We start from the raw sequence: 56717 nt of genomic DNA on the forward strand, positions 1-56717 counted from the left end.
AACGTCGCGTCACGCTCGATGCGGCGTGCGCTGCGCACGCTTATTCCTGCCTTCGCGGCCGCGAGTTCCTGCGGATGGTGTTTGCGCTTGTTCATGTAGAGGCGAACCTGTTGGTCGGTGATGCGGGTTCCAGACATGTGCTGACCGCTTCTTCTTTAAGAATCGATCAGCCATCCTATTGCCCCGCCGACGCGGCGCCGCCGGTGGTTCGTCGTCTCCGGCGGCTACGCCGCCTCCGACTCCTGACCACCGGCCAAAACAAACGTCAACGACCGGCCAACATAATTGTCGCCCCCCATTTGGCTTCTAAAGGTGGCCAAGTTGCTTTCCACTCTCCCGGATAGCTTTAAGGGCGAGACCGGTTCGGAAGTGGTGCGTTGCCAGATTGAGGCGGCGGCAGCATCTCTCATGACTTCGGGTCCGGCTTGAGCGTAGGGAATAGGCGAAGCGAAAACCCGCGTTCGGCACGTCGTGCCGGCGCGGTTTCTTTGCTTCTGGCAACCACACGTCGACGCATTTTGATATATGATATGTATATCATATATGGAGTTCGAAATGAGCCGGATTCTGATTGACTTGACCGAGGCACAAGTGGAAGAGTTGGCGGCGCTCGTGCAGAGCGAGCATCGCTCGCGCGCGGCGATCATTCGCGAGGCGATCGAGTCCTATATTGCACAGCGCAAGCGCGTGGCGGCCGGTGAGGACGTCTTTGGTGCCTGGAAGGGCAGGCAGATCGACGGTGTCGACTATCAGCGGGAGTTGCGTTCGGAATGGTAAGAGCGCTCTTCGATACCAACATCCTGATCGACTACCTCAGCGGCATACTCCAGGCGAAAAAGGAACTGGCGCACTACGAATACCGCGCCATCAGCACGATCACGTGGATGGAAGTGATGGTCGGCGCACAGCCGGACGATGAGGCAGCGATTCGCGGCTGGCTGGCATCGTTCGACGTGCTTGAACTCGACAGCCAAATTGCGGACCGCGCCGTCGCAATCCGCAGGACGAAGAAATTGCGTCTGCCCGATGCAATCGTCAGGGCGACGGCGCAGGTTCACTCGCTGCTGCTGGTGTCGCGCAACACGAAGGACTTCTCCGCCGATGAGCCGGGCATCCGCGTGCCATACAAGGTGTAGGCTCGCGGGTTCCCCAGGCCAGGCGAACCCGCGCAACGCAAGCCGAGCTGTCCGAGCGCCTAGTGACGCGCTCAATGCTTCAGACACGTATCCGCATTCTTCCAGGTGCAAACATCAAGGCCCGTGTGAACGATAGGCTTCACCGTCTTTCCTTCGGCGAGGTCGCGCATCACCATTGCCGCCTGATAGCCCATTTCCTCAGGCCGCTGCCCGACCAGCGCATTGACCTTGTGGTCCTTGAGGGCCTGCAGTTCTGGCCCGAGCGTATCGGCTGAAACGATCACGAACTGGCCGCTGTTGATCTTGTCCATGATCGGCGCCACGACCTGCGAATACGCCTCGGGGGCGAAGAGCGGCCAGCCACCCTCGAACACGAACGCCTGAAGCGTGCTGGCATTCGCGGTGAGCGTATCCTGCATCATCTGGTTGGCTTTCGCGGCGTCGTCGTTCACGTAGAGCGGGCAGGCGCTGATCTCATGCCAGTTGTTTTCGCCCGCCAGTTTCTTGATGCCTTTCTTGCCCGAGAGCACGTCGCGCGTGCCCTGGGCGCGCTGGTTGATGTTCTCGGCCGCGGGGTTGCCCATCACGAGGCAGATGTTGCCGCCCTTGGGCATCAGCGTCTTGAGCTGCTCGCCGAGCTTCACGCCCAGTTCGTAGTTATCGGTGCCCACATATGCCTTGCGCAACGACTGGTCTTTCGGCAGCAGATCGGCGTCCGCAGTGATGATCGGGATCTTCGCGTTGCGGCGGCGGATCACTTCGGCAATGGCCGGCGCGTTCGACGGCGAAATCGCAATCGCCGCGACGCCCTTGGTCAGCAAGTCGTCGACGATCTGCACTTCGGCGCTTTCGTCCGCCGCTGTCGCGGGGCCCGTGTAGTAGCAGTTATAGCCCTGTTTGCTGAGCTCCTTGTTGGCCCGGTCGCAGCCCTGGTGCATGAGGTCGAAGTACGGATTGTCGAGGCCCTTCACGACCAGCGCTAGGGTCTTGTCGGCTGCGTAGGCGGAAGAGGCCAGCATCGCGAGCCCTCCGATCGCAGCGAGATACTTCCACGCTTTCTTCATGGTTTCCTCCTGTTCGGCGCCGGTTGTACGGCGCGCGTGTCTCGTACAGTTTTCGTCATCGGAAGGAAAGCCCGCGCCCGTGCCTTGGGCTTTCTGCGGAACCTCGCGCAACTAGTCGCGCTTGTTGTGATGGCGTCCGGCGGTTCCGCTTGCAGTCCGGGCGCGCCTCCCTGAAATCCGTTCACTCGCCTTGCCGCTCGCCGCCGAGCCGGTTGAACAGCACGGCGATGATGATGAAGCCACCCACGACCGTACCCTGCCAGAACGAGTCGACGCCGAGCAGGATCAGGCTGTTGCGGATCACTTCGATGAGCGCGGCGCCGACGATCGTGCCGAACGCGCTGCCCACGCCGCCCGCGAGATTGGTGCCGCCGATCACCGTGGCGGCGATCACGCGTAGTTCGTCGCCGGTGCCGAGGCCTGTGGTCACCGCGCCGAGCCAGCCCACTTCGAGAATGGCCGCGACGCCTGCCATCAGACCGCCAAGCACATAGACCGAACAGATCACGCGCCGTACCGGCACGCCCGTGAGATTGGCCGCATGACGGTTGCCGCCGACCGCGAAGACGTAGCGGCCCCAGCGCGTGAAGGCGAAGGCGAACCAGAACAGCACGCCGAGGACGATCAGAAACCACACGGGATTGGCCACGCCGAGCGTTTTGCCGCCGCCGAGCAGGAGGAGCTTGTGCCCGTCGGGTCCGAATTCGAAGATGGTCCGGCTACCCGAGATCACGAGCGCGAGGCTGCGGCCCACGCTCAGCATGCCGAGCGTCACGACGAACGGCTGCATGTTGAGATACGCGATGAGCAGGCCGTTCACGAGGCCGACTACCCCCGCGGTCAGCAGGCCAAGGCCAATGCCGGCCCAGATCGGGTAGCCGGCGTTCATCGTGACGGAAAGCACGATGCCGCTCAGGCCAATCGTCGAGCCGACCGAAATGTCGATTCCGCCTGTGATGATGATGGCCATCATCCCCAGCGCGACGATGGCGACGAAGGCGAAGTTGCGCGTGACGTTGAAGAGGTTCTGCTGCGTGGCGAACGTCGACGTGACGAACGAGAGCAGGAGGCAGGCTGCGAGCGTCGCAAGCACCACCCAGAACACCTGGCTCGCGAGCAGTCCGCTCCAGCGGGTGTGGGTCTTCGCGGATTGGGGATCGTCAAGCACTGTCGGCATCGGATTTGGCCTTTGCGGCGCATCGTTCAATTTCAGGTCTCCTGTCGGCCGCACTTAGCGCTTCAGCGCTTAGTGCGGCCCCATGCAAAGCGGTCGGCGCGCACTTAGCGCTTCAGCGCTTAGTGCGGCCCCATGCAAAGCGGCTGGCGCGCACTTGGCGCTACAGCGCTTAGTGCGGCCCCATGCAAAGCGGTCGACCGCACCAGGCGCTCGAGCGCCGGGCGCGGCCCCATGCAACGCCTTCGCGCGGGCCGCTTTACGCGGCGGCGATGGCTCCGGTGATCAGGCCGGTGACCTCCTCCGGCGAAGAGGCTTCGGTCTGCTTGTCCGCAACCTTGCGCCCGCGCCGCATGACGACCACGCGGTGGGCGACTTCGAAAACGTCGGGCATGCGGTGACTGATGAGAATGACGGCAATGCCATGCTCGGACAGGCGTTTGATGAGGTCGAGCACCTGCGTCACCTGACGCACGCTGATCGCGGCGGTCGGTTCGTCCATGAGCACGAGCCGCGCTTCGGACAGTCGCGTGCGCGCAATCGCAATGGCCTGGCGCTGGCCGCCCGACATCTGCCGGACGAGATCGCGCGGGCGCGTTTCGGATTTCAGTTCCTTGAACAGCTCGGCGGCGCGCCGGTACATGGCCGCGTGATCGAGCACGCGAAAGGGCCATATGCCGATGCGCGGCTCGCGCCCGAGAAAGACGTTGGCCGCGGCCGTGAGGTTGTCGCAGAGCGCGAGGTCCTGATACACGACCTCGATGCCTTTGGCGCGGGCGTCAACGGGTCTGCTGAAATGAACGGGCTTGCCGTCGATGAGGACTTCGCCGTGGGAGGGCGGGAAGTTGCCGGCGATGACCTTCACCAGCGTCGATTTTCCGGCCCCGTTGTCGCCCATGAGTCCGACCACCTGGCCGGGTTCCAGGCTCAACGTCACGTCGGTCAGCGCTTGAATGGCGCCGAAGTGCCTGGAAACGCCTCTGAGCTCAAGAAGACTCATGGACTGTCGCGCTCGCGCTTGTGAAGCCGCCCGTTGCCGTGTCCAGGGTGGCCAGGAGACATGCTAACTAGCATGTTTTTTAGAGCACGATGGGGCTTTTAGCAAGACTATTTCATCAGGCGGTCCTGCGACGCCGCGAGCAGGCCGCTGATGAGATAAAATTGCGTTTTCGCCGAAAACCCCCGCCAGACGGACCTGGCGCGCGCTTGTCTCAGGCTTCCAGCGGCATCGCGCTCGTCCCCTTGAGTTCATCAAGGCAGACGATCGACTGCACGCTGTTCACGCCGGGCGCGCGCATCAGCGTATCGAGCAGGAACTCGGAAAGCGCCTTGAGATCGCGCGCCACCACCTTCAGAACGTAGTCGATATCGCCAGTCACGGAGTAGCACTCCTGCACCTGCGGCAACGTCGCGACGAGTTCCTTGAACTTGACGAGCTCGCGCATGTGCCCGCGCTCCATCGTTACCTGAATGAAGGCGACCACGCCGAAGCCGAGCGCCTGCGCGTCGAGGCGTGTCTCGTAGCGTCGGATCACGCCGAGTTCCTCGAGCCGCCGGTGACGCCTGAGTGTCTGCGCGGGCGATAGCTTGATCGCGGCCGCGAGTTCGAGGTTCGAAGCGCGGCCGTGTTCCTGCAGTGCGGCGAGAAGCCGCATGTCGATTGTGTCGAGCGCGAGATTTTGCATTTATCTTGCGTGAGATGGGTTTGAGGCGATAGGGAATTGTATCAATCAGGGTTTGCCTGCGTACGAGATGAAATCATATTTTTCCGCGCCAACTATACACTGGGCGCACCCGATCGGGCTTGCGGCCAATGCCGCCAAGCCTGGCAGCGCACCAATGCAGAACGTTGTGTGTGCAATTTTATTTCGTGGAGCGGAGCCGGCGTCCTACCCGGATGCTTTGGCCCCGCGCAGATAAGTCGGAGACAGGAAGAGACATGGTTTCAAACGACACGCGTGAAAATCGCGGCCAGCTAAAACGCGGCCTCAAGAATCGCCACATCCAGCTCATTGCGCTGGGCGGGGCGATCGGCACGGGCCTGTTCCTCGGCATTGCGCAGACGATTCAGACGGCCGGCCCCTCGGTGCTGCTCGGCTACGGCGTCGCCGGCATCATTGCGTTCTTCATCATGCGGCAACTGGGCGAGATGGTCGTGGACGAGCCCGTCGCAGGTTCGTTCAGCTATTTCGCCGACAAGTATTTCGGTCCGTTCGCGGGCTTTCTCTCCGGCTGGAACTACTGGGTGCTCTACGTGCTCGTGAGCATGGCCGAGCTTTCGGCGGTCGGCATCTACATGCATTACTGGTGGCCGACGCTGCCCACGTGGGTCTCGGCGCTGGTGTTCTTCGTCGTGATCAACGGCATCAACCTCACGAGCGTGAAGTCGTACGGCGAACTCGAGTTCTGGTTCGCCATCATCAAGGTGCTCGCGATCGTCGGCATGATCGCCTTCGGCGGCTGGCTGCTGTTCTCGGGTTCGGCGGGTCCTGAGGCGAGCGTGTCGAACCTCTGGCGCAACGGCGGTTTCTTCCCGCACGGCGTCTCGGGTCTCGTCATGGCCATGGCGGTCGTGATGTTCTCGTTCGGCGGGCTGGAGCTGGTCGGCATCACCGCGGCAGAGGCCGACGATCCCTCGCATAGCATTCCGCGCGCGACGAATCAGGTGATCTACCGCATCCTGATTTTCTACATCGGCGCGCTCGGCGTGCTGCTCTCGCTCTACCCGTGGCAGAAGGTCGTGGCCGGCGGCAGCCCCTTCGTGCTGATCTTCCACGCGATGAACAGCGACCTCGTGGCCAACGTGCTCAACCTCGTCGTGCTGACGGCGGCGCTCTCGGTCTACAACAGCGGCGTGTACTGCAACAGCCGCATGCTCTACGGCCTCGCGCAGCAGGGCAATGCGCCGAAGGCGCTGCTCAAGGTGAGCCGGCGCGGCATTCCGCTGGCGGCGCTCGGTGTGTCGGCGTTCGTCACGGCTGCGTGCGTGATCATCAACTACTTCATGCCGGGCAAAGCGTTCGAACTGCTGATGGGGCTCGTCGTGTCGGCGCTCATCATCAACTGGGCGATGATCAGCCTGATTCACCTGAAGTTCCGCCGCGAGAAGGCGCGCGTCGGCCAGACGACCACGTTCCGCAGCCTCGGCTATCCGCTGACGAATTACGTGTGTCTCGCGTTCCTCGGCGGCATTCTCGTTGTAATGTATCTGATTCCGGATCTGCGGATTTCCGTGTACCTGATTCCGGTCTGGCTGGGCGTGCTTGGGCTCGCCTACCGCCTGTGGTGCCGCAAGTCGGCGCCGGCGCTGCAACGCGGCGTGCCGGCACCGTAAGCGCTGATATTCGTCCCGAATTTCGTCCAGAGAGTTAAACAGCATGTTCGAACACATCGATGCCTACCCCGGCGACCCGATCCTCTCGCTCAACGAGAACTTCCAGAAGGACCCGCGTCAGAACAAGGTCAATCTGAGCATTGGCATCTACTTCGACGACGAAGGCCGTCTGCCCGTCATGAAGGCCGTTCACACGGCCGAAGCGGCGATTCTCGAAGAGCCGGGTCCGAAGCCGTATCTGCCGATGGCCGGTTTCGCGCAGTATCGCGACGCCGTGCAGGCATTGGTGTTCGGCGCTGACTGCCCGTCGCGCGCGGCCGGCCGCATCGCGACCGTGCAGACGCTGGGCGGCTCGGGCGCGCTCAAGGTCGGCGCCGATTTCATCAAGCGCTACTTCGCGACCAGCCAGGTGTGGGTGAGCGACCCGACGTGGGAGAACCATCGTTTCATCTTCGAGCGCGCGGGCTTCACGGTGAACACGTACCCGTACTACGACGAGGTGACGGGCGGCCTGAAGTTCGAGGCGATGCTCTCGTCCATCGACGCGTTGCCGGCGAAGAGTGTCGTGCTGCTGCACGCGTGCTGCCATAACCCGACGGGCGTCGATCTCGATCGCGCGCAGTGGGAGCAGCTGATCGACGTGCTGCAAAAGCGCGACCTGCTGCCGTTCGTCGATATGGCGTATCAGGGCTTCGGCGCAGGCCTCGAGGACGACGCGTTCGCGGTGCGTGAGCTTGCGCGCCGTGGTGTGCCGGCGCTCGTGGCGAATTCGTTCTCGAAGAACTTCTCGCTCTACGGCGAGCGTTGCGGCGGCCTGCACGTGATTTGCGAAGACGCGGCCGCCGCCGACCGCGTGCTCGGCCAACTCACGGGCTCGGTGCGCGCGAACTACAGCAATCCGCCGACTCACGGCGCGAAGATCGTCACGCGCGTGCTGGGTACGCCGGAACTGAAGGCATCGTGGGAGCAGGAGCTGGCGGCGATGTGCGAGCGCATTGCGCGCATGCGCGTGGCGATTCACGACGGCCTGCGCTCGCATGCCAGCGAAGCGGCGCTCGCGCGCTACGTGAAGCAGCGCGGCATGTTCACGTACACGGGCTTGAACGAAAAGCAGGTCGAGCGCCTGAAAGAGGAATTCGGCGTGTACATCCTGCGCTCGGGCCGTATGTGCGTGGCAGGCCTGAACGAGAAGAACGTGAGCGTGGTGGTCGACGCGGTCGGCAAGGTGATGAAGGACTAAGGGAAGGGCGGGGCCAAGTGCCCCGATATCTTTCTAGCGCCGCTGGTGTGCCGGTACGAGCCGGACACGCCAGCGGCGTTTTCGCATCCAGCCCTCAGAACCGCGTGCCGGTGCCGGCTGCCATCAGACGATTCCAGGTTTCGTCGTCCACGTCGATCTATCCCGCATCAAACCGTCGGTCTGTCAAGCTGTCGGGAGTAGATGGCACACATGCCGGCCGCGCACGGTCTTCCAGGTCTTACCCTGATAGAATGCGTGAGCCGCAACGTAGTGGATTGCTGATGAAATTGCTTGATGCCCTCGTCGAACAACGGATTGCCGCCGCGGCCGCGCGCGGTGAACTCGACGACCTGCCCGGCGCCGGTGCGCCGCAGACGCTCGACGACGACCTGCTCGTGCCCGAAGAAGTGCGCATAGCCCACCGCATCCTGAAGAATGCGGGGTTCGTGCCGCCCGCAGTCGAACAGCTGCGAGCCTTGCGCGACCTCGAGGACGACCTCGCCAATGTGGGCGACAAGGCCGCGCAATGCCGTCTGCGCGCGCGCATGCTGGCGCTCGACATGGCGCTCGAATCCTTGCGCGGCGGACCGATGGTCGTGCCGCACGAATATCGCCGCCGCATTGCGGAGCGTTTGTCCGAACGTGCAGCCGGCGAGCCGGGGCTCTCGGCGGAGGCCGCGTGACGGGCTCTCCCGTCCAGCCACACGCCCCTGACGGCGAACGCGAAGCGGAGCACCCGGCTGCCACTTCGCCCGCCGGATCGGTTCCTGCCGATCCGCTCGTGACGGTTCCCGCAGCCACGGCTCAGGCCGGCGTCCAACCCGCTCCCGTTTCCGAGCGCGATCAGCATTTCATGCGCCTCGCTCAGGCCGCCGCCGAAGAGGCGCGTGCCGCCGGAGAAGTCCCCGTGGGCGCGGTGCTCGTGCGCGGCGACGAAGTGATCGCCTCGGGCTTCAATCATCCGATCGGTGCGCACGATCCCTCCGCGCATGCCGAAATGGCGGCCTTGCGCGCGGGCGCACACGCGCTGGGTAACTACCGCTTGCCCGGCTGCGAACTCTATGTGACCCTTGAACCGTGCCTGATGTGTGCCGGCGCGATCATGCATGCACGCATCGCGCGTGTGGTGTTCGGCGCGCATGACCCGAAAACCGGCGCCTGTGGCAGCGTGGTCAATGCCTTCGCCAACGAGCAGCTCAATCATCACACGAGCGTGTCCGGTGGCGTGCTGGCGGACGAGTGCGGCGAGGCGCTGCGCGCGTTCTTCGCCGACCGGCGCCGGGCGAGCCGGGAAGCGCGCCGGGCGGCACGGGAACAGGCTGAGCAAGCGCAGGGAGGGGCCGGCGTAGCCGGTCCGGACGAACCCGCGGGTTGAATCTCACGGTTGAATCGAATTCGACATGACCATTCATCGCACCATCGAACTGATCGCACCGTCCGGTTATCCGCATGACCAGGAAGCGGTACACCGCGCGCTTGCGCGGTTGCGGGCGCAAGGCCATCACGTCGACGGCGTGCAGGCGACCGAGCGGCGTTATCAGCGTTTTGCGGGCACAGACGGCCAGCGCGCGGCCGAACTGAATCGCCTCGCCGACCCGTCGCGCAACTTGCCGGACATCGTCCTCGCCGTGCGAGGCGGGTACGGCGCGGTGCGCATCCTGCACGGTCTCGATTACGACGGACTGCAGCGGCGCTTGATGGACCAGCCCATTGCGTTCGTGGGCCATAGCGATTTCACCGCCATCCAGCTCGCGCTGCTCGCGCGCGCCGGGCTCACGACGTTCGGCGGTCCGATGCTGTGCAGCGATTTCGGTGCCGAAAGTCTCAGCAGCTTCACGATGCATCACTTCTGGGACGCGCTCTCGAAGCCGACCTACACGCTCAAGGTGAATGCGCCACAGGCCCAGTCGACGAATGTTTCGGGCACGCTCTGGGGCGGCAATCTGGCCGTGCTGACTTCGTTGATCGGGACGCCTTATCTGCCACCGGTCGAGGGCGGCATCCTGTTCGTCGAAGACGTGAACGAGCAGCCGTTTCGCATCGAGCGCATGATTTACCAGCTGCATCTGACCGGCATTCTTGCTCGCCAGCAAGCTCTGGTGCTGGGCGACTTCACCGGCCACAAGCAGTTCGATTACGACAACGGCTACGATCTGCGCGAAATGGTGGAGCAGGTGCGATCCGTGGTCGGCATTCCGGTGGTGACGGGCCTGCCGTTCGGCCATATTCCGGATATGGTCACGCTGCCGATGGGCGCGCCGGCGCAGCTGACCACCACCGCACATGGGTTCGAACTGACCGTGAGCGGCTATCCGCATCTGAGTTGATTTTGCACTGACACAGAAGCGCTTTCGGGCGCTTTTTTCGGAGAGATTTACGCAACTAACAGCCTGTTCCGCGTGTCGCCAGACAATGTTCGCGCCAACGCTTCCTTGCTAAATTGTTGACAAAAATATCGGCCAAATTGGGGCGGCGAATCACCATGCAGGTGCTGAATTCCCCGAAATAAAGCGCCTTTCACTGATAAGAGGCATGTGGCAGCCGGTGCGCACGTGGGGATCTTCCCCAGGTTCGCCCACAAAATTGTTGACAATATTTATGTCCAACCTAGGATACCCAACATAGAGACCCGAGCCATGCGAAAGACCGATATCGACGCCGAAGCAACCGGGATGAAGCCCGAGGCAATCGCCGCGCGAATCCGCGCCGCGATTCTCGAGCACCGGCTGCCGCCCGGCGCGAAGTTGACTGAAGCGCAGTTGTGCGAAGTATTCGGCGTGAAGCGCGGCCCGATCCGCCAGGCGCTCGCGCTGCTCGCGAAGGACCATCTCGTGGATCTGGAGCCCAATCGTGGCGCGTTCGTCGCAAGCCCATCGCTCCAGGAAGTGCACGAGGTGTTTGAGATGCGGCGGATCATCGAGTTGGCGGTGGTGGGGCGCATCTGTAGTGCGCAGCACGGCAACCGCCGGCTGAAGACCATCGGCGAGACGATCAGGCGCGAGCGCAAGGCCTTCGAGGGGCGCGACTTCCCGACGTGGATCCGGCTTTCGGGCGAGTTTCACACGTCGCTCGCCACGCTCACCGGCAATACGGTGCTGTGCGATTGTCTGGGCGGGCTCGTGGCGCGCTCGACGCTGATTTCGGCGCTCTACGAATCGCCGGGACGCAGTCCGTGTTCGTTCGACGATCACGAGGCGATTCTCGCAGCGCTCGAAGCCGGCGACGAGAAAGAGGCCGTCGAACTCATGGTGCGCCATCTGCAGGGTGTCGAGTTGCGAATGCTCGATCGGCCGGCGGGCGCTTCGGTCGACTTGCAGGAAGTGTTCAGCGCGCGCGAGGCGACTTCGCTTGCTCGCTGATGCGCTGCCGAGGCGGCATGGAAACGGATTGCAGTAAAGGATTGCAGTAAAGCGCGGCGGACCACCCGAACGGTGGCCGCCGCGGCTGAAAAGGATGGAGTGGGGCGCATGCAATGCATGCGCACGGCTGAAACAGGCACAGCGTTACAGGGCGCCCGCAAGCGGCGACCGGCGCAGTGCCCGAGAAGGCCAGACCATTCGGGGATATCGCGGCGGCCGCGTCTAGCGGCGGTACGCACGCGTTTCGAGGCGTTCAGGCGTCTTTTTTCCGTCGGCATATCCATCCAAGGAGCGGATCATGGCTCAGTTCAGCGCGTCACCTGGCAGTCCGGCAGTGCCCAACTTCGAATCTGGCGAAAGCAGCGAGTCCGCAGATAATCTGCGCTTGCCGGCCGGCTACAGCGAGCGGCTCTACAACCACGACCTTGCACCGCTCAAGGAGCAGACCTGGGGCGCGTACAACATCTTCGCGTTCTGGATGTCCGACGTGCATAGCGTCGGCGGCTATGTGTTCGCGGGGAGCCTCTTCGCGCTCGGCCTCACGAGCTGGCAAGTGCTCGTCGCGCTGATCGTCGGCATCTCCATCGTCAATGTGCTCTGCAACCTGATCGCGCGGCCGAGCCAGCGTCACGGCGTGCCGTATCCGGTGGCGTGTCGCGGCACCTTCGGCGTGCTCGGCGCCAACGTTCCCGCCGTGATTCGCGGCCTCATCGCCGTGGCTTGGTACGGCATCCAGACCTATCTCGCTTCGAGCGCGCTCGTGATCGTCGTGCTCAAGTTCGTCCCGCAACTCATGCCTTATGCCGACGTGCACAAGCACGGCATGCTCGGGCTTTCCGCGGTCGGCTGGGCCGGCTTCATGACGCTCTGGGTGCTGCAGGCGCTCGTGTTCTGGAACGGCATGGAGACCATCAAGAAGTTCATCGACTTCGCGGGACCGGCGGTTTATGTCGTGATGTTCGCGCTCGCGGGCTACATGGTGTATCGCGCGGGCTGGCACAACATCGGCCTGAATCTCGGTGGCGTGAAGTATCACGGTACCGAAGTGATTCCCGTGATGATTACGGCGATCTCGCTCGTGGTGTCGTATTTCTCGGGGCCGATGCTCAATTTCGGCGACTTCTCGCGCTACGGCAAGTCGCTCAAGAGCGTTCACAAGGGCAACTTCTGGGGGCTGCCGGTCAACTTCCTCGCGTTCTCTCTCGTCACGGTCATCACGACATCGGCAACGCTGCCTGTATTCGGAGAACTGATTACCGATCCCGTCGAAACGGTTGGCCGCATCGATCATCCGACCGCAGTGATTCTCGGCGCGCTCACGTTCACGATTGCGACCATCGGCATCAACATCGTCGCGAACTTCGTTTCGCCCGCGTTCGATTTTTCCAACGTCGCACCGCGGCTCATCAGCTGGCGTGCGGGTGGCATGCTCGCCGCCGTGGCCTCGATCTTCATCACGCCGTGGAATCTCTTCAATAACCCGGCCGTCATTCACTACACGCTCGATGTGCTTGGCGCCTTCATTGGTCCTTTATACGGTGTCCTGATCGTCGACTTCTATCTCGTGAAGCGTGGACGTCTTGCCGTGGACGATCTCTATTCAGTGTCGCCGAAGGGGGCGTACTGGTATCGCAACGGCGTGAACTGGCGTGCGGTGTCGGCGCTGTTGCCCGCAGCGGTGATTGCGATTCTCTGCGTGATGGTGCCTTCGCTCGGCGGCGCGGCGAACTTCTCGTGGTTCATTGGCGCCGCGCTCAGTGCGTTGTTCTATCGCGCACTCACGATGGGCGAACGCGCTCGCGCAAACGCATGAGCTTCACGCAAAACCAGGCATCGACGAAGGAATCGAAATGCGCATCAAACTGATCAATCCGAATACCACGCAGCGTATGACCGCGGCGATGGAGCAGTGCGCGCGCGCCGTGATCGCACCGGGCACGGAGGTGGTGGCGGCGAGCCCGACGATGGGGCCGCCGTCGATCGAAGGCTATTACGACGAGGCGCTCGCTACGCCTGGCCTGCTTGCCGAAGTGGAGGCCGGCGAGCGCGAAGGCTTCGACGGCTACGTGATCGCATGCTTTGGAGACCCGGGCCTTTACGCGGCGCGTGAATTGGCGCGCGGGCCCGTCGTGGGCATCGCGGAAGCCGCGATGCATGCGGCGAGCGTGCTCGCGCCGGGCTTCTCGGTCGTGACGACGCTCTCGCGCACTCGCGCCATGGCCTGGCACCTTGCCGAACGCTACGGCATGACGCGTTTTTGCCGCAACGTGCGCGCGATCGACGTGGCCGTGCTCGAGCTCGATGAGCCGGGATCGGCCGCGCGCCGCGCGATCGTCGACGAGTGCCGCCGTGCGCTCGAAGACGATGGCGCGGACGCAATCGTGCTCGGCTGCGCGGGCATGACGAGCTTGTGCGCGCAGGTGGAGGATGCGCTCGGCGTGCCTGTGGTCGACGGCGTGACGGCCGCCGTGAAATGGGTCGAGGCGCTCGTTGCGCTGCGCCTCACGACCGCCAAGCGCGGCGACTTCGCGCGGCCGCTCGCCAAGCGTTATGACGGCGAATTCGCGCGTTTCAGCCCGACCAATCCCGCCCCGGTCACGGAAACGCCTCCGCCCGTGCGGCCGCTGCGCTACGGGTAAACGCGCAACGCGTGCATAGTGAGCCGGCCGCCCGGATGACGCCATATCGGGCGGCCACATACACCTCGCTTGACCCGTACTATCTGAGCGTGCGTATGGGCGCGTACGGGTGATTTCGCTACACTGGTTTGGTCCTGTAAGCAGGTTGCGCGGACCGTCCGTCAGGCCCTGCAAGGCAGCGCCGGCGGCCGCTTCACGGCGCCTCGCCGTTGCGCGGATATTTCGTTTGATCCTCTCTATTCGATTGATTCGACCAGCATGCCACTCGATCCCCAATATCCCCGCGATCTGATCGGTTATGGCCGGTATCCGGTGCAGGCCAACTGGCCTGGTCAGGCGCGCGTCGCGGTGCAGTTCGTGCTCAACTACGAAGAGGGCGGTGAAAACTGCGTTCTGCACGGCGACCCCGGCTCCGAGCAGTTCCTCTCCGAAATCGTGGGCGCCGCGGCGTATCCCGCGCGCCATATGAGCATGGAGTCGATCTACGAATATGGCTCGCGCGCGGGCGTATGGCGCATCCTGCGCGAATTCGAAAAGCGCGGCCTGCCGCTCACCGTGTTCGGTGTGGGCATGGCGATCGAGCGTCATCCCGAAGTCGCGCGTGCGTTCGTTGAGTTGGGCCACGAGATCGCGTGCCATGGGTATCGCTGGATTCACTACCAGGACGTCTCGCCCGCCAAGGAAGCCGAGCATATGAAGCTCGGCATGGAAGCAATCGAGCGCGTGACGGGCGTGCGTCCGCTCGGCTGGTATACGGGACGCGACAGCCCGAACACGCATCGCCTCGTGGCCGAGTATGGCGGCTTCCTCTACGACTCCGATTACTACGGCGACGACCTGCCGTTCTGGATGGACGTGGAAGTCACGGGCGGCACGTCGGTGCCGCAACTGATCGTGCCTTACACGCTCGACACGAACGACATGCGGTTCGCATCGCCCCAGGGCTTCAACACGGCGGACCACTTTTTCACTTATTTGCGCGACGCGTTCGACGTGCTCTACGCAGAGGGCGACGAAGCGCCGAAGATGCTCTCGATCGGCATGCACTGCCGGCTGCTCGGGCGCCCCGGGCGTTTTCGCGCGCTGCAGCGCTTTCTCGACCACATCGAAAAACACGAGCGCGTGTGGGTCACGCGCCGCGTGGATATCGCGCGCCACTGGCGCGAGCATCATCCCTATCAACCGCAGCAGAACGACCACCGCGGGGCCGCCGCATGAAGGCAATGCACTACACCCTCGAACAGCTGAATCACGCCTCGGTCGACGCCTTCGTGGCGGCGCTTTCGGGCATCTTCGAGCACTCGCCCTGGGTCGCCGCCGCGGCCGCGCAGCAACGCCCGTTTGCGAGCATCGACGCGCTGCATCGCACCATGTCGCAGGCGGTGGAAACCTCGGGCGAGGCGCAGCAGCTTGCGCTCATCAACGCCCACCCGGAGCTTGCAGGGAAGGCCGCCGTGCGCGGCGAGCTGACCGCCGAATCCACGCGCGAGCAAAGCGGCGCGGGTCTGAACCAGTGCACGCAGGAAGAGTTCGACAAGCTGCTCGCCCTCAATGGCGCTTATCGCGAGAAGTTCGGATTCCCATTCATTCTCGCGGTGCGCGGCTATGACCGCCACGCCATCATCGCGAACTTCGAGGCGCGCGTGAACAACAGCCGCGCCGATGAAATGCGCGCGAGCCTCGACCAGATTTACCGCATTGCGCGCTTCAGGTTGGACGAACTGATCGACGCGTAACGTGGCGATGCGCCCCCCGGATTTTCGCGGAAGGGGCGCAGCGCCGTTTTGATCTACAGAAAAGACACGAAGGAAGACAACGATGGCACTCCCGACTCTCGACCCCAACGCCCCCGATTTCACGCGCCGCTTCGTGAATCTCGCGGACCCGCGCCTGGGCGCGCAGGCGCTCGAGGCGAGCGACGACTTCTTCGCGCCGAAGGATCGCATGCTCAATCCGGAGCCGGCCGTCTTTATTCCGGGCAAGTACGACGAACACGGCAAGTGGATGGACGGCTGGGAAACGCGCCGCAAGCGCACGACCGGCTATGACTGGTGCATCGTGAAGCTCGCGCGTCCTGGCGTCATCAAGGGCCTCGATATCGACACGAGCCACTTCACGGGCAACTACCCGCCGGCGGCATCGGTGGAGGGCGCATATGTCGCCGATGGCGCACCCACTGCCACGACGCAATGGACGGAAATCGTTCCCTCGACCTCGTTGAACGGCAATAGCCACCATTACGTGGAAGTATCGAGCGACAAGCCGTACACGCACCTGCGCGTGAATATCTATCCCGATGGCGGCATCGCGCGTCTGCGCGTGTACGGCCAGCCGCAGGTGGACTGGGCGGGAGCGAGCCGTACCGAACTGTTCGACCTGGCCGCGATGGAAAACGGTGCGTACCTCGTTAGCGCGAACAACCAGCACTTCGGCATGGCTTCCACGCTGCTCATGCCGGGCCGCGGGGTGAACATGGGCGACGGCTGGGAAACGCGCCGCCGCCGCGAACCTGGCAACGACTGGGCGATCATCGCGCTCGCGCAGCCGGGCATCATCAAGAAGATCGAAGTCGATACGGCGCACTTCAAGGGCAACTACCCCGATCGCTGCTCGTTCCAGGCCGCGCGCGTGGTGGGCGGCACGGACAGTTCGCTCGTGACTCAGGCGATGTTCTGGCCGGTGCTGCTCGGCGAGCAGAAGCTGCAGATGGACAAGCAGCACTACTACGAAAGCGAGCTCGCGGCGCTTGGCCCGGTTACGCACGTGCGCTTCAACATCATCCCGGACGGCGGCGTTTCGCGCGTACGCCTCTGGGGCACGCTCGCCTGATACGCTGACGAGGCCATCATGAGTGAAACAAGAACGACGCTGACTATCGAGCCGCTGACGCCCGAGGCGTTCGCGCCCTTCGGCGATGTGATCGAGCTCGCGGGTGCAAAGCAGATTCCGATCAATCTGGGCACGACTATCCGCTTTCACGATCTCGCGAAAGTGGATGTGACCGACGAGGGCGGCCGCACGCTCGTGAATCTCTTTCGCGGTCAGCCGCGCGAGTTGCCGTTCGAAGTGAAGATGCTCGAACGGCATCCGCTGGGCAGCCAGGCATTCGTGCCGCTCAACGACAAGCCGTATCTCGTGGTGGTCGCGCCGGCCGGCGATCTGGACGTCGCGAAGATTCGCGCGTTCGTTTCGCGTGGCTGGCAGGGAGTGAATTATGCGAAGGGCGTTTGGCATCATCCGCTGATCGCGTTGGGCGACGTGAGCGATTTCATCGTCGTCGATCGCGGTGGAGATGGGCTCAATCTCAACGAGCAGGATCTGCCGGAGTCGTTTTGGTTGACGGAAGAAGCGATGAAGGCAGCGATGCGCTGATTCGCGCATTTACGCAGCAGTACGTATCAACAGGAAAAAGCCACGTCTGAGACGTGGCTTTTTTGCGTTTGGCGTGTGGAGCAGGGTGGTGGGTCCTGGTCTTGCCACCACGCTGCTCAGGGCGCCGTAAAGCGTGATGGCAAGTCATGGATACCTTCGTGCGGTACCTCCACGTTCTTATCGGGCCATGCGGCGATCATCGCGTCATACCCGCTCCGTGCGTTCAATGGGCGCCTTGCTGCGTGATGCCACCTGCGGTTGCCATCGCGAGTTGCCAAGCAGCGTTCGCGCTCGCGAGGCGGGAAAGTCTTCACGCGACGGCTGTGGGCGCGGCACGCAATTGCGCTTTCGTCGCTCTTTGCACGCTGGGTTCCGTGCATTCGTCGAAGCCCGCTGCCGCTTCGCCATACCCCGCGCATCGCCGCCCAACGCGCAAGCCCCTCGGCACAGACCGTCCCAAAAGAAAAAGGACCCGAAGCGCATCGCACTTCGGGTCCTTCCGGTCACATCTCACGTAGCGCGATGCAAACCACTCGCACTGCCAACTACATCATTGCTTCGCACCGCCCTGGAACCAGGCGGCGATCTTCTGCCGTTCGTCGTCGGTCATGTGCGTGACGTTGCCAAGTGGCATCGCCTTGAGCGTCACAGCCTGCTGATAGAGCCGCTGCGCATTCTGCGAAATTTCGTCGGGCGTATCGAGCATCACGCCGGCCGGCGCCGCACCCATCAGCGTCGGGTGCGCCGAGTGACAGGCCGCACAACGCTGTTGCAGGATCGGCTGGATGTCGGAAATCTTCAGCGACGGTGCGTTCGCGGCTTCTGCCTGCGGCACGACCGGGCGCGGCAGCGTCCACACCAGCGCGACGAACATCAGGGCCACGCCACCGATCGGCAGATACCAGAGCTGTTGGCCACGGTGACGCATCACGAAGAACTGGCGAATCAGCGCGCCGGCCAGCATGATCACCACGAGCACGGCCCAGTTATAGGCGTGCGCGTAGGTCATGGCGTAGTGGTTCGACAGCATCGCGAACACCACCGGCAGCGTGAAATACGTGTTGTGCACCGAGCGCTGCTTGCCGCGCTTGCCGTAGATCGGGTTCGGCACTTCGCCCTTGAGCATCGCGGCGACCATCTTGCGCTGGCCCGGGATGATGACGAAGAACACGTTGGCCGACATGATCGTCGCGAGCATCGCGCCCATGATGAGGTACGCGGCGCGGCCCGAGAAGATGTGGCAGGCGAGGTAGGCGGCGATCACGACATAGATGCCCACGCACACGCCCAGCAGCTTGTCCTTCGTACCGAGCACACGGCACAGGGAGTCATAGACGATCCAGCCAGCGGCGAGGAAGCCGAGCGCGGAGAAGATCGCGACGACAGGACCCATGTCGAGCACGTTCTTGTCGATCAGATACGTGTTCGGCGCCATGAGATACAGCACCGTGAAGAGCGACGCGCCCGAGAGCCACGTGGTGTACGACGGCCACTTCGACCAGTGAAGGTCGTCGGGCATTTCAGGCGGCGCCACCGTGTACTTCTGCATGTTGTAGAAGCCGCCGCCGTGCACGTGCCAGAGTTCGCCGAACACGCCGCGACGGCGCTGGTTCGGGTCCGTGGGCGGTTTGAGGCTGTTGTCGAGCGCGACGAAATAGAACGACTCGCCGATCCAGGCGATCGCCGCGATGACATGGAACCAGCGCAGTGCGAGGTTCAGCCAATCGGTAATAAAGCCTTCCATGAAACGTCTCCAGTCCTGATGCATTGCGCGCGCGTCTGAACGCACGCGCTAACTGCGGGGTATGAGCGCGCCGCGTAGCGTTGGGGCCTCTGAGTGACCCATGCGCTGCAGCACTGCCATTGTTTTTCGTATGACCTCGGGCTTGATGAATCGGGCTAGAAGATCGCCCGGAATGCCCTATGAATTTGTGTTGCGGTGGCTGCCCGGTTGTCGCTTAGCTGCCCCGATAGGTGCTGTACGACCACGGCGAAACGAGTAGCGGCACGTGGTAGTGCGAACCGGCGTCGGCGATGCCGAAGCGCAGCACGACGCGGTCGACGAAGCGCGGCTCGGGCACCTTTGTGCCGAGCGCGGCGAAATAGTCGCCGGCGTGGAACACGAGTTCGTATTCGCCTTTGGCGAGTGCCTCGCCTTCGAGCAGCGGCGCGTCGCAGCGGCCGTCGTCATTGGTGGTGACGGTCTTGAGCGCGCGGCGAGCGTCGCCCGAGAGCGCAAAGAGCTCGACCTTGATGCCCGCGCCGGGACGGCCGTTCGCGGTGTCGAGCACGTGGGTAGTCAGCTTGCCCATTCGCAGTTTTCCTTGTGAGTGCCTGGTGCGATTGCGAGGTTTCAGCGGCAGCTCTCGATCCCATGCATGATGCATTGCGGCGGATCGAGGCTCCACGTCAGTGGCTACATACCCGTCGGCGGATCGAAGCGAGCGCCGTGTACGCATTTTAAAAACGATCGCACCCGGCGCGCGCGAGCGATAGGAAAGATAAAGCTACGCGCATGAGGGTGAGCCCTGGGTGCCATCCGGGTGCTGTCGCTCATTGCGCCCTGGATTCAGGCGTCCCTTGTTGGCATCGTAGCGACGCCAAAAATCGACCTTTATATGCGTGGCGTAAATATGGGTATCGCAGCGGCGCGAATTGCCACGACTATTTTGGTTGCGGATCGTAGAGGCCATGCGCAGCGCGTGCTGCGCGTCCCGAAGACGGCGGTGGACGCCGGGTAACCGGGCCAGCGGCGTCCTCGTCGGGACGCGTCGGCACCGGGCGCCTGGGCGACCGGCGAGTCCGGCGGGTGAGGCGAGGGCGTCTGGTTCACACGCCGTGCGCGAGTCCGAAGGAATGACCAGGCTCGTGGCGGCACGACAACGGAGCGAACAAGGACGATGGAACCCACACTCGCGCAGCGGCAAAGCCCGCAAGACCCGCAAAAGCCCGGCAAGACACTGCTGGTGAAAAACGCCGACATGCTGGTGACGATGGACGGCGCGCGCCGCGAGATTCGCGGCGGCGGTCTCTACGTCGAAGGCAACCGCATTGTCGCGGTCGGCCCGACGGCGGAACTGCCCGCCACGGCCGACGAGGTGATCGACGCCAGCGGCCACCTCGTGACGCCGGGGCTCATCAACACGCACCATCACATGTACCAGAGCCTCACGCGCGCCGTGCCGGCCGCGCAGGACGCCGAACTGTTCGGCTGGCTCACCAATCTCTACAAGGTATGGGCGAACCTCACGCCCGAGATGATCGAGGTCTCCACGCTCACCGCGATGGCTGAGCTGCTGCTCTCGGGCTGCACGACGTCCAGTGATCATCTGTACATCTATCCGAACGGCAGCCGCCTCGACGACAGCATTCGCGCGGCGCAGCGCATCGGCATGCGCTTTCACGCAAGCCGCGGCAGCATGAGCGTCGGCCAGAAGGACGGCGGCTTGCCGCCCGATGCCGTGGTCGAGCGCGAGGACGCGATTCTCGCCGACACGCAGCGCCTCATCGAGACGTATCACGACGAGGGCCGGTACGCGATGCTGCGCGTCGTCGTGGCGCCATGCTCGCCGTTCTCCGTGAGCCGCGACCTGATGCGCGAATCGGCGGTGCTCGCGCGGCACTACGGCGTGTCGATGCACACGCATCTCGCCGAGAACGTCAACGACATTGCTTACAGCCGCGAAAAGTTCGGCATGACGCCCGCCGAATACGCCGAGGACCTCGGCTGGGTCGGCCGCGACGTCTGGCATGCGCACTGCGTACAGCTCGACGACCACGGCATCGGTTTGTTCGGGCGAACCGGCACCGGCGTCGCGCATTGCCCGTGCTCGAATATGCGGCTCGCCTCGGGCATCGCACCCGTGAAGAAGATGCGGCTCGCCGGCGTGCCGGTCGGGCTCGGCGTGGACGGCTCGGCGTCGAACGACGGCGCGCAGATGGTGGCCGAGGCGCGCCAGGCCATGCTGCTCGCGCGCGTGGGCTTCGGACCGGATGCCATGACGGCGCGCGAAGCGCTCGAAATCGCGACGCTGGGCGGCGCACAGGTGCTGGGCCGCGACGACATCGGCGCGCTCGCACCCGGCATGGCGGCCGACTTCGTGGCGTTCGACCTGCGCCAGCCGCTTTTCGCGGGCGCGTTGCACGATCCGGTCGCGGCGCTCGTCTTCTGCGCACCCTCGCAGGTCGCGCTGAGCGTGATCGGCGGGCACGTGGTCGTGAAGGAGGGCGTGCTGCAGACGGTGGAGCTTGGGCCGGTCATCGAGCGGCAAAACCGGCTCGCGGCGCAGCTCGTGCAGATGGCGCGCTGAAGCAGGCAAGCGCGCAAACGCACAGGGGTATTGAAGGGCGGCCGCAGCAACGTGCGGCCGTGTTACTCAAGGCTTGTCGATCAGCGTCTTCGTCGCTTCGGCGATGAGGCTGCGTAACCAGCGTACTTCGTCCGAGTAATGACAGCGTTCGTGCCACAACTGGTAGTACTGCATCGGCGGGAAGTCGAGCGGCGCGGGTACGACCGTGAGCGGCAGGAAACGCGCATAGTGGTCGGCGAACAGGCGCGTGGTCGTGAAGACCAGGTCCGACTTCACGAGCACGTAGGGCGCGAGATTGAAGTACGGCAGCGTGACGACGACATGGCGCTTGAGGCGCTCGCGCGCGAGGTGCACGTCGATGGCGCCGCGCTGGCCCACGGAGTAGGGCGTGGGCGCGAGATGCGGCGCGTTCAGATACTGGTCGAGCGTGAGCCCTCCGCGCTTGGCGAACGGGTGCGTGTTACTCATCAGGCAGACGATCTGGTCGACGAACAGGTTCGAGAGATGCAGCTGTTCGGGCGGCTCGGGCCAGTTGCCGATGACGATATCGAGCTTGCCTTCCTCGAGCGCGAGCTCGTAGTCGAACGCAGGCCCGAGCGAGTGGAACTCGAGCGTGGCGTTGGGCGCGGCCAGGCGGAAGCGCTCGACCACGGTTGGCACGAACAGGACGTTCAAATAGTCAGGACAGCCAATCCGATAGCAGCGGATGGACGTGGCCGGATCGAAATTGTGCTGCTGGAAGCGGATGCGCTCGATCTCTCGCAGCGCGTTCTGGACTGGTTCGAGCAGGCGCAGGCCATACTCGGTCGGCACCATGCCGGACTTGCCGCGCACGAGGAGCGGGTCGCCGGTGATGTCGCGCAGACGCCGAAGCGCCGCGCTGATTGCGGGCTGGGACTGATTGAGCTTGACGGCCGCGCGTGTCACGCTGCGCTCCATCAGAAGCGTGTGCAAGACGCGCAAGAGGTACGTGTCGATCGCCTCGCGTTGCTGACTCATGAATTCTCCGAATTATATGTTCTGGCTGATCGATGAGGCTTGGGGGTATATCGTTTTTAATATGGACAAAAAGTGGCGTCAAGCGAGGCTTACCCCGAGGCTCGCGCCGGGGTTATGCCGGCCAGCCCCGTGCAGCGAGGCAACAGCGAATTTTGGCGGCTCGACCTTCGCAGGGCTAACGGGTATCGTCACCCCCGCACGGCGGCGCGCGGCGGCCAGCGTCAAACGGTTAACGGACAGCAATAACGTACAACGGCGGAACCTCCATGGGTGATTCTTCTTCTCGTCAGGCAACGCTTGGGCAAAACGGGAGCGATGTGCCGCGCCTCGCGCTTGCCGGCATCACGAAGCAGTACCCAGCGGTGCGCGCGAACGATGACGTCACGCTCTCGGTCGCGCCCGGAGAAATCCACGCCTTGCTCGGCGAGAACGGCGCGGGCAAGAGCACGCTCATGAAGATCGTCTACGGTGCGGTGCGGCCGGACGCGGGCGAGATCCGCTGGGAAGGCCAGGCCGTCGAAATCGCGAGTCCGGCTGCGGCGCGCAAACTCGGCATCGGCATGGTGTTCCAGCATTTTTCGTTGTTCGAAACACTTACCGTCGGCGAGAACATCGCGCTCTCGCTCGACGAACCGTTCGACCTCAAAACGCTCGGCAAACGCATTCGCGAGGTGTCGGCGCAATACGGCCTCGATGTCGATCCGCAGCGTCACGTGCATAGCCTCACGGTGGGTGAGCGTCAGCGCGTGGAAATCGTGCGCTGCCTGCTGCAGAATCCGCGTCTGTTGATCATGGACGAACCGACTTCGGTGCTCACGCCGCAAGCGGTGCGCAAGCTGTTCGGCACGCTGCGGCGTCTCGCTTCCGAAGGCTGCAGCATTCTCTATATCAGCCACAAGCTCGACGAAATCCAGGAGCTTTGCGACACGGCCACCGTGCTGCGCGGCGGCAAGGTCACGGGCCGCGTCATTCCGCGCGAAGAAACGCATGCGTCGCTCGCGCGGCTGATGGTCGGGCGCGAACTGCCCGACTACACCCGGCGCGCGCACGCTCCCGGCGACGTGCTGCTCGAAGCGCAGCATCTGTCGATGCCGAGCGACGATCCGTTCGGCACCTCGCTCAACGACGTTTCGTTCGCCGTGCATGCGGGCGAGATACTCGGTATCGCCGGCGTCTCGGGCAACGGCCAGGCGGAATTGCTCGCCGCGCTCTCGGGCGAAGCGCAAGCGGCCCGCCACGGTGTGAGCGCCGATGCCGTCAAGATTTGCGGCAAGGCCGCGGGACGCCTTTCGGCTGGGGCGCGCCGAAAGCTCGGCTTCGCTTTCGTGCCGGAGGAGCGCCTTGGGCGAGGCGCGGTCCCGGCCATGTCGCTTGCCGAAAATGCCTTGCTCACGGCGCACCGCGAAGGCATGGTGCGCTCGGGCTGGCTCAGGACCGGCGCGATGCGCGCATTCGCCGAGCGCTGCATCGGCGCGTTCGACGTGCGCTGCGGCGGCCCGGACGCGCTCGCGCAAAGCCTCTCGGGCGGCAATCTGCAGAAGTACATCGTGGGGCGCGAGATCCTCCAGGCGCCGAAGGTGCTCGTGGTCGCGCAGCCCACCTGGGGCGTGGACGTGGGCGCGGCCGCATTCATCCGTCAGCAGTTGCTCGATCTATCTGCGCGCGGCGTGGCGATACTCGTGATCTCGGAAGAGCTGGAAGAGCTCTTCGACATCTGCGACCGCATTGCCGTGCTCGCGGGCGGACGCCTTTCACCCGCGCGTTTGACGGGCGAGACGAACGCCGAGGAAATCGGCCGCTGGATGGCGGGGCTTTTCGGCGAGCGTTCGGATCGCGGAGACGGCGGCCGGCCTAACGGCGAGCCGCCCGCGCAGACCGTGGCGAATGCATGACCTGCGCCACATAACAACACACACACAAGCACATCGACCACCCGAGACCGACCACCGACTTCACGACCATGATCTTCCCGTACCGACTCGAAGCCCGCACGACGCCGTCGCGCACGGTGCGCATCGCCGTGCCGCTCATTGCGGCGCTGCTCACGCTCGCCATCGGCTTCCTGATCTTTGGCCTCGTGGGCCGCGATCCCTTGCAGGCGATGCACGCGTTCTTCATCGAACCGCTGTCGAGCGTCAACGGCTGGTCCGAGCTCTTGCTCAAGGCCTCGCCGCTATGCCTGATCGCGCTCGGTCTCGCGGCGGGGTATCGCGCGAACGTGTGGAACATCGGTGCGGAAGGGCAAATGGTTGTGGGCGGCATCGCGGCGAGCGGCGTGGCGATCTATTTCGACCAATCGACGGGCTGGTGGATCCTCTTCCTGATGATGTTCGCGGGCGTGCTGGGCGGCATGGCGTGGGCGGCAATTCCCGCGTGGCTCAAGAGCCACTTCAACACCAACGAGATCCTCACGAGCCTGATGCTCACCTACGTCGCCACGCAGCTGCTGATCTGGCTCGTCAGCGGTCCGTGGCGCGACCCGCAGGGCATGAACTTTCCGCTCTCCGAAATGTTCAGCGGCGACGCGCTCTATCCGACCTTCGGCGGCGACTGGCGCATCCACTGGCTGCGCGGCACGCGCCTGAACGCATCGATCTTCCTGACGCTCGCGGCCATTCCGCTCGTGTGGCTCTTCATGCGCCGCAGCTTCGCGGGCTATCGCATGAGCGTGGGCGGGCTCGCGCCGCTCGCCGCGCGCTATGCGGGCTTCTCGGAGAAGAAGACGATCTGGACCTCGCTGCTGCTTTCCGGCGGTCTCGCGGGGCTCGCGGGCATGGGCGAGATTGCCGGCCCCATTGGCCAGCTGCAAGCGACGTGGTCGCCGGGCTACGGCTTCACGGCAATCATCGTCGTGTTCGTGGGGCGTCTGCATCCGGTCGGCATCGTGCTCGCGGGCCTCTTGATGGCGCTGCTCTACCTGGGCGGCGAAGCCGTGCAGACGTCGCTGCAATTGCCGCAGGCGCTTTCCGGCGTGTTCCAGGGGCTGCTGCTGTTCTGCCTGCTCGGCGCGGACCTCTTCGTGAACTATCGCGTGCGCCGCCGTCATCCGGTCGCGGTTGCGAGCTGACCAGCGCAATCCAGAGAACAATCAAACGGGCCACACGACATGGATATCCAGCAAGCCAGCTCGCTCGCCTCGAGCGCCGTTACCGCCGCCATTCCGCTCATGTTCGCGGGCGTGGGCGAACTCGTCACCGAGAAGTCGGGCGTGCTCAACCTCGGCGTGGAAGGCATGATGCTGATGGGCGCCGTCACGGGCTACGCGGTCACGACCATTACCGGCAGCCCATGGCTCGGCCTCGTCGCGGGTATGGCCGCCGGCATTGCGATGTCGTTGCTGTTCGGCTTTCTCGTGCTCACCATGCTCGCCAACCAGGTCGCAACGGGCCTCTCGCTCACGATCTTCGGCGTCGGGCTCTCGGCATATGTCGGCAAGCCGTACACTTCGGCCGCCACCTCGGCGACCATCGCGGCATGGCCGATTCCGGGGCTCTCGCAACTGCCCGTGGTCGGGCAGGCGTTCTTCAGCCTCACGCCTGTCGACTACCTCGCGTTCATCATGTTCGCCGTGGTCGGCTGGTTCCTCTATCGCACGCGCGCCGGGCTCGTGCTGCGCTCGGTCGGCGAGTCGCCGCAAGTTGCGCATTCTGTGGGCTTTCCCGTGATCGGCGTGCGCTATGGCGCGACCGCCTTCGGCGGCGCGATGGCGGGCCTCGCTGGCAGCTACTACTCCGTGGTGCAGCTGCATCTGTGGCAGGAGCAGATCACGGCAGGGCGCGGCTGGATCGCGCTCGCGCTCGTCGTGTTCGCGACGTGGCGCCCGGGCCGCCTTCTGATCGGTGCGCTGCTCTTTGGTGCGGTCACGGGCGCGCAGTTCTATGCGCAGGCCGTGGGCGTGCCGGTGCCCACGCAGTTCCTCGCCATGCTGCCGTACGTCGCGACGATCGTCGTGCTCGTGCTCATCTCGCGCAACCCGAACACGATCCGCCTGAACGCGCCGGCTTCGCTCGGCAAGCCGTTCTTTGGGGCCGCCTAGATGGGGCTATCTATACGGAATACTAATCAACACGCCTTGAACGCTCGCAGTTCCCAATTCACGACAGGAGATCCACGATGAAAAAAACCATCCTGACCGCTTTCGCCGTCGCCGCCACGTGCGGCACGGCGGCCCTCGCGCCCGCGGCCCACGCCGCCGACGTGCCGGGTGTCGCGTTCGTCTATCTCGGCAATCCGGGCGATGCCGGCTGGACCTTCGCGCACGATCAGGGCTCGAAGGTCGCCGAGCAGAAGTTCGGCAACAAGATCAAGATCACGCGCGTGGAAAACGTGCCGGAATCGGCGGACTCGGAGCGCGTGTTCCGCGACCTCGCGAACAAGGGCAACAAGATCATCTTTGGCACGAGCTTCGGTTATCAGGACTTCCAGCTCAAGGTGGCGAAGGATTTCCCGGACACCGTGTTCCTGCACGCCACCGGCTACAAGAAGGCGCCGAACTTCGGCACCTATGACGTGCGCATGTATCAGGGCGCGTATCTCGCGGGCGTGGCGGCCGGTTACGCGACGAAGACCAACACGCTCGGTTTCGTCGCTTCGGTGCCGATTCCCGAGGTCGTGCGCAACATCAACGCGTACACGCTCGGCGCGCGTTCGGTGAATCCGAAGGTGCATACCAAGGTCATCTGGATCAACAGCTGGTTCGATCCGGGCAAGGAGAAGCAGGCCGCTGAAACGCTGATCGGCCAGGGCGCCGACGTGCTGCTGCAAAACACTGATTCGAGCGCGACGCTCGCCACCGCCGAAGAGAAGAAGGTCCACGCGTTCGGTTGGGACTCGAACATGAAGAAGTTCGGCCCGCACGCGCACCTGGGCTCGGTCGAGGCGAACTGGGGCGTGTACTACGTCGCGGCGATCCAGCAGGTGCTCGATGGCAAATGGAAGAACGACCCCGTGTGGTGGGGCATTCCGCAAAAGGCCGTCGATCTCGGCGACGTCAACACGTCCGAGCTTTCGGCCGACGCGCAAAAGGCCGTCGCCGCGAAGCGCGAACAGATCGCGAGCGGCAAGTGGGACGTCTTCACGGGCCCGATCAAGGATCAGACGGGCGCAGTCAAGATTCCGGCCGGCAAGACGCTGACCGACCCGGAACTGCAACGCCTGAACTGGTACGTCGAAGGCGTGGACGGCTCGCTGCCGAAATAAGCATGAGCCAGACGCTCGCGCCGTCCTGCACGGCGCGGGTGCGAGTGCATTCTTCGTACGATTTAGACGTGCGTACGCGAAACGGCTGCGTGTAGCGCTGAGAGGCGCGCGCAGCCGTTCGACTTTCTAGCAGCGCAACGCAGCGCCGCGTCAGTCGTCGATGCGTATGCCGACCTTGATCGTGACCTGCCAGTGCGAGACCTGATCGTTTTCGATCAGGCCGCGCGTTTCCACGACCTCGAACCAGTGCAGGAAGCGCAGGGTCTTCGACGCCCGCGCGATGGCGCAACGAATGGCGTCGTCGCTGGACACCTTGGACGAGCCGGTAAGTTCGATCTGCTTGTAAACGTGGTCGTTCATGGCAGTGTCTCCTCGTGGGTCGCGCAGCGTCGGCGCGTCAATCGAGTATAGGTAACGGACCGGGGCGCAAGGGCAAAGATGAGAGAAGCCCGGCGCCAGTTATCATGGCGCCTCGCGCGAAAACGAGCATTCAACGTGCCCGTTTTGCAGGCGTGAATGCACAACGGCGAATGACAGGAGACGGAGAAAATGGGCGGGCAGGTATTGGGTTTTTGCGGACCGGGGCTGATGGGCGCGCCGATGATTCGTCGTTTGCTGCGCGCCGGGCACGCCGTGCGCGTGTGGAACCGCTCGCCGGCGAAGGCGCAGGCGCTGATCGCCGACGGCGCGCAAGTGGCTGCGACGCCCGATGAACTCGCGCGCGAGGCCGACGTGGTGTTGCTATGCGTCGCCGATGCGGCAGCGGTCGAGCAGGTGGTGTTCGGCGAGCACGGGCTCCTGGCCGGTACGCCCGGCGCAGGCGTGCGCGTGCGCGTGCGCCGCATCGTCGATCATTCGAGCATTCCTCCCGACGCGACGCGCAGGCTCGCAGAGCGCGCGGCGGCGTTCGGCGTGGGTTGGGTCGACGCGCCGGTTTCGGGCGGCGTGGCGGGCGCGCAGAACGGCACGCTGGCGATCATGGCGGGCGGGGCAACTGCCGACGTCGAAGCCGTTACGCCGATCCTCGGCGCCTACGCGGCGCGCGTGACCCATATGGGTGGCGTGGGCGCGGGTCAGACCACAAAGCTGTGCAACCAGGCCATCGTCACGGCGACAGTGGCGGCGATCGCCGAAGCGGTGAGCCTCGCGCGGCGCAGCGGCATCGACGCCGCGAAATTGCCCGACGCGCTTGCGGGCGGCTGGGCCGATTCGACGTTGCTGCGCACGTTCGTGCCGCGCATGACGCAAGACGGGCTCGAATCCATCGGCGCACTCAAGACGTTCCAGAAAGATGTGGACACGATCGCCGCTGCGGCCGCGCAGACCGGCACGCCTATGCCCGTCTCGAGCACGGTCCAGCAATTGCTGCGTCTCGCGGCAGCCATGGGCCTCGAGCAGGTCGATTTTTCGGGCTTCATCGACGTGCTGCAGACACCGCGCAGCGGCGAAGCGTGACCTGATCAGGCACCCGCAGGCCTCGCGGGCGATGCGGCCCCGTTGTAACCGGCGCGCATGGCGGCCTTCACATTGCTCACTTCTTGCCGTGTCATGCTGCACGGAGCAGGGCTCTCCGCGCGGCTGGAACTCGCGCGCGAAGTGGCATAACCTGCTAAAATTACAGGTTTTTCGTCGATCTACTTTCCGGGACGCGCTGTGCTCTCTACCGCCAACATCACCATGCAATTCGGGCCGAAGCCCTTGTTCGAGAACATCTCGGTCAAATTCGGCGAAGGCAACCGCTATGGCCTGATCGGCGCGAACGGTTGCGGCAAATCCACGTTCATGAAGATCCTCGGTGGGGATCTCGAGCAGAGTTCGGGCAACGTCATCCTCGAGCCGAACGTGCGTCTGGGCAAGCTGCGCCAGGATCAGTTCGCGTATGAAGACGTGCGCGTGCTCGACGTCGTCATGATGGGCCACACCGAAATGTGGGCTGCGATGACCGAACGTGACGCGATCTACGCGAACCCCGAAGCCACCGACGACGACTACATGCACGCCGCCGAACTCGAAGCGAAGTTCGCCGAGTACGACGGCTACACGGCCGAAGCGCGCGCGGGCGAACTGCTGCTCGGCATCGGCATCGGCACGGAGTTCCACAACGGCCCGATGAGCGGCGTGGCGCCGGGCTGGAAGCTGCGCGTGCTGCTCGCGCAGGCGCTGTTCTCGAAGCCGGACGTGCTGCTGCTCGACGAACCGACCAACAACCTCGACATCAACTCGATCCGCTGGCTCGAAGACGTGCTCAACGAGTACAACTCGACCATGATCATCATCTCCCACGATCGACACTTCCTGAACCAGGTCTGCACGCACATGGCGGACATGGACTACGGCACGCTGAAGGTCTGGCCGGGCAACTACGACGACTACATGCTGGCGTCGACGCAGGCGCGCGAGCGTCAGCAGGCCGCAAACCAGAAGGCGAAGGAGCGCGTGGCCGACCTGCAGGACTTCGTTCGCCGCTTCTCGGCGAACAAGTCGAAGGCACGCCAGGCCACCAGCCGCCTGAAGATGATCGACAAGATCAAGATCGAGGACTTCAAGCCCTCGTCGCGTCAGAACCCGTTCATCCGGTTCGAGTTCGAGAAGAAGCTGCACAACATCGTCGTGGTCGCGGAAGAGATCACGAAGACGTACGAGCGCCGCATCTTCAACAAGCTCAGCATCAGCGTGCAGCCGGGCGAGCGCATCGCGATCATCGGCGAGAACGGCGCGGGCAAGACCACGCTGCTGCGCTCGCTGCTCGGCAACCTGGCCGTCGATAACGGCTCGGTTAAGTGGGCGGAGAACGCGAACGTGGGCTACATGCCGCAGGACACGTACGAAGAATTCCCGGCCGACGTGACGCTGATGGACTGGATCGACCAGTACCGCCAGGAAGGCGACGACGAACAGTCGGTGCGCGGCACGCTGGGCCGTCTGCTCTTCAATGCCGATGACATCAGGAAGTCGGTGAAGGTGCTGTCGGGCGGCGAGAAGGGTCGCATGATCTGGGGCAAGCTGATGCTCGGCCGCCACAACGTGCTGCTCATGGACGAGCCCACGAACCACATGGACATGGAGTCGATCGAGTCGCTGCAGATCGCGCTCGAAAAGTTCGAAGGCACGCTCGTTTTCGTGTCGCACGACCGCGAGTTCGTGAACGGTCTGGCCAACCGCATCATCGAGGTGAAAACCGATGGCACGGTCAAGGACTACAGCGGCAACTACGAAGACTTCCTGGTGAGCCAGGGGCTGCAGTGAGTTTCGGTCGCTGATCGAAGCATGAAATGAAAACGGGCGGCGCGTGAGCGTCGCCCGTTTTGTTTTTTGGCCGCTGCAGGTTCGCTTTACGTTTGCGTCAACCACGCTAGAATGCAATGTCGCCGCGGCGAGCGCCGCGATGAAAAGCGCAAACGCATACGGAACTTTGCATGGGATGGCAGTAAGTGCTCTGCATGAGCCCGGAGTAAGTGCTAAAGCACTAACTCCGGGCGACAGCCGAAGCGCAAACTGCCATCGACAGACAGGAGACAGGTAGATGAACGACTACACGCAGTTCTACATCAACGGCCAGTGGGTCGCCCCGCACGGCAAGGGCACGATCGACGTGTTCGACTCGGGCACCGAGGCGGTGATGGGCCGCATCCCCGAGGGGATCGAAGCGGATGCCGAAGCGGCCGTCGCCGCCGCGCGAGCAGCCTTCGATGGCTGGGCCGCGACGCCCGCCGCCGAGCGCGGGGCGTATCTGCAGAAAATCGCCGACAACCTCAAGGCTCGCACCGACGAACTCGCGCAGTTGATCGCAGGCGAAGTTGGCATGCCGCTCAAGCTCGCGCGCGCCATTCAAGTGGGCGGCCCCGTCTACAACTGGGGCGCTTACGCGCAGCTCGCAAGCGAGTTCCAGTACGAGGAGCGTGTGGGCAACTCGCTCGTCGTGCGCGAACCGGTGGGCGTCGTCGCGGCCATCACGCCGTGGAACTATCCGCTCAACCAGATCACGCTCAAGGTCGCCGCCGCGCTCGCCGCCGGCTGCACCGTCGTGCTCAAGCCTTCGGAGGTCGCGCCGCTCAACGCGTTCGTCCTCGCCGAGGCCATCCACGAAGCCGGCCTGCCCGCGGGCGTGTTCAATCTCGTGACGGGCTACGGTCCCGTGGTGGGCGAACTGCTCGCGCGCCATCCGGACGTCGACATGGTGTCGTTCACCGGCTCGACGCGTGCGGGCAAACGCGTGTCGGAAGTCGCGTCAGCGACGGTCAAGCGCGTTGCGCTGGAGCTGGGCGGCAAGTCGGCCGCCGTCGTGCTCGACGACGCCGACTTCGCGGCCGCCGTGAAAGGCACCGTGGGCGCGTGCTTCCTCAACTCGGGGCAGACCTGCTCGGCCCACACGCGCATGATCGTGCCGGAGTCGCGTTACGAAGAAGCGCGAGACCTCGCGAAGCAGGCCGCCGAGGCGTTCAAGGTGGGCGACCCGCGCGACGAGAAAGCGAAGCTCGGCCCGCTCGCCTCGAAAGTGCAGCAGGAGCGCGTGCTGCACTACATCGAGCGCGGCATGGCCGACGGCGCCGAGCTCGTGACGGGCGGCCCCGGCATGCCGGAAGGCGTGACGCAGGGCTTCTTCGTGAAACCGACCGTGTTCGGCCGCGTGCCGCGCGACGCGGCCATCGCGCAGGAAGAGATCTTCGGCCCGGTGCTGACGATCCTCACGGCGAAGGACGAAGACGACGCCGTCGCGATCGCCAACGACTCGCTCTATGGCCTCGGCGGCGCGGTCTGGGCCGGCAGCGACGAGCGTGCGATGCGCGTGGCGCGCCGTATCCGTACAGGCCAGATCGACATCAACGGCGGCGCCTGGAACATGGCCGCGCCCTTCGGCGGCTTCAAGCAGTCGGGACACGGCCGCGAAAACGGCGCGTACGGCCTCGAGGAATACCTCGAATACAAGTCGATGCAGTTCAAGGTGCCGAAGGGCTGATGAGGCATCTCGTCGCGCGCTATCGCAAATCTTTTAATGCGACGTGTTGATGCAGGTCATGAACGCGGGCTTCTTTACAGAAGTCCGCGTTTTTGTTTGATGCATGTCAATGTCATATGTGGGGTACGCGCGACCATAAGCGCTTTGTCATCGACAGAGCACAACATGTTTCCTGGACACTCCTTCGCTCCGCTCCAGATTCGCGGTCGTCAACTCCTGCCCGTCGTGCAGGGCGGCATGGGTGTCGGCATATCCGCACACCGGCTTGCTGGCAGTGTCGCCCGTGAAGGTGCGCTCGGCACTATCGCGAGCATCGACCTGCGCCACCATCACAGCGATCTCATGGACATGTGCCGCGCGGACCCGCGGCACGAAACGCTCGCTCGCGCGAACCTCATCGCGCTTGGCCGCGAGATCGCGGCGGCACGCAAGCTTGCAGGCGGCAACGGCATGATCGCCGTGAACGTCATGAAGGCGGTGAACGCCCATGCCGACTACGTGCGTGCCGCCTGTGAGCATGGCGCCGACGCGATCGTCATGGGCGCGGGCCTGCCGCTCGATCTGCCCGATCTCACGGCGGGCGTGGATATCGCGCTCGTCCCGATCCTGTCGGACGCACGGGGCGTCGCGCTCGTGCTCAAGAAGTGGATGAAGAAGGGCCGCCTGCCCGACGCCATCGTGATCGAGCATCCGGCCTACGCGGGCGGCCACCTCGGCGTGACCGACATCGCCGACATGGGCAACGAGCGCTTCGCCTTCACGAAGATATTCGAGGAACTCGAAGGCGTCTATGCCACGCTCGGCATCTCGCGGCGCGACGTGCCGCTCGTCGTGGCGGGCGGCGTCAACAGCCACGAGGCCGTGCGCAAATGGCTCGAGGCGGGTGCAAACGGCGTGCAGGTCGGCACGCCGTTCGCGGTGACCGAGGAGGGCGACGCGCACCCCGAGTTCAAGCGCGTGCTCGCCGAAGCGAAGCCTGAAGACATCGTCGAGTTCGTGAGCGTGACGGGCCTGCCCGCACGCGCGGTGAAAACGCCGTGGCTTGAACGTTACTTGCGCAACGAGTCGCGTATTCGCGCCAAGATCGGCTCGCTCAAGCTTGCTTGCCCAACCGGTCTCGAATGTCTTTCGGCCTGCGGGCTGCGCGACGGCATCGAGAAGTTCGGCCACTTCTGCATCGATACTCGGCTCGCCGCGGCGTTGCGTGGCGACGTCGCGAACGGCTTGTTCTTCCGCGGGCGTGAAGCGTTGCCGTTCGGCAATGCGATCCGCAGCGTCCGCGACCTCCTGGAGTTGCTGCTGACCGGCGCTGCGCGACCTGCGGTCGCACAACGAGCGGCGTTCGCGCTGGCTTGATACGTATCAAAACGGCGCCAGACCCCGTCTCTGACAATTTGTAGGCCTTCAAGGCTAGACCTACAGACACGGGGATTAACGATGTATAAAGCAATTAGAAAGGCAGCAGCCACTGCCGCGCTCACCATGGGCGCGGCCTTCCTGGCAGTGCCGGCCAGCGCGGCCGGTTCTCCCGACTCGGGCATTTACGCAGGCGACTGGCTGGTGCGCCTGCGCGCGATCGAGATCGCGCCGGACGCGCGCGGCAGCGGCACGCTCGGCGCGCTTGGCGCGGACGTGAACAACGCCATCGTGCCCGAGGTCGACTTTACCTACATGGCGACCAACAACATCGGCGTCGAGTTGATTCTCGGCACGTCGCGCAACCAGGTGACGTCGAACATCGGTGCACTGGGCGGCGTGGGCGTGCTGCCGCCAACACTGCTGCTGCAGTATCACTTCAACAACGCGGGCAGGGTGCGGCCGTACGTAGGCGCGGGTATCAACTACACGCTGTTCTACAACAACGGTCTGCACGCAGGCGGCCAATCGGTTTCGATCGACAACCACAGCTGGGGTCCGGCGCTGCAGTTCGGCATCGACTTCCAGGTGACGAAGCGCATCTTCGTGAACGCGGATATCAAGAAGATCTGGATGCACACCGACGCGTCGCTGGGCGGCACGTCTCTCGGCACGCTGCATATCGATCCGCTCGTGGTGGGTCTGGGCGTCGGCATGAAGTTCTGATCGATCGCCTGACCACCGCTTTTTCGAACGCCGGCGTGCCCGGCGTTTTTTTATCCGCGTTCAGGCGCGGTCTTTCTGGAAGCGCATGGCGGTGCCTTCGCGCTCGATGCGCTCCCACACGGCGCGCTTTTCCTCGTCGCTCAGAAAGACCCAGTTGGAGACTTCCCCGGCGGTGCGCCCGCAGCCTTTGCAGACGTCGTCGAAGAGTGTCGAGCACACACCGATGCACGGGCTGTCGGGGAGGTCGTGGAGATTGGATGCCATTGAAGAGCCTTGGGGCGTGGCCGGGCGTCGCGCGCGCCGGCTTCGGTACGAAACGCCGCTATGTTAACCGATACGGAGCGGGGCGGCCGCCCGCACCTCCAGGTGAGCCGCGGCGACGCGCGATGCGAGATGAATCGGCCAGGCCATTGCAAGGCGATAGCAAGGTGGTGGGCGGCGCTGCGCCCTGGCGGCAGCAGGCCGTAGCGCGCATGCGCCACCGAAGCGGTTTTTTGTGGACACGGCCCGTGAAACGGCTAAAATTGCGCGCGATTTACCGTCCGCGCGCGGCTTGCCGTGTTTCCATGGCCCATGTTCCGTTTGCGCGACACGCCTGCGTTTTATTTCTTGCCGGGCGGGTTTGATGGTAGGTTTTGGGAAAGTCAGGGGAGCCGTGCACAAGCGACACAAAGCACGGCACTAAGCGAGGCAGGCAGCCGGCCGGAGCCGGTCAGGATCGGAGAACGGGATGAAGAAAGGGGTTGTGGCGCAACTGGCCGCGCTCGCACTGTGCGCGGCGCCGTGGATGACGTCGGTGGCGAAGGACACGCAGCTGAACGTGTACAACTGGTCCGATTACATCGCCAAGGACACGATTCCGAACTTCACGAAGCAGACCGGCGTTCAGGTCAAGTACGACAACTACGACAGCGACGACACGCTCCAGGCCAAGCTGCTCGCTGGCAATTCGGGCTACGACATCGTCGTGCCGACCAGCAATTACGCGGGCAAGCAGATCGCCGCCGGCATTTTCGCGCCGCTCGACAAGTCGAAGATCCCCAACCTCAAGTATCTCGATCCGCAGCTGATGGCGCTCGTCGCCGGCGCGGATCCGGGCAACAAGTACGCGGTGCCCTGGGCGTACGGCACGACGGGTCTCGCCTATAACGTCACGAAGGCGCAGCAGATCCTCGGCAAGAATGTGCCGCTCGACAACTGGGACATCCTCTTCAAGCCCGAGAACATCTCGAAGCTGAAGGCCTGCGGCGTGTCCGTGCTCGACGCGCCGGACCAGATGTTCGCGGCCGCGCTGCACTACATCGGCAAGGACCCGCTCTCGACGAATCCGGACGACTATCGCGCCGCGCTCGCGATGATGAAGAAGATCCGCCCGTACATCACGCAGTTCAACTCGTCGGGCTACATCAACGACCTCGTGGGCGGCGACATCTGCTTCGCGTACGGCTGGTCGGGCGACGTCGTGATCGCCAAGCACCGTGCCATCGACGCGAAGAAGCCCTACAAGATCGAGTACTACATCCCGAAGGGCGGCGCGCCGATCTGGTTTGACGTGATGACCATCCCGAAGGATGCCCAGCACAAGGAAGCCGCGCACGAGTGGATCAACTACATCGAGACGCCGCAGGTCCACGCAGCGATCACGAACGCGGTCTACTACCCGAGCGCGAACGCGGAAGCACGCAAGTACGTGGACAAGGACATCGCCAACGACCCGGCCGTGTACCCGCCGCCCGAAGTCCTGAAGACGCTGTTCCTGCTCAAGCCGCTGCCGCCTGAGATCCAGCGCCTGCAGACGCGTCTGTGGACCGAGTTCAAGTCGGGCCGCTGACGCGGTCACCGCCGCGGTTGAAATTCGATCCCGTTTTACCCCGAGCCCTCGGCACGATGCCGGGGGCTTTGTTCGTCAACCCCGTCCAGCATTCACGCAGAAACAGGCAGGGCAGAGAGAATCATGAGTGACCAGTCGAGCGCGCCGGCATCCGCCGGCTCGCTGCCTTCGGGCTTCACCGCGGCAGATTCGGCCGCGGACAACTTCGTGCAGATCGTCGATGTCGTCAAGAAGTTCGGCGAGACGGCAGCCGTCAAGGGCGTCAATCTGTCGGTGAAGAAGGGCGAGCTGTTCGCGCTGCTCGGCAGCTCGGGCTGCGGCAAGTCCACCTTGCTGCGCATGCTCGCGGGCCTCGAATCCGTGACGTCGGGCAAGATCCTGATCGACGGCGAGGATCTCGCGGCGATGCCGCCGTACCGCCGCCCGGTCAACATGATGTTCCAGTCGTACGCGCTCTTTCCGCACATGACGGTGGAGTCGAACGTGGGCTTCGGGCTGCGCCAGGAAGGCGTGAAGAAGGGCGAACTCAAGGACCGCGTGGCCAACGCGCTCGAACTCGTGCAGATGACGCGCTTTGCCAAGCGTAAGCCGCACCAGCTCTCGGGCGGCCAGCAGCAGCGCGTGGCGCTCGCGCGCTCGCTCGTGAAGCGCCCGAAGCTGCTCCTGCTCGACGAACCGATGTCGGCGCTCGACAAGCAGATTCGCCAGCGCACGCAAATCGAACTCGTCAACATTCTCGACAAGGTAGGCGTCACCTGCATCATGGTCACGCACGACCAGGAAGAGGCGATGACGATGGCGGGGCGCCTCGCCGTGATGAGCGAAGGCGAGATCGTCCAGCTCGGCACGCCGAACCAGGTCTACGAGTTCCCGAACAGCCGCTTCTCGGCGGAGTTCATTGGCTCGACCAATCTTTTCGATGGCAATGTGGTCGAGGACGAGCCTGACCACGTGTTCGTCGAGTGCGCAGAGCTGCCGGTGCGGCTCTACGTGAACCACGGCATCACCGGGCCACTCGGCATGCCGGTGACGATCTCGGTGCGCCCGGAGCGTATCTCGCTCACACGCAAGCCGCCCGAGGGCGTGTTCAACTGGGGCAAGGGCGTGGTCAAGAACATCGCCTACATGGGTGGCTACTCGCTCTATCACGTCAAGCTCGACTCGGGCAAGACGGTGATCGCGAACATGTCGAGCCTCGCGCTCTCCGAGATCGACTCGCCCACCTGGGAAGACGAAGTCTACGTGCGCTGGAGCGCCTCGGCCGGTGTGGTGCTGACGTCATGAGCGCGACGACTTTCCGCAGCATCCTGAACTGGCCGGCGAAGCGCTTCAATCTGACCGGGCGCACGGCCGTCGTGGCGGGCCCGTTCATCTGGTTGCTGCTGTTCTTCCTCGTGCCGTTCATCCTGGTGGTGAAGATCAGCTTCGCCGACCAGCAGCTCGGCATTCCTCCGTACACGGAGCTGACGTCGTTCGCGGATGGCGTCTGGCATATCGCGCTCGACTTTTCGCACTACGCGTTCCTGTTCCAGGACAGCCTGTACTTCGCGACTTACGTGAATTCGGTGGTCGTGGCGGCAATTTCGACGCTGCTATGCCTCATCATCGGCTATCCGATGGCGTACTACATCGCGCGCTCGAATCCGGCCTCGCGCAACATCCTCATGATGGCCGTGATGCTGCCGTTCTGGACGTCGTTCCTGATCCGCGTGTACGCTTGGATCGGCATCCTGAAGAACAACGGACTGCTGAACAATTTCCTGATGTCGATCGGCATCATCCATTCGCCCATCGAGCTTTATCACACGAACACGGCCGTCTATATCGGCATGGTGTATTCGTATCTGCCGTTTCTCGTGATGCCGCTCTACGCGCACCTCGTGAAGATGGACCTCACGTTGCTCGAAGCCGCCTACGACCTGGGCGCGAAGCCATGGCGCGCGTTCGTGGAGATCACGCTGCCGCTCTCGAAGAACGGCATCATCGCCGGCTGCCTGCTCGTGTTCATTCCGGCGGTGGGCGAGTACGTGATTCCTGAGCTGCTCGGCGGCGCGAACACGCTGATGATCGGCCGCGTCATGTGGAACGAGTTCTTCGACAATGCCGACTGGCCGATGGCCTCCGCGGTGACCTGCGCGATGGTGCTCCTGCTGCTCGTGCCGATGGCGCTGTTCCAGCACTATCAGGCGAAGGAACTGGAGGGCCGCGGCAAATGAAACCGAATCGCGTTCTGCAGTTCATCGCGCTCGGCCTCGGCTTTGCGTTCCTCTACATTCCGATCCTGAGCCTCGTCGTCTACTCGTTCAACGAGTCGCAACTCGTGACGGTGTGGACGCGCTTTTCCACGCGCTGGTATCAGGCGCTCATCACCGATGACGAGTTGATCACGGCCGCATGGCTCTCGCTGCGCATTGCGCTGATGACCGCGTTCGCCTCGGTGTTCATCGGCACGTGGGCGGGCTTCGTGCTCGCGCGCATGGGGCGCTTTCGCGGCTTCACGCTCTTCTCGGGCATGATCAACGCCCCGCTGGTGATTCCCGAAGTGATCCAGGGCATTTCGCTGCTGCTGCTGTTCGTGGAAATGGGCAAGCTGATCGGCTGGCCCGCGGGTCGCGGCGTGTTCACGATCTGGATCGGCCACGTCATGCTGTGCATTTCGTACGTCGCCATCATCGTGCAGTCGCGCGTGCGCGAGTTGAACCCATCGCTCGAAGAAGCGGCGCTGGACCTTGGCGCAACGCCCTTCAAGGTGTTTTTCCAGATCACGCTGCCGCTCATCTCGCAGGCGCTTGCGGCGGGCTGGCTGCTGTCGTTCACGCTGTCGATCGACGATCTGGTGCTCTCGGCGTTCCTTTCGGGCCCGGGCTCGACCACGTTGCCGCTCGTGGTGTTTTCGCGCGTGCGCCTCGGCCTGAACCCGGAGATGAATGCGCTCGCGACGCTCTTCATCGCGGTCGTGACGGTGGGTGTGATCGCCGGCAACTACTTCATGCAGCGCGCAGAGCGCAAGCGGATGGCGATGGCCGTCTGAGCGGCGCCGCGCTTCGAAGCGCATGCAAAAAACGGCGCGCGGGCAGTGATGTCCGCGCGCCGTTTGCTTTTGCGGTGCAGTCGTTACAGCCGGTATCCCATGCGAAACCCGCCCCAGTGCCGCCCGTTCACGAAGATCGGCGCGGAGGCGTCCTTCATCATCACGAACGTGCCGCCGCCCATGTCGCGACGATAGGTTTGCAGCAGGAAGGGCTTGGTATGCGAACCGGCGGCACGGCCCGCGCGGTCGTTGAAAATTCGATGATTGCGGCAGTTCGCGGCGTTCCACACCGGGTCGGCGCCCTGCGGATGCGAGAACTTGCGATTGTGGGTCGGTATGTAGCCGCGCGGATCGATCGCGACGCAGAAGGCGACGCGTTCGTCGAACGTGAGCAGCGGTTCGAGGATCGGGGGCAACACGCGGTCGGTGAAGGCCGTAAAGCGCGTCATATGCTGCTGCGGGTTCGTGTCCGGCACCGGCGCGTAGACGCTGTCGAACAGATCCGCTTCGCCGATCTCGCCGCGCGCGAGCGCGCCTTCGAACAGCTTGCTCACCTGGGCGGCGGCGCGCTGCACTGTCTCGATAAAGCGGGTGTCGTCGGTTTCCACACCGGTTGCGGCGGAAAGCTCGATGAGCGTTTCCGAGACCTCGAGCAGCCGGCCGAGCTGATCCTTCGCCTGCACGAAGTTGCGCCCCGAATCTTCGACGCCCGCGACCATCTCGCCCACCTGGCTTTCGAGTCCGTCGCATTTCGTTTCGATCTCGCCCGTGAGCTGGGCGATCTGGCCGGCGTGCTCGTCGAGCTGCATGATCGCCTGGCCGGTGCTGTGCACCGCCTCGCCGATCGTGTGCGTGCCCTCGCGCACGCGGTACGCGCGTTCGGTGTTGGCGGTACCCTCGGCGATGAGCTGCTCGGTTTGCTGCGTGAGTTGCCCGAGGGTTTGCTCGATCTGGCCGGTGGCCTGCGCAGTCTTGGCGGAGAGGTTCTTCACCTCGGCCGCGACCACGGCGAAGCTCTTGCCGGACTCGCCCGCGCGCGCCGCTTCGATGGCCGCGTTGAGCGCGAGAAGCTGGGTTTGCCGCGCGATCAGGGAGATTTCCTCGGAGACCTTCGAGACATGCGCGAGCGCGCTTTTGAGCGCCCGGATCTGCGTCTCGATGACGGTGACGCTCTCCACGAGGCCGTGAATGTCGGCAAGCGAATCCTCGATGGTCTGCTGCGACTGCTGGACGGTGGCGGCGGTGCCGGTGCTCAGCTCGCGCATTGCGCGGGCCGCCGTGGCGATCTGATGGTTGCCGGCGAGGGTGTGGGCTGCCGACTCGCGCAGGGCGTGGCACACGTCGGTCTGACGCTGCACGCGCGCGGCGACTTCGTCGACATGGCCTGCCACGTCGCAAATCTCGATACCGAGCCTGCCGGCATGCGCGGCAATGTCGCCGACCACGCCGGCGGATTTTCCCGCGCGGCGGCGACCGCGCAGACCCAGCAAACGCAAACGTGCCATCGGGTGTCTCCTTTCCCGGTGCGCCATGAAAGCTGCGGACAACTGCCCAAAGCTGTGGGCCCGGTCGTCAGCAGGTTCGATCGCCGGGCTTTCTGAACTTGTTTACGGCGCGTAATACGGCGACTTGAGCGCAGGGGTGGCGCCTGGCGCTATGATCGGGAACTCGGGCGCTTCGAAAGCCGGAAAAGAGGAGCAAAGGGGCGTCGCGACGGGAGCAAGATGATAGAAGCGATTTTCGGCGGGAGCGCGCCGCTCGCGCTCTGGCAGCAGCTGATCCAGCTCTGGGAGCTGATCGTGATGGTGTTGCGCTTCCTCTGGGAGCTGGTGAAGCTCCTCGGCGGCGGCGGTTGAACGACAAAAGGGCAGACGATGATCGACGATTCCACCCGGCGTTTCACCGACCGGGTCGCAGATTACGTGAAATTCCGGCCGACCTATCCGCGCGAAGTGGCGACTTTCGTGCATGTGGAGTGCGGCATCGCGCCGGGCGCGCCGGTGGCCGACATCGGCGCGGGTACGGGCCTCTCCACGAAGCTCTTTCTCGACGCGGGCCATCCGGTCACGGCCGTCGAGCCGAACGCGGCCATGCGCGCCGCGGCGGACGAACTGCTAGGCGTCTACAAGGGCTATCGCAGCGTGGCCGGCACTGCGGAGGCGACGACGCTCGATGACGCGAGCGTGGATCTCGTGAGCGCCGCGCAGGCGTTCCACTGGTTCCACAAGACCGACGCGCAGCGCGAATTCGCGCGCATCCTCAAGCCGCGCGGCAAGATCGTGCTGTTCTGGAACAGCCGTCTGCTCGAAGGCTCGGCGTTTCTGGCGGGCTACGAGGCGCTCCTGCAGCGGTTTTGCCCCGAATACGCGCGCGTGGCCGAAACCTATCCCGACTCGGCCGCGATGGCCGACTGGTTCGGCGACGGCTTCGAGCATCAGACCGTGTTCCCGAACGCGCAACTGCTCGACTTCGATGGCCTGCGCGGACGGCTGATGTCGTCGTCGTACGCGCCGCGCGCGGGCGATGAACGCCACGAGCCGATGCTCGCGGCGCTGCGCGAGCTGTTCGATGCGACACAAAAGGACGGCACCGTGAACTTCGCCTACGAGACGCGCGTGTACGCCGGGCATCCGCAGCGCGTCTAGCGCTCGAACGCGTAGTCGGCGGTGCGCACGCGGCGCGTTCTACGGCGGAACATGAACGTGAAGCCGGGCCATAGCGCGGTGTTCTTGCCCGCCTGCGTCAGGTAGTAGCTGCGGCAGCCCGACTGCCACACGGTGCGCGCGAACCGCGCCTGCACACGCGCGTTCCAGCTTCGCTGCGCCTCTGCGCGAACTTCCATCGTGCGGGCGCCCGAGCGCTGCAGCGCTCGGATGCAGGCCGCGATATAGGCGATATGCGACTCGATCATGTAGACCATCGAGTTGTGCCCGAGCGCCGTGTTCGGCCCGATCACGAAGAAGAGATTCGGGAAGCCCGCGACGCTCGCGCCGAGGTAGGCCTCGGGGCCGTCGCGCCGCCACATCTCGCCGAGGTCCTGGCCACCCACGCCCGTCACCTGGAAAGGCGCGTCCACATCGTTGACCTGGAAGCCCGTGCCGCAGACGATCGCGTCGTAAGGCCGATGCGTGCCGTCGACGGTGACGATGCCATCGGCGACGACCTCGCGGATCGCGTCGGTCACCAGCTCGACGTTGGGCTGCGCGAGGGCAGGGTAGTAGTCGCTCGAGAGCAGCACGCGCTTGCAGCCCAGCAGATAGTCGGGTGTGAGCCGCGCGCGCAGGTCGGGGTCTTTCACCTTGTGCGCGAGGTAGCTCAGCGCGAACTTCGTCGGCGTCCTGAGCAGGCGCGGCTCTACCGCAAAGCCGAGAGCGCGCGATTCGTGCTGCCAGTAAATCTTTGCGCGCGCCACGCGTTGCGCAAAGGGCATGTGCCGATAAATCCAGCGCCAGCGCTCGCTGATGGCGCGGTCGGGCCGCGGCATGATCCACGGCGGCGTGCGCTGAAACACCGTGAGTTGCGCCGCACGCGGCTGGACATGCGGCACGAACTGGATCGCGCTCGCACCGGTGCCGATCACGGCGATGCGCTTGCCTTCGAGCGCATAGTCGTGGTCCCAGCGCGCCGAGTGGAAGAGCTTGCCTTCGAAGCGCTCGATGCCCGCGATATTCGGCAGCTGCGGACGCGAGAGCGGACCGTTCGCGGCGGTCACGATATCGGCTTCGATCGTCGTGATCGCGCCGTCGCGTTCGATTTCCACCTGCCAGACGCCGCGCGCCTCCAGGAAGCGCGCCGCGCGCACGCGCGAACGGTATTCGATGAAGCGCTCGACGTCGTACTTGTGCGCACAATGGCGCAGGTAGTCGAGAATTTCGTGCTGCGGCGCGTAGGTGCGCGTCCACGCCGGATTCAGCTCGAACGAAAACGAATAGAGGTGCGAAGGAATATCGCAAGCGGCGCCCGGATAGGCGTTGTCGCGCCAGGTGCCGCCGAGGCGTTCGGCGGCCTCATAGATCGTGAACGAATCCACGCCCATGTTACGCAGCCGGATCGCCATGCCGATGCCGGAAAAGCCGCTGCCGATGATGGCGATGCGCAGCGCGCCCCCGTTGCCGAGCGCTTGATTGGCCATGTGTGCGTCCGCCGTTATGTGTGATGTGCTGCGTATTCTTCGCGCCGATGCAAAACGGGCTCCATGAAGGAGCCCGTCGTTGCGTCAGCGGCGTGCGCTGGGGAAGCCTCAGGCGTTCAGGAGTTGTTCCAGTCGTCCGAGCTGTCGTTGCTGCCCATATCGACACCGCCGCCGCCCGAGCCGTCGTCCCAGTCGTTCGACCCCTGGCCGAAGTCGAGGCCGCCGCCATTGTTGCCGTCGCGCTGAACGCGGCGGCCGTCGTCGTCGACATACACATCGCGCTCGATCACGCGGTCACGGCCATGGTTCAGGGCTTCGCCGAGCAGCACGCCAGTGAGCAGGCCACCCATGCCGCCCATGCCACCGCCGCCTTGCTGCACGATGACCTGCGGCGGTTGCTGCGGCGGCGCAGGCGGATACTGCGGCTGACGTCCGAAAGCGGCGTCGGCTTCTCGCGCGTAGCTGGAGTTGCTGCCGTAGTCCGGCGCCGCAGGCTGCGCATTCGGATCGGGGCGGCCTTCGGCGCGCGCCTTGAGGCTCGCGAACTGGCGTTCGAGATCCTCGATCTCATACGGCGGCCGCGGATTCGCGCTGTTCGAGAGCGTTTCGACGAGGCTGCGCAACTGCGCTTCGAGTCCTTCGACTTCCTTTTCGAGCGCTTCGTGACCGGGCGCTGTCGAGAGCTTCACGTCAAGCTTGAGCGAGCGCACGCCGTTGAGCAGCTCGGTGGCGCGCTTGAGTTGATCGCGGCGGTCGTCGCCGGCCTTCGCGTCTTCGGTGGACTTCGCGCGGCGCAGGGTCCAGCGCAGCACGAGCGCAATGCCAACCAACAAAATGGCGATACCGATCCACATACCCATACCAGGACCTCGCTTCTGTGGCGCGGGCGCGGCCAACTGCTGCTGCGTAAACGGGTTGCCCGTGCTGTTCGTGTTGACGCTGCCGGCGCGCGAGGCGTCGGAGCGAATCTTCGCTTCAACCTGAGCGAAACGTTGCGGCTGGGTGAAGCGAATTTGCGGATCGAGCGACTTCGCCTGCTCGACCTGGGCGAGCGCGTCACTGTAACGACCTTCGCGGTCGAGCACCTGCGCGTAGAGGTAGTGCGCGTGTGCGTTGTTCGGATGCGCCTGCAGGACTTCGGTCAGGCCGGAGTCGGCGCGCTGCCAGTCGCCCTGGGACATCGCAGATTCGATCTGCTGCACGCTAGGCACGGCAAACGCAACGCCGCCCGTGAAAGCGAGCGACGCGACAGCGATGCTGGCAGCGGCAAGAAACTTTTTCATGTTGCAGGCCGGGCGGATTGACGCCCGTCTCCATGGCATTCGATTCGGGGATGCGGCGCTATCGGGCGCCTGCCGACCATGCCGGCAGCACGCACCATGCCGCGCCGCATCCAGCACCCCGGCGCTTTACTGCGCTGGCGTGTTCATCTGCTTCTTGAGCGCCTCGAGGCGCTCGTCGACCGACGGCCCCTTGTTGAGTGCCGCGAGCTTGTCGTCGAGCGCCTTGCCGCTCGACTGGTCGGACGAATTCAAGCGGGCGTCCGAGCGCGCGTTCGACAGCGCGACCTTCTCTTCCAGCTTCTGGAAATCGCCGTCGAGATTCTTCCCGCCGATGCCGCCCAGTGCCGTGGCAGCGACATCCTTTGCCTGGGCGATCTGCTGCTTCGCCTGCAGGATGTTCGAGCGCGCGTTCAGATCGTTGCGGCGCTGGCGCATGTCGTCGATCTGCTGCTTCAGTTGATCGACCGACGGTTCGAGCTTCGCGAGTTCGCCCGCGAGCGCGTCGCGCTCGGCTTCGGCGGTTTGCTGCGCGCCGAGGGCTTCGCGTGCGAGCGCTTCGTCACCCGATTGCAGCGCGCGCTTCGCGCCGTCTTCGTACTTCTTCGCCTTGTCGGCGGCCACGTCGCGCTTGCTTTGCTGCGTCGCGACCTGCGCCTGGATCTCGACGAGCGAGTTCTCCGCACGGCCGATGCTGTCATCGAGCTCACGCACGATCTGGCGCGCGTCGCGCGACGGATCCTGCACAGAGTCGGCCGCGTCGTTGAGCAGGCCCTTGACAGTGCGGGAGATGGAGTCGAAAAGCGACATGAATTCCTCCAGTGAAATGAGATCGGCCATGGTGGGCCGAGGTGCGTGCATGCGGTTTGGCCTCACGCGCCAGCCGGTTGCAGATGGCAGATCCATCTGCCAGCTTACGCCGCTTTGCGCCTGTCGCGCATGCACGGCGAAAATCGGGGCGAGTGCGGCAATTGCAATAGCGTGAACGTGCATTCTTGCATGCGTGTGTTCTTCGCGACGAAGCCTGGCTGCGCGGCTCGAAGCACCGCTGCAGGCCCGGCGCCGCTATCGATCGCGGATATTACACCACGGCCCGTCTTAAAAGGGACTTAAAGGAATAGGGCCCGCACAGCGCTCGCGGGCGCGCGTGTAAGCGGGCGTTAAGCCGACTGTGACTCGTGCGTAGGGTGGCGCGGATGCGGCCCGTGTCAGGCGTATTTGCCGCCTTCGGGTGCGGCGTCGTCGCTGCGCGCTTCGTCGCGCGGATCGCTTGCGTCGCGCCGCGAGCGTGCGAAGGGCGCCGAGCTCAGCGGCTGCAGCGGTTCGACGTCCAGCGATTGCGCAGCGGCCGAATCGAGCGCGGCGCTTTCCGCTGCGGCGGCCGCTTCGGCGCTCATTCGGGCAACAGCCTGGGCGATTTCGCGCGCGGCATGGCTCACGTCCGCCTCGTCGGTGTGCGCGGCGGGCAAGGGGGCGTTTGGCGCTTGAGGCGTTGCCGCGTGGGTGGTGTCGTCGTCGTGAGTGGCCGCAGCCGCTTCGCTATCCTTTTGCGCGTCAGAATTCGCTTCGGCCGCACCGATAGCCGCCGCCGGCGGCCGGATCGCGCCCGCACGACCCACACGCAGCGGCTTCGCCGCCTTTTGCAGCACCTGGGCGAGGGCGTCGGGCTGACGCGGCGCGTTCAGCCGGTCGACGATGCTCGCGGCCTTCACCTGGTCGCTCGTAGCGCTGAACGCGATCACGGCGCGGCGCATGAGTTCGCTGATGCTGATGCCAAGTTCGTCGGCTGTGGCTGAGATCGCGCGCTTTTGCGCGGGCGTAACGAAGACGACGATGCGTTCGCTGGGCTTGTTCATGATCGACGGGCCGTTGGGTCGGCTTCGTATGACGTCGGTTTGCCTGCCTGCGCAACAGCTTTTTGTAAGAATGGATGCGTGCTCGCCTGGGCGCGGACAGGGGCGTGTAGCAGATCTTTCATCATAAGACGAGTGCGCCGATGCGCAATTGGAAGGTGCGCGACCAGGAACAACCCTGCCTGCAAGAATCTGCCATCAACAGGCAGTCGGCGTCTAATTTGTCGCGCGCCGGACGGGATGGTTATGAAACTTTTCGCGCATAAAGTCACGATATGCGCAAGTGAGCGCCTGGATTGCCAAAAAATCGGGCGGGAAGTGTTTTCCAAGAAACTCTTACAAAAAAAGCGCGACCCGGCGTCCGTGATTTCTTTAGAATGCGCTGTTACATTTCGCGAATGGCGCCTGAACGGGCGTGTATTCGCATGTGGCGTGCCGTAGTGCGCGCCGCGCGGCCGGACGGGGGCGTTGCCGGTCGCGCCGCGTCGCCGGGATTGAGCCGGCGACGTCGTATGCCGCATTGGCGCCATGACGCCGTGGTCGAGATCCATGCGCGCGAGTTGCGCGCAGCCGGCGCGCGCGAGACGCGCCCATCATTCCAGTCATGCCTATCATCAAACGACCGCCTTCACCGCAGTACCCGAACGAAGATCGGGAACCCTCCTTCAACAACGGGCGCCAGCCGCCTCGCCGGCCTGAATCGGGCGGCGGGTCCGGCGGCAACGGGCCGCGCGATGGGAGCCCGAAGCGGCGCTCCATCGGCACCACGCTCGCGCTCTGGTTCGTCGGCCTGATCGGCACGCTCTGCGTGGTCGGTGCGCTGCTCGTGGGCTACGCACTCGTCGTGATGGAGCCGCAACTGCCATCGCTCGACGCGCTCACCAACTATCAGCCCAAGGTGCCGCTGCGCATCTATACCGCCGATCACGTGCTGATCGGCGAGTTCGGCGAAGAGCGTCGTCAGCTCGTGCGCTTCCAGGATATTCCTGACATCCAGAAGAAGGCCGTGCTCGCCATCGAGGACTATCGGTTCTACGAGCACGGCGGCGTGGACTTCGTCGGCATCCTGCGCGCGGGCGTGGCCGACCTGATGCACGGCGGCGCCTCGCAGGGTGCGAGCACGATCACGATGCAGGTCGCGCGTAACTTCTTCCTTTCGAGCGAGAAGACCTACACGCGTAAGGTCTACGAGATGCTGCTCGCCTACAAGATCGAGCGCGCACTGACGAAGGACCAGATCCTCGAGCTGTACATGAACCAGATTTATCTGGGCCAGCGCGCCTACGGTTTTTCGGCGGCGGCGCGCGTGTACTTCGGCAAGGACCTGAAGGACATCACGGTGGCCCAGGCGGCGATGCTCGCGGGCCTGCCGAAGGCGCCTTCGGCGTATAACCCGATCGTCAATCCGCACCGCGCGAAGATTCGCCAGGAATACATCCTCAAGCGCATGCTCGACCTTGGCTACATCACGCAAGCGCAGTACGACGAAGCGATCAAGGAGCCGCTGCAGACGAAGACGGCCGGCACCGAATACAACGTGCACGCCGAATACGTCGCGGAAATGGTGCGGCAGATGATGTACGCACAGTACAAGGACGAGACGTATACGCGCGGCCTCACGGTGACGACGACGATCGATTCGGCCGACCAGGACGCCGCGTACGCGGCCGTGCGCAAGGGCGTGATGGACTATGAGCGCCGCCACGGCTATCGCGGACCGGAAGGCTTCGTGCAACTGCCCGCCGACGGCGACGACCGCGAGCAGGCGATCGAAGACGCGCTCACCGATCACCCGGACAACGGCGACCTCGTCTCGGCGGTCGTGACCGACGCGGGCCCGAAGTCGGTGACGGCGCAACAGCTCGACGGCACCTCGGTGACGGTGACGGGCGAGGGCCTGCGCTTCGTTGCGGCCGCGCTCTCGCCGCGCGCCTCGCAGGCGCTGCGCATTCGCCCGGGCTCGATCGTGCGCCTGATGGAGGATGCGAAGGGCAACTGGCAGATCACGCAGCTGCCGCAGGTCGAAGGCGCGCTCGTCTCGCTCACGCCGCAGGACGGCGCGATCCGCGCGTTGATCGGCGGCTTCGACTTCAACAAGAACAAGTTCAATCACATCACGCAGGCGTGGCGTCAGCCGGGCTCGAGCTTCAAGCCGTTCATCTACTCGGCTTCGCTGGAAAAGGGTCTTGGGCCGGCGACGATCATCAACGACGCGCCGCTGTACTTCCCGCCCAGCTCGCCGGGCGGCGACGCGTGGGAGCCGAAGGACGACGACCAGCCCGAAGGGCCGATGTCGATGCGCCTCGCGCTGCAGAAGTCGAAGAACCTCGTGTCGATCCGCATCCTCTCGTACATCGGCACGAAGTACGCGCAGGACTACGTGACGCAGCGCTTCGGCTTCGACGCGGACAAGACCCCGCCGTACCTGCCGATGGCGCTCGGCGCGGGCCTCGTCACGCCGCTGCAGTCGGCGGGCGCGTATAGCGTGTTCGCGAACGGCGGCTATCGCATCAATCCGTACCTGATCGCCGAAGTGGACGACGCGCACGGTCAGCCGATCCTGCGCGCGCAGCCGCTGGTGGCGGGCCAGAATGCGCCGCAAACGCTTTCGCCGCGCAACGCGTTCGTGATGAACAGCCTGCTGCACTCGGTGGCGACGGCGGGCACGGGCGCCGGCACCAACGTGCTCCATCGCAACGACCTGCAGGGCAAGACGGGTACGACCAACGACGCCAAGGACGGCTGGTTCGCGGGCTATCAGCGCACGCTGGTCGCCGTGGCGTGGATGGGTTACGACCAGCCGAAGAGTCTCGGCAGCCGCGAATTCGGTGCACAGCTCGCGCTGCCGATCTGGGTGGAGTACATGCAGCGTGCGCTGCGCGGCGTGCCGCAGGAAGAGCCGGTGATGCCCGAGGGCCTGACGACGATCAACGACGAACTGTACTTCTCGGACATGACGCCGGGTAACGGCTTCGTGGCGAGCATCGGTCTGGACTCGGCGAACCCGGCGGGTGCTGCGAGCGACGCAAGCGGCGCGACCGGCAGCATGGGTCCTGGCGGCATGACGCCGCCGAGCGTGACCACGACGGAGAAGAAGCAGATCATGGACCTGTTCGAATCGAACAAGCCTTGATTCTGGCTTGGTGAGTTCTGCAGGATAAACACGGCGCGTCGGCAACGGCGCGCCGTGTTTTGTTTGGTGAGCAGAATTTCCTTGTGGGCCAAGGAGTTGGTTGAGCTTTCCAGGGCTTTTCCACAGGGCTGTCAACGGAATCTGTGGGTAACTCCCGCGCTGAGTTTTCCACAGTTTTTGTTGAAGCCCCTGTTCATAACCCTGGGATATCGAAGCTAACTGGCTGACGCCAAAGGCTTTGTTCACAGACAAGCCGTATGAGGCATCGCGCCTCAAAACACATCGTCAGAACGCAGTCCGAAGGTTTGGCTGTGCGAACCGCGTGAATACGTGACGGCCTGAATGGGCAGGAATACGAACAGCTCCACGGTAGTGAAACGAACAGAACAGGACTACGCAGTGTCCCGGCTCTGTGGCGCGCAGAGCGCCGCTTCGATCGCGTCTTCCAGCCGGTCGTTACCCCAGAACATCTCCTCGCCGACGAAAAACGTCGGTGCGCCGAAGATGCCGAGATCGCGAGCCGCCTGCGTGCGCTCGCGCAACCGCAGCCGGTTCGCTTCGCTGCCGGCTTCTTCGATGAGCCGCTGTGCCGGCAAACCCAGCGCGGTGAGCATCTGTGTGACGGCTTCGGGCGAATCGACTTCGCGGTCGTCGCCGTAATTGCGCGTCATGACGGCGCGGCACCAGTCGGGTAGCCACGGTTCGTCGGTGGCGAGCACGGCGATGCGCGTCGCGAGCACAGTGCGACGGGGAAATTCGGTGGGTTGTTGCCACGGCAGCGCGTATTTGCGGCACTGTCGACGCATGTCCTGCCACACATAGGCGCCTTTTTCCTTCTGCACGACAAAGGGCGGACCCTCCCAGCCGATTGCGTCGAGAATGGGGCCGAGAAGGAAGGGCCGCCAATGAACATCCACGCCATTTCGCGCCGCGAGCGCGGCGATGCGCATCACGCTGAGATAGCTGTAGTTGCTTGAGAGGTCGAACCAGAAGTCGAGCGATGGGCGGGGCATGCTGTCGTCTCCATGAAGCGGTTGCGCCGGCGTGCGCGGCGCTTGCGATCATGGTACGCCGAGACGCCCGGACAATCGCGAGTGTTACTTGCCTTGCGCGGCGGCTCCAGCGTCCGATGCGGACGCGGCAGCGGCCGTGTCCGTCCCGCGTCCGCTGCCGAGCGTCGCCGGGTTGACCGGCGGATTGCCCATCGCCTGGAAGAGGGCGGCCGTATCGGAAAGCCGCGTGCCGCGATAGCGGATTTCGTCGAGCCGTGCGTTGCGCCATTGCTGCTCGCTTTGGCGCACTGCGTACCACGGCACCGCGCCGAGCTTGTAGCGCGCGTTGGTGTCCTCGTAGACGCCCTGGGCCGTGCGTGCCGACGTACTGGCCGCGTCGAGCGCCTGGGCGTCGTGATCGAGCGCGGCGAGACGATCGGCGACATCCTGGAACGCCGTGAGTACCGTTTGCTTATAGGTGTCGTTGGCTGCCTCGTAGGACTGCAATGCCGCGCGCCGCTGGGCGACGAGTGCGCCGCCGTGGAAGATCGGCTGCGAAAGCGAAGCGCCGATCGCCCACAGCGCGCCCGCGCCGGAAGTCACCACCGGCCAGCTGAAGCCGCCCTGGCCGAGCGCCGCCGAAAGCGTGATGCTCGGGTACATCTGCGCGGTGGCGGCGCCGACGCCCGCTGCGGCCGCCTTGAGCGTGGCTTCGGCGGCTTCGATGTCGGGACGGGTTCTCAGGAGTTCTGAAGGGATGACTACCGGCACCTGCGCGGGCAAGGTCAGGCTGGCGAGATCGAGGTCGGGCGGCGCCTGGTCCGGTGTGCGGCCGATCAGCACGGCGAGCGCATGGCGCTGTGCGACCCATTGCTGACGCAGCCCCGGCAGACTCGCCGCGAGCGACGCCGCGCTCTGCTGCGCGCTGAGCAAATCGGTGTGCGAGGCCGAGCCGAGCGCGTAGCGCTTTTGCACGTCGTCGGCCTGCGCATTGGCGAGCGCGATCAGTTGTTCGGTCGTGTCGATCTGCGCATGCAGCGTTGCCGCGCCGAGCGCACTTGCCACGATGTTCGCCGCGAGCGCGCGCTGCGCGGCTTCGAACTGGAACGCCTGCACGTTCACGCGCGAGGCGAGCGCGGCGTTGTTCAGGCGGGTCGCGCCGAACACGTCGAAGGTGTAGCGAACGTCGATCAAGCCCGCAAAAATCCCGTATTGCAGCTGGTCGATGCCGAACTGCGGGATCGCGGGTTGCTGCTGGCGTTGCGCGATGCCGATGGCGTCGACGGTTGGCAGGAGCGAACTGCCGATCTGGCCGCGCAACTGCTCGCGCGCGGCTTGCAGGTTGTGGTCGGCGGCGGCGAGGTTCGGGCTGTTGGCGAGTCCCTCGTTCACGAGCGCATCGAGCGTGTCGGAGCCATAGAGCGTCCACCATTGCGGCACCGGTTCCGCGCCCGTCACGAACTGCTGCGCAACGCCCTGGGCGGCGACCGTCTGTGCCGGTTGCGCCTGCGCACCATAGTGCTCGGGCTGCGGCATGGCGGGCGGCTCACCGGTCGGGCCCATCGCGCAGCCGGCCAGCGCGAGCGCTACGCATGCGGCGAGCAAGCCCGGCGCGAGTGGAAAACGTGTTGCGTGCAAACGCGCCGTCTCGCGCGCGCCCGACGCCAATGTCGAAGAATCCATCTTCATGATGCCTGTTCCGGCGTCTTGCCGGTCTCGTCAGTCTCGCTGCTGCGCACGCGGAACGCGGCCGCGTAAGCCGCGGGCAGGAAAAACAGCGTGAGCACGGTCGCAATCGTGATGCCGCCCATCAGCGCCGTCGCCATCGGTCCGAAGAAGTTCGACCGCAAGAGCGGAATGAGCGCGAGCACGGCGGCCGCGGCGGTCAGCATGATCGGCCGGAAGCGGCGTACCGTTGCACCCACCACGGCGTCGAAGCGCTTGTGTCCGCCGCGAATGTCCGTTTCGATCTGATCCACGAGAATCACCGAGTTGCGCATGATGATCCCGAACATGGCGATCACGCCGAGCATGGCCACGAAGCCGAACGGCTGCCCGAACGCGAGCAGGGCGATCACCACGCCGATCAGACCGAGCGGCGCGGTCAGCACGACCATCAGCACGCGCGTGATGCTCTGCAGCTGGATCATGAGCAGCGTGAGCACGGCGATGGCGAGCACCGGCAACTGCGCGAAGATGGACGCTTGGCCCTTCGCGCTTTCCTCCACGGAGCCGCCCACCTCGATGTGGTAGCCGGGCGGCAGCGCGCGCTTGATCGACTCCAGTTTGCCGTCGAGCGCATGCGTGACGTCGATGCCCTGCGCGCCCGCTCGCACGTCCGATTGCACGGTGATCGTGGGCTGCCGGTCGCGCGACCAGATTACGCCGTACTCCAGATCGTTGGCGAGATGCCCGAGCGCGCCGAGCGGCACCGGTCCGTTGGGCGTGGGCATGGCGAGCGTGAGCAGGCGCGCGGGATCGACGCGCTCGGCCGCGGGCGAGCGCAGATCGACGCTGATGAGCTTGTCGCGCTCGCGAAACTGCGTGACGGTATAGCCCGAGTACGTCATCTGCAGGAAGTTGGCGATGTCCTGCGACGAGACATTGAGCGCGCGCGCCTTTTGCTGGTCGATCTGGAAGTGCAGTGAGCGTCCTGCCGGCTCGTCCCAGTCGAAACTGACGTTGTCGGTGCGCGGATCGGCGCGCATCGTCGCCGCCACCTTGTTCGCGATGTCGCGCACGGTCGGGATGTCGTCGCCGCTCACGCGGAACTGCACGGGGTAGCCGACCGGCGGCCCGTTCTCGAGCCGTGAGAGACGCGTGCGGATGGCCGGGAACTTGTCGCGCAGCATCGGTTCGAGCCAGCTTGCGAGCTTCTCGCGGTCTTCGACCGACTTCGTCGTGATCACGAACTGCGCGAAGTTGGGCTGCTGCAACTGCTGATCGAGCGGCAGATAGAAGCGCGGCGCGCCGGTGCCGACGAAATCGATGAAATGGTCGATCTCGGGGCGGCTCTTGATCGCCGCTTCGAGGCGCTTCGTCTGGCGCAGTGTTGCATCGATCGACGCGCTTTCGGGCAGGCGCACGTCCACGAGCAGTTCGGGCCGGTCGGAACTCGGGAAGAACTGCTGCGGCACGAGCTTGAAGCACGCAAGTGCGGCCACGAAAAGCACGATTGTCAGTACGAGGACGATGGGATGGCGCTCGATGCACCAGCCGATCCAGCCGCGCAGGCGCCGATAGAAACGCGTGTCGTAGATGTCGTGCTCGTGATCCTCGCCATGGGCGGCGTTCGCCGCATTCGGATCGGGCTTGCGCTCCGGCAGCAACCGGTAGCCCAGCAGCGGAATCAGCACGACGGCCGCGAACCACGAGGCGATCAGCGCGATCGCGGACACCTGGAAGATCGAGCGCGTGTACTCGCCGGTGCTCGACCGCGCGAGCACGATGGGCAGGAAGCCCGAAACGGTCACGAGCGTGCCGGTGAGCATCGGGAACGCGGTGCTGGTGTAGGCGAATGCGGCGGCGCGCGTGCGGTTCCAGCCCTGCGCGAGCTTCACCGCCATCATCTCGACGGAAATGATGGCGTCGTCCACGAGCAGGCCGAGCGCAAGCACGAGCGTGCCGAGCGAAACCTTGTGCAGACCGATGCCGAAGAGGTACATCGCGAGCGAGGTGACGGCGAGCACGATCGGAATGGTGATGACCACCACCATGCCCGTGCGCACGCCGAGCGAGACGAGGCTCACGAGCAGCACGATGCCCACGGCCTCGGCCACGGCCTCGACGAAGTCGTCCACCGAGCGCGAGACCGCATCGGGCATGCTCGACACCTCGACGAGCTTCAGGCCCGCGGGAAGCTGCGCGCGCAACTGCTCGACGCGCGCATCGAGCGCCTTGCCGAGGCGGATCACGTCGCCGCCCGGCTGCATCGTGAGGCCGATGCCGAGCACTGCCTGGTCCTGGAAGCGCATCTGCGTGGCGAGCGGCTCGTCATAGCCGCGCCGGATCGTCGCGATGTCGCCCAGGCGGAATGTGCGGTCGTTTACGCGGATCAACGTATCGGCGATGGCGTTGAGGTCCTCGTACTGGCCGCTCGGGCGCACGAACACGCGGTCGTCGGCGGTCGTGAGCGTGCCCGCGGCGGAGACGCTGTTCTGCGCGCCGATCACCTGGCCGAGCTGCGTGGGCGAGATGCCGAGGCGCGTGAGCTGCGTGTTCGGAATCTCGATGTAGATGCGCTGCTGCGGATCGCCGAAATAATCGACCTTGCCAACGTCGGGCACGCGCAGCAGTTGCTCGCGCAGCTTGTCCGCGTAGTCGTGCAGTTGCGCGGGCGAAAAGCCGTCGCCCTCCAGCGCGTAGATGTTGGTGTAGACGTCGCCGAACTCGTCGTTGAAGAACGGCCCTTGCACGCCCTGAGGCAGCGTGTACGCGATGTCGCCAACCTTCTTGCGCACCTGGTACCAGGTCTCGCGCACTTCGCTTACGGGCGCGGAGTCCTTCATCGTGAAGAACACCAGCGATTCGCCGGGCCGCGAATAGCTGCGCAGAAAGTCGATATAAGGCGTTTCCTGAAGCTTGCGGCCGATGCGGGTCGTCACCTGGTCCTCGACCTGGCGAGCGCTCGCGCCGGGCCAGAAGGTCTGGATGACCATCACGCGGAACGTGAAGGGCGGATCTTCCGATTGCGCGAGACGCGTATACGCGAGCGCGCCGAAGATCGTTGCCAGCGCGACGAGAAAGGTGACGAGCGCCCGATGCCGCAGCGCCCACGCCGACAGGTTGAAGCGGCCCTCTTCGTGATCTGCGCCGGGACCCGAGTCCGTCGTCTGGCTCATGACGCGAAGTCCTCGGGATGCAGCGGCGCCACCGGCCGTACCTGCTCGCCCGCGTGGACCGTGTGGACGCCTTGCAGCACGATGCGCTCGCCGTCCTGCAATCCACCCGCCACGGTGATCGTGCGCGCGTCGTAGCGCGTGACGCTCACGCGCCGCAGCTGCAGCACGTTGTCGGGCGTGTGGATGACCCAGATGGCGGGCGCTTGGCCGTCGTGGAAGAGCGCGGTGGCCGGCACCGTAAACACGGCCGGCGCATTGGCCTCGCTCGGGGCCGCGAACGCCACGTTGGCGGTCATGCCGAGACGCACATCGGCATCGGGATGCTCGAGCGTTAGCTTCGCGCGCCACGTGCGGCTTTGTGGGTCCGCCGCGGCGGCGAGTTCGCGCAGGCGCGCCGTGTAGTGACGGCCGGGCAGGGCGCCGAGCGTCACCTGCGCGACGTCGCCGGTGTGCAGCGCCGCCACGGCGCGCTCGGGCAGGTCACACACCACATCGACGTCGCCGCTCCACGCGAGCTGGTAGACGGCCTGGCCGGCCTGCACGTTCTGGCCGGTATCCGCGTTTTCGGCGGTGATGACGCCGGCGTGATCCGCGACGATCTGCGTGTAGCGCAACTGGTTCTTTGAGAGCGCAAGCTGCTGCTGCGCCTGATCGCGCTGGGCCGCGGCCGATGCGTAGGCATCCTGCGTTTGTTCGAGCTGCGCGCGGGCGATGAGATTGGCCGCAGACTGGGCCGTGTCGCGATCGAGCTGCTGCTTC

49 protein-coding genes (1 of these 49 running past the window's edge) are annotated in these 56717 nt (G+C 64.7%); 31 read left to right on the forward strand and 18 right to left on the reverse strand.

Features of this window, described 5'->3' with window-relative positions:
* The first annotated feature begins 555 nt into the window (after positions 1-555).
* Positions 556-777, forward strand: a complete 222-nt coding sequence (locus tag E1N52_RS30010) for a ribbon-helix-helix protein, CopG family (protein ID WP_133186682.1) — start codon at positions 556-558, stop codon at positions 775-777.
* The gene (locus E1N52_RS30015) at positions 771-1136 is read left to right on the forward strand and encodes a type II toxin-antitoxin system VapC family toxin (protein WP_133186684.1); all 366 of its coding nucleotides are present in this window, start codon (positions 771-773) and stop codon (positions 1134-1136) included. The genes E1N52_RS30010 and E1N52_RS30015 overlap by 7 nt, the downstream gene beginning before the upstream one ends.
* Positions 1137-1207: 71 nt before the next feature.
* Here the strand turns inward: E1N52_RS30015 and E1N52_RS30020 are convergent, their stop codons facing one another.
* The 4 genes from E1N52_RS30020 to E1N52_RS30035 all read right to left on the reverse strand — a co-directional run bounded on the left by E1N52_RS30020 (position 1208) and on the right by E1N52_RS30035 (position 5059).
* Positions 1208-2200, reverse strand: coding sequence for a sugar-binding protein (locus E1N52_RS30020; RefSeq protein WP_165979471.1), 993 nt, complete (start codon positions 2198-2200; stop codon positions 1208-1210).
* A 181-nt stretch (positions 2201-2381) separates the two neighbouring features.
* Complete coding sequence (locus E1N52_RS30025; RefSeq protein ID WP_133186686.1) at positions 2382-3377, reverse strand: ABC transporter permease; 996 nt, start codon at positions 3375-3377, stop codon at positions 2382-2384.
* A 256-nt stretch (positions 3378-3633) separates the two neighbouring features.
* Positions 3634-4374: an ATP-binding cassette domain-containing protein gene (locus tag E1N52_RS30030; RefSeq protein ID WP_133186688.1), complete on the reverse strand. Its 741-nt coding sequence runs from the start codon at positions 4372-4374 to the stop codon at positions 3634-3636.
* Positions 4375-4585: 211 nt separating this feature from the next.
* Complete coding sequence (locus E1N52_RS30035; protein WP_133186690.1) at positions 4586-5059, reverse strand: Lrp/AsnC family transcriptional regulator; 474 nt, start codon at positions 5057-5059, stop codon at positions 4586-4588.
* Between the two features lie 254 nt (positions 5060-5313).
* Between E1N52_RS30035 and E1N52_RS30040 the strand changes: the two genes are divergently transcribed.
* The 12 genes from E1N52_RS30040 (at position 5314) to E1N52_RS30095 (ending at position 17318) form a co-directional block, all read left to right on the forward strand.
* Complete coding sequence (locus E1N52_RS30040) at positions 5314-6708, forward strand: amino acid permease (RefSeq protein ID WP_133186692.1); 1395 nt, start codon at positions 5314-5316, stop codon at positions 6706-6708.
* Positions 6709-6751: 43 nt separating this feature from the next.
* Positions 6752-7948, forward strand: coding sequence for an amino acid aminotransferase (locus E1N52_RS30045; protein ID WP_133186694.1), 1197 nt, complete (start codon positions 6752-6754; stop codon positions 7946-7948).
* Between the two features lie 281 nt (positions 7949-8229).
* Positions 8230-8631: a DnaJ family domain-containing protein gene (locus E1N52_RS30050; RefSeq protein ID WP_133186696.1), complete on the forward strand. Its 402-nt coding sequence runs from the start codon at positions 8230-8232 to the stop codon at positions 8629-8631.
* Positions 8628-9323 carry a tRNA adenosine(34) deaminase TadA gene (tadA, locus tag E1N52_RS30055; RefSeq protein WP_133186698.1) on the forward strand — a complete coding sequence of 232 codons (696 nt, stop codon included), beginning with the start codon at positions 8628-8630 and terminating at the stop codon, positions 9321-9323. The genes E1N52_RS30050 and tadA overlap by 4 nt, the downstream gene beginning before the upstream one ends.
* Before the next feature lie 25 nt (positions 9324-9348).
* The gene (gene ldcA / locus E1N52_RS30060; RefSeq protein WP_133186700.1) at positions 9349-10275 is read left to right on the forward strand and encodes a muramoyltetrapeptide carboxypeptidase; all 927 of its coding nucleotides are present in this window, start codon (positions 9349-9351) and stop codon (positions 10273-10275) included.
* A 309-nt stretch (positions 10276-10584) separates the two neighbouring features.
* Positions 10585-11307: a GntR family transcriptional regulator gene (locus E1N52_RS30065; RefSeq protein WP_205965684.1), complete on the forward strand. Its 723-nt coding sequence runs from the start codon at positions 10585-10587 to the stop codon at positions 11305-11307.
* A 298-nt stretch (positions 11308-11605) separates the two neighbouring features.
* A complete protein-coding gene (locus tag E1N52_RS30070) occupies positions 11606-13120 on the forward strand; it encodes an NCS1 family nucleobase:cation symporter-1 (RefSeq protein ID WP_133186702.1) in 1515 nt (504 codons plus the stop codon).
* A gap of 37 nt (positions 13121-13157) precedes the next feature.
* Positions 13158-13946 (forward strand): aspartate/glutamate racemase family protein, encoded by a 789-nt coding sequence (locus tag E1N52_RS30075; RefSeq protein ID WP_133186704.1) that lies wholly within the window; start codon positions 13158-13160, stop codon positions 13944-13946.
* Positions 13947-14204: 258 nt separating this feature from the next.
* Positions 14205-15164, forward strand: a complete 960-nt coding sequence (gene puuE / locus E1N52_RS30080) for an allantoinase PuuE (RefSeq protein WP_133186706.1) — start codon at positions 14205-14207, stop codon at positions 15162-15164.
* Positions 15161-15682 carry a 2-oxo-4-hydroxy-4-carboxy-5-ureidoimidazoline decarboxylase gene (gene uraD, locus E1N52_RS30085; RefSeq protein ID WP_133186708.1) on the forward strand — a complete coding sequence of 174 codons (522 nt, stop codon included), beginning with the start codon at positions 15161-15163 and terminating at the stop codon, positions 15680-15682. The genes puuE and uraD overlap by 4 nt, the downstream gene beginning before the upstream one ends.
* 82 nt (positions 15683-15764) lie before the next feature.
* Positions 15765-16775 carry an allantoicase gene (alc, locus tag E1N52_RS30090; RefSeq protein ID WP_069265647.1) on the forward strand — a complete coding sequence of 337 codons (1011 nt, stop codon included), beginning with the start codon at positions 15765-15767 and terminating at the stop codon, positions 16773-16775.
* A gap of 18 nt (positions 16776-16793) precedes the next feature.
* Complete coding sequence (locus tag E1N52_RS30095) at positions 16794-17318, forward strand: ureidoglycolate lyase (RefSeq protein WP_133186710.1); 525 nt, start codon at positions 16794-16796, stop codon at positions 17316-17318.
* 550 nt (positions 17319-17868) lie between these two features.
* Here E1N52_RS30095 and E1N52_RS30100 read toward each other — a convergent pair.
* Positions 17869-19062 carry a urate hydroxylase PuuD gene (locus E1N52_RS30100; RefSeq protein ID WP_133186712.1) on the reverse strand — a complete coding sequence of 398 codons (1194 nt, stop codon included), beginning with the start codon at positions 19060-19062 and terminating at the stop codon, positions 17869-17871.
* A gap of 214 nt (positions 19063-19276) precedes the next feature.
* Positions 19277-19630, reverse strand: a complete 354-nt coding sequence (gene uraH / locus E1N52_RS30105) for a hydroxyisourate hydrolase (protein ID WP_133186714.1) — start codon at positions 19628-19630, stop codon at positions 19277-19279.
* A gap of 588 nt (positions 19631-20218) precedes the next feature.
* Between uraH and E1N52_RS30110 the strand changes: the two genes are divergently transcribed.
* Positions 20219-21628, forward strand: a complete 1410-nt coding sequence (locus E1N52_RS30110) for an 8-oxoguanine deaminase (RefSeq protein WP_133186716.1) — start codon at positions 20219-20221, stop codon at positions 21626-21628.
* Between the two features lie 66 nt (positions 21629-21694).
* Here the strand turns inward: E1N52_RS30110 and E1N52_RS30115 are convergent, their stop codons facing one another.
* A complete protein-coding gene (locus E1N52_RS30115; protein WP_133186718.1) occupies positions 21695-22627 on the reverse strand; it encodes a LysR substrate-binding domain-containing protein in 933 nt (310 codons plus the stop codon).
* A gap of 266 nt (positions 22628-22893) precedes the next feature.
* Here E1N52_RS30115 and E1N52_RS30120 point away from each other — a divergent pair, with 266 nt between their 5' ends.
* From E1N52_RS30120 to E1N52_RS30135, 4 genes are all read left to right on the forward strand, one after another.
* Positions 22894-24519, forward strand: a complete 1626-nt coding sequence (locus tag E1N52_RS30120; protein WP_133186720.1) for an ABC transporter ATP-binding protein — start codon at positions 22894-22896, stop codon at positions 24517-24519.
* Between the two features lie 68 nt (positions 24520-24587).
* Positions 24588-25694, forward strand: coding sequence for an ABC transporter permease (locus E1N52_RS30125; protein ID WP_133186722.1), 1107 nt, complete (start codon positions 24588-24590; stop codon positions 25692-25694).
* A 39-nt stretch (positions 25695-25733) separates the two neighbouring features.
* On the forward strand, positions 25734-26663 hold the full coding sequence (locus tag E1N52_RS30130) for an ABC transporter permease (RefSeq protein WP_133186724.1): 930 nt from the start codon (positions 25734-25736) through the stop codon (positions 26661-26663).
* A 77-nt stretch (positions 26664-26740) separates the two neighbouring features.
* A complete protein-coding gene (locus E1N52_RS30135) occupies positions 26741-27826 on the forward strand; it encodes a BMP family ABC transporter substrate-binding protein (protein ID WP_133186726.1) in 1086 nt (361 codons plus the stop codon).
* A gap of 150 nt (positions 27827-27976) precedes the next feature.
* On the opposite strand, the gene E1N52_RS30140 is transcribed toward E1N52_RS30135, so the two are convergent.
* On the reverse strand, positions 27977-28186 hold the full coding sequence (locus tag E1N52_RS30140) for a dodecin (protein ID WP_133186728.1): 210 nt from the start codon (positions 28184-28186) through the stop codon (positions 27977-27979).
* Between the two features lie 189 nt (positions 28187-28375).
* Between E1N52_RS30140 and E1N52_RS30145 the strand changes: the two genes are divergently transcribed.
* From E1N52_RS30145 to E1N52_RS30165, 5 genes are all read left to right on the forward strand, one after another.
* Positions 28376-29281 (forward strand): NAD(P)-dependent oxidoreductase, encoded by a 906-nt coding sequence (locus tag E1N52_RS30145; RefSeq protein WP_133186730.1) that lies wholly within the window; start codon positions 28376-28378, stop codon positions 29279-29281.
* Positions 29282-29479: 198 nt separating this feature from the next.
* A complete protein-coding gene (locus tag E1N52_RS30150) occupies positions 29480-31072 on the forward strand; it encodes an ABC-F family ATPase (protein WP_133186732.1) in 1593 nt (530 codons plus the stop codon).
* 277 nt (positions 31073-31349) lie between these two features.
* Positions 31350-32783, forward strand: a complete 1434-nt coding sequence (locus E1N52_RS30155) for an aldehyde dehydrogenase family protein (protein WP_133186734.1) — start codon at positions 31350-31352, stop codon at positions 32781-32783.
* A 165-nt stretch (positions 32784-32948) separates the two neighbouring features.
* Entirely contained in the window at positions 32949-34139 is a 1191-nt protein-coding gene (locus tag E1N52_RS30160; protein ID WP_133186736.1) for an NAD(P)H-dependent flavin oxidoreductase, read from the forward strand.
* A 126-nt stretch (positions 34140-34265) separates the two neighbouring features.
* Positions 34266-34865 (forward strand): OmpW/AlkL family protein, encoded by a 600-nt coding sequence (locus E1N52_RS30165; RefSeq protein WP_246089271.1) that lies wholly within the window; start codon positions 34266-34268, stop codon positions 34863-34865.
* Positions 34866-34925: 60 nt separating this feature from the next.
* Here the strand turns inward: E1N52_RS30165 and E1N52_RS30170 are convergent, their stop codons facing one another.
* Positions 34926-35129: a DUF1289 domain-containing protein gene (locus tag E1N52_RS30170; protein ID WP_133186740.1), complete on the reverse strand. Its 204-nt coding sequence runs from the start codon at positions 35127-35129 to the stop codon at positions 34926-34928.
* A gap of 466 nt (positions 35130-35595) precedes the next feature.
* Between E1N52_RS30170 and E1N52_RS30175 the strand changes: the two genes are divergently transcribed.
* The 4 genes from E1N52_RS30175 (at position 35596) to E1N52_RS30190 (ending at position 39727) form a co-directional block, all read left to right on the forward strand.
* A complete protein-coding gene (locus tag E1N52_RS30175; RefSeq protein WP_133186742.1) occupies positions 35596-36696 on the forward strand; it encodes a polyamine ABC transporter substrate-binding protein in 1101 nt (366 codons plus the stop codon).
* Between the two features lie 123 nt (positions 36697-36819).
* Positions 36820-37980: an ABC transporter ATP-binding protein gene (locus tag E1N52_RS30180; RefSeq protein ID WP_133186744.1), complete on the forward strand. Its 1161-nt coding sequence runs from the start codon at positions 36820-36822 to the stop codon at positions 37978-37980.
* A complete protein-coding gene (locus E1N52_RS30185) occupies positions 37977-38912 on the forward strand; it encodes an ABC transporter permease subunit (RefSeq protein ID WP_133186746.1) in 936 nt (311 codons plus the stop codon). Before E1N52_RS30180 ends, E1N52_RS30185 begins: the two co-directional genes overlap by 4 nt.
* Complete coding sequence (locus E1N52_RS30190) at positions 38909-39727, forward strand: ABC transporter permease subunit (protein ID WP_069265666.1); 819 nt, start codon at positions 38909-38911, stop codon at positions 39725-39727. Before E1N52_RS30185 ends, E1N52_RS30190 begins: the two co-directional genes overlap by 4 nt.
* Before the next feature lie 83 nt (positions 39728-39810).
* Here the strand turns inward: E1N52_RS30190 and E1N52_RS30195 are convergent, their stop codons facing one another.
* On the reverse strand, positions 39811-41232 hold the full coding sequence (locus E1N52_RS30195) for a methyl-accepting chemotaxis protein (RefSeq protein WP_133186748.1): 1422 nt from the start codon (positions 41230-41232) through the stop codon (positions 39811-39813).
* 219 nt (positions 41233-41451) lie between these two features.
* On the opposite strand from E1N52_RS30195, the gene E1N52_RS45340 reads away from it, so the two are divergent.
* A complete protein-coding gene (locus tag E1N52_RS45340; RefSeq protein WP_256094777.1) occupies positions 41452-41583 on the forward strand; it encodes a hypothetical protein in 132 nt (43 codons plus the stop codon).
* 18 nt (positions 41584-41601) lie between these two features.
* Positions 41602-42372 carry a class I SAM-dependent methyltransferase gene (locus E1N52_RS30200; protein WP_133186750.1) on the forward strand — a complete coding sequence of 257 codons (771 nt, stop codon included), beginning with the start codon at positions 41602-41604 and terminating at the stop codon, positions 42370-42372.
* Here the strand turns inward: E1N52_RS30200 and E1N52_RS30205 are convergent.
* The 4 genes from E1N52_RS30205 to E1N52_RS30220 form a co-directional block, all read right to left on the reverse strand.
* Positions 42369-43859: a flavin-containing monooxygenase gene (locus E1N52_RS30205; protein WP_133186752.1), complete on the reverse strand. Its 1491-nt coding sequence runs from the start codon at positions 43857-43859 to the stop codon at positions 42369-42371. The two genes, E1N52_RS30200 and E1N52_RS30205, sit on opposite strands and share 4 nt — an antisense overlap.
* A 116-nt stretch (positions 43860-43975) precedes the next feature.
* Complete coding sequence (locus E1N52_RS30210) at positions 43976-45142, reverse strand: tetratricopeptide repeat protein (RefSeq protein WP_133186754.1); 1167 nt, start codon at positions 45140-45142, stop codon at positions 43976-43978.
* A gap of 126 nt (positions 45143-45268) precedes the next feature.
* Entirely contained in the window at positions 45269-45949 is a 681-nt protein-coding gene (locus E1N52_RS30215; RefSeq protein WP_069265671.1) for a PspA/IM30 family protein, read from the reverse strand.
* A 398-nt stretch (positions 45950-46347) separates the two neighbouring features.
* Complete coding sequence (locus tag E1N52_RS30220; RefSeq protein ID WP_133186756.1) at positions 46348-46995, reverse strand: hypothetical protein; 648 nt, start codon at positions 46993-46995, stop codon at positions 46348-46350.
* A 601-nt stretch (positions 46996-47596) separates the two neighbouring features.
* Between E1N52_RS30220 and E1N52_RS30225 the strand changes: the two genes are divergently transcribed.
* Positions 47597-50125, forward strand: a complete 2529-nt coding sequence (locus E1N52_RS30225; RefSeq protein ID WP_133186758.1) for a penicillin-binding protein 1A — start codon at positions 47597-47599, stop codon at positions 50123-50125.
* Positions 50126-50517: 392 nt separating this feature from the next.
* Here E1N52_RS30225 and E1N52_RS30230 read toward each other — a convergent pair whose 3' ends face one another.
* The 4 genes from E1N52_RS30230 to E1N52_RS30245 form a co-directional block, all read right to left on the reverse strand.
* Complete coding sequence (locus E1N52_RS30230) at positions 50518-51138, reverse strand: 2-hydroxychromene-2-carboxylate isomerase (RefSeq protein ID WP_133186760.1); 621 nt, start codon at positions 51136-51138, stop codon at positions 50518-50520.
* 84 nt (positions 51139-51222) lie between these two features.
* Complete coding sequence (locus E1N52_RS30235; RefSeq protein ID WP_425468159.1) at positions 51223-52806, reverse strand: efflux transporter outer membrane subunit; 1584 nt, start codon at positions 52804-52806, stop codon at positions 51223-51225.
* Positions 52803-55958, reverse strand: a complete 3156-nt coding sequence (locus E1N52_RS30240; RefSeq protein WP_133186762.1) for an efflux RND transporter permease subunit — start codon at positions 55956-55958, stop codon at positions 52803-52805. Before E1N52_RS30240 ends, E1N52_RS30235 begins: the two co-directional genes overlap by 4 nt.
* A protein-coding gene (locus E1N52_RS30245) for an efflux RND transporter periplasmic adaptor subunit (RefSeq protein ID WP_133186764.1) crosses the window boundary here: on the reverse strand, positions 55955-56717 show its 3' portion. Its footprint extends 377 nt past the window's final position; 763 of the gene's 1140 nt are visible here — the last part of the coding sequence; its start codon lies off the right edge, out of view; it ends in the stop codon at positions 55955-55957. Before E1N52_RS30245 ends, E1N52_RS30240 begins: the two co-directional genes overlap by 4 nt.

This window comes from Paraburkholderia guartelaensis (genome assembly GCF_004353905.1).
Lineage (GTDB): Bacteria > Pseudomonadota > Gammaproteobacteria > Burkholderiales > Burkholderiaceae > Paraburkholderia > Paraburkholderia guartelaensis.

What these genes read in the sequence shown, in the direction of transcription:
- E1N52_RS30015 (WP_133186684.1), top strand. Translation starts at nt 771, where the DNA reads ATGGTAAGAGCGCTCTTCGATACCAACATCCTGATCGACTACCTCAGC.
- E1N52_RS30045 (WP_133186694.1), top strand. Translation starts at nt 6,752, where the DNA reads ATGTTCGAACACATCGATGCCTACCCCGGCGACCCGATCCTCTCGCTC.
- E1N52_RS30230 (WP_133186760.1), bottom strand. Translation starts at nt 51,138, where the DNA reads ATGCCCCGCCCATCGCTCGACTTCTGGTTCGACCTCTCAAGCAACTAC.
- E1N52_RS30180 (WP_133186744.1), top strand. Translation starts at nt 36,820, where the DNA reads ATGAGTGACCAGTCGAGCGCGCCGGCATCCGCCGGCTCGCTGCCTTCG.
- E1N52_RS30205 (WP_133186752.1), bottom strand. Translation starts at nt 43,859, where the DNA reads ATGGCCAATCAAGCGCTCGGCAACGGGGGCGCGCTGCGCATCGCCATC.
- E1N52_RS30165 (WP_246089271.1), top strand. Translation starts at nt 34,266, where the DNA reads ATGGGCGCGGCCTTCCTGGCAGTGCCGGCCAGCGCGGCCGGTTCTCCC.
- E1N52_RS30215 (WP_069265671.1), bottom strand. Translation starts at nt 45,949, where the DNA reads ATGTCGCTTTTCGACTCCATCTCCCGCACTGTCAAGGGCCTGCTCAAC.
- E1N52_RS30175 (WP_133186742.1), top strand. Translation starts at nt 35,596, where the DNA reads ATGAAGAAAGGGGTTGTGGCGCAACTGGCCGCGCTCGCACTGTGCGCG.
- E1N52_RS30020 (WP_165979471.1), bottom strand. Translation starts at nt 2,200, where the DNA reads ATGAAGAAAGCGTGGAAGTATCTCGCTGCGATCGGAGGGCTCGCGATG.
- E1N52_RS30075 (WP_133186704.1), top strand. Translation starts at nt 13,158, where the DNA reads ATGCGCATCAAACTGATCAATCCGAATACCACGCAGCGTATGACCGCG.
- E1N52_RS30115 (WP_133186718.1), bottom strand. Translation starts at nt 22,627, where the DNA reads ATGAGTCAGCAACGCGAGGCGATCGACACGTACCTCTTGCGCGTCTTG.
- E1N52_RS45340 (WP_256094777.1), top strand. Translation starts at nt 41,452, where the DNA reads ATGATAGAAGCGATTTTCGGCGGGAGCGCGCCGCTCGCGCTCTGGCAG.
- E1N52_RS30195 (WP_133186748.1), bottom strand. Translation starts at nt 41,232, where the DNA reads ATGGCACGTTTGCGTTTGCTGGGTCTGCGCGGTCGCCGCCGCGCGGGA.
- E1N52_RS30130 (WP_133186724.1), top strand. Translation starts at nt 25,734, where the DNA reads ATGGATATCCAGCAAGCCAGCTCGCTCGCCTCGAGCGCCGTTACCGCC.
- E1N52_RS30190 (WP_069265666.1), top strand. Translation starts at nt 38,909, where the DNA reads ATGAAACCGAATCGCGTTCTGCAGTTCATCGCGCTCGGCCTCGGCTTT.
- E1N52_RS30110 (WP_133186716.1), top strand. Translation starts at nt 20,219, where the DNA reads ATGGAACCCACACTCGCGCAGCGGCAAAGCCCGCAAGACCCGCAAAAG.
- E1N52_RS30155 (WP_133186734.1), top strand. Translation starts at nt 31,350, where the DNA reads ATGAACGACTACACGCAGTTCTACATCAACGGCCAGTGGGTCGCCCCG.
- E1N52_RS30025 (WP_133186686.1), bottom strand. Translation starts at nt 3,377, where the DNA reads ATGCCGACAGTGCTTGACGATCCCCAATCCGCGAAGACCCACACCCGC.
- E1N52_RS30200 (WP_133186750.1), top strand. Translation starts at nt 41,602, where the DNA reads ATGATCGACGATTCCACCCGGCGTTTCACCGACCGGGTCGCAGATTAC.
- E1N52_RS30225 (WP_133186758.1), top strand. Translation starts at nt 47,597, where the DNA reads ATGCCTATCATCAAACGACCGCCTTCACCGCAGTACCCGAACGAAGAT.
- puuE (WP_133186706.1), top strand. Translation starts at nt 14,205, where the DNA reads ATGCCACTCGATCCCCAATATCCCCGCGATCTGATCGGTTATGGCCGG.
- E1N52_RS30035 (WP_133186690.1), bottom strand. Translation starts at nt 5,059, where the DNA reads ATGCAAAATCTCGCGCTCGACACAATCGACATGCGGCTTCTCGCCGCA.
- E1N52_RS30240 (WP_133186762.1), bottom strand. Translation starts at nt 55,958, where the DNA reads ATGAGCCAGACGACGGACTCGGGTCCCGGCGCAGATCACGAAGAGGGC.
- E1N52_RS30030 (WP_133186688.1), bottom strand. Translation starts at nt 4,374, where the DNA reads ATGAGTCTTCTTGAGCTCAGAGGCGTTTCCAGGCACTTCGGCGCCATT.
- E1N52_RS30185 (WP_133186746.1), top strand. Translation starts at nt 37,977, where the DNA reads ATGAGCGCGACGACTTTCCGCAGCATCCTGAACTGGCCGGCGAAGCGC.
- E1N52_RS30160 (WP_133186736.1), top strand. Translation starts at nt 32,949, where the DNA reads ATGTTTCCTGGACACTCCTTCGCTCCGCTCCAGATTCGCGGTCGTCAA.
- E1N52_RS30210 (WP_133186754.1), bottom strand. Translation starts at nt 45,142, where the DNA reads ATGAAAAAGTTTCTTGCCGCTGCCAGCATCGCTGTCGCGTCGCTCGCT.
- E1N52_RS30120 (WP_133186720.1), top strand. Translation starts at nt 22,894, where the DNA reads ATGGGTGATTCTTCTTCTCGTCAGGCAACGCTTGGGCAAAACGGGAGC.
- uraH (WP_133186714.1), bottom strand. Translation starts at nt 19,630, where the DNA reads ATGGGCAAGCTGACTACCCACGTGCTCGACACCGCGAACGGCCGTCCC.
- E1N52_RS30135 (WP_133186726.1), top strand. Translation starts at nt 26,741, where the DNA reads ATGAAAAAAACCATCCTGACCGCTTTCGCCGTCGCCGCCACGTGCGGC.
- E1N52_RS30095 (WP_133186710.1), top strand. Translation starts at nt 16,794, where the DNA reads ATGAGTGAAACAAGAACGACGCTGACTATCGAGCCGCTGACGCCCGAG.
- E1N52_RS30220 (WP_133186756.1), bottom strand. Translation starts at nt 46,995, where the DNA reads ATGAACAAGCCCAGCGAACGCATCGTCGTCTTCGTTACGCCCGCGCAA.
- E1N52_RS30010 (WP_133186682.1), top strand. Translation starts at nt 556, where the DNA reads ATGAGCCGGATTCTGATTGACTTGACCGAGGCACAAGTGGAAGAGTTG.
- E1N52_RS30040 (WP_133186692.1), top strand. Translation starts at nt 5,314, where the DNA reads ATGGTTTCAAACGACACGCGTGAAAATCGCGGCCAGCTAAAACGCGGC.
- E1N52_RS30140 (WP_133186728.1), bottom strand. Translation starts at nt 28,186, where the DNA reads ATGAACGACCACGTTTACAAGCAGATCGAACTTACCGGCTCGTCCAAG.
- ldcA (WP_133186700.1), top strand. Translation starts at nt 9,349, where the DNA reads ATGACCATTCATCGCACCATCGAACTGATCGCACCGTCCGGTTATCCG.
- E1N52_RS30145 (WP_133186730.1), top strand. Translation starts at nt 28,376, where the DNA reads ATGGGCGGGCAGGTATTGGGTTTTTGCGGACCGGGGCTGATGGGCGCG.
- E1N52_RS30050 (WP_133186696.1), top strand. Translation starts at nt 8,230, where the DNA reads ATGAAATTGCTTGATGCCCTCGTCGAACAACGGATTGCCGCCGCGGCC.
- E1N52_RS30070 (WP_133186702.1), top strand. Translation starts at nt 11,606, where the DNA reads ATGGCTCAGTTCAGCGCGTCACCTGGCAGTCCGGCAGTGCCCAACTTC.
- E1N52_RS30235 (WP_425468159.1), bottom strand. Translation starts at nt 52,806, where the DNA reads ATGAAGATGGATTCTTCGACATTGGCGTCGGGCGCGCGCGAGACGGCG.
- uraD (WP_133186708.1), top strand. Translation starts at nt 15,161, where the DNA reads ATGAAGGCAATGCACTACACCCTCGAACAGCTGAATCACGCCTCGGTC.
- E1N52_RS30125 (WP_133186722.1), top strand. Translation starts at nt 24,588, where the DNA reads ATGATCTTCCCGTACCGACTCGAAGCCCGCACGACGCCGTCGCGCACG.
- E1N52_RS30100 (WP_133186712.1), bottom strand. Translation starts at nt 19,062, where the DNA reads ATGGAAGGCTTTATTACCGATTGGCTGAACCTCGCACTGCGCTGGTTC.
- E1N52_RS30170 (WP_133186740.1), bottom strand. Translation starts at nt 35,129, where the DNA reads ATGGCATCCAATCTCCACGACCTCCCCGACAGCCCGTGCATCGGTGTG.
- E1N52_RS30065 (WP_205965684.1), top strand. Translation starts at nt 10,585, where the DNA reads ATGCGAAAGACCGATATCGACGCCGAAGCAACCGGGATGAAGCCCGAG.
- alc (WP_069265647.1), top strand. Translation starts at nt 15,765, where the DNA reads ATGGCACTCCCGACTCTCGACCCCAACGCCCCCGATTTCACGCGCCGC.